Origin of the sequence: Streptomyces tateyamensis, from assembly GCF_003205575.1 — a bacterium.
In the GTDB taxonomy this organism is placed as follows: domain Bacteria; phylum Actinomycetota; class Actinomycetes; order Streptomycetales; family Streptomycetaceae; genus Kitasatospora; species Kitasatospora tateyamensis.
This window is the reverse complement of the sequence record NZ_PYBW01000016.1, coordinates 1-56,801: the sequence shown is the minus strand read 5'-3', so window position 1 is coordinate 56,801 and position 56,801 is coordinate 1. Positions and strand designations below refer to the sequence as shown.

At 72.2% G+C, this 56,801-nt stretch carries 50 protein-coding genes, 1 tRNA gene and 1 pseudogene (1 of these 52 running past the window's edge); 28 read left to right on the top strand and 24 right to left on the bottom strand.

The annotated features are described in order from the left end of the window. The 9 genes from C7C46_RS05220 to C7C46_RS05175 all read left to right on the top strand — a co-directional run. Positions 1-450, top strand: the end of a protein-coding gene (locus C7C46_RS05220) for a fatty acyl-AMP ligase (RefSeq protein ID WP_110666187.1). The gene continues 1,293 nt to the left of window position 1, outside the view; only the last 450 of its 1,743 coding nucleotides appear in the window; the start codon falls outside the window, past its left edge; its stop codon occupies positions 448-450. Further along, positions 447-2,117 (top strand): acyl-CoA dehydrogenase family protein, encoded by a 1,671-nt coding sequence (locus C7C46_RS05215; protein WP_110666185.1) that lies wholly within the window; start codon positions 447-449, stop codon positions 2,115-2,117. The genes C7C46_RS05220 and C7C46_RS05215 overlap by 4 nt, the downstream gene beginning before the upstream one ends. Beyond that, positions 2,114-3,232, top strand: coding sequence for an acyl-CoA/acyl-ACP dehydrogenase (locus C7C46_RS05210; protein ID WP_110666183.1), 1,119 nt, complete (start codon positions 2,114-2,116; stop codon positions 3,230-3,232). Before C7C46_RS05215 ends, C7C46_RS05210 begins: the two co-directional genes overlap by 4 nt. Before the next feature lie 48 nt (positions 3,233-3,280). Next, positions 3,281-3,544, top strand: a complete 264-nt coding sequence (locus C7C46_RS05205; protein ID WP_110666181.1) for an acyl carrier protein — start codon at positions 3,281-3,283, stop codon at positions 3,542-3,544. Further along, a complete protein-coding gene (locus tag C7C46_RS05200) occupies positions 3,544-4,947 on the top strand; it encodes a condensation domain-containing protein (RefSeq protein WP_110666179.1) in 1,404 nt (467 codons plus the stop codon). The genes C7C46_RS05205 and C7C46_RS05200 overlap by 1 nt, the downstream gene beginning before the upstream one ends. Before the next feature lie 65 nt (positions 4,948-5,012). Further along, positions 5,013-6,071, top strand: coding sequence for a 2,3-diaminopropionate biosynthesis protein SbnA (gene sbnA, locus C7C46_RS05195; RefSeq protein ID WP_110666178.1), 1,059 nt, complete (start codon positions 5,013-5,015; stop codon positions 6,069-6,071). A 17-nt stretch (positions 6,072-6,088) separates the two neighbouring features. Continuing rightward, positions 6,089-7,111: a 2,3-diaminopropionate biosynthesis protein SbnB gene (gene sbnB / locus C7C46_RS05190; RefSeq protein WP_110666176.1), complete on the top strand. Its 1,023-nt coding sequence runs from the start codon at positions 6,089-6,091 to the stop codon at positions 7,109-7,111. A 13-nt stretch (positions 7,112-7,124) separates the two neighbouring features. Then, positions 7,125-7,784, top strand: coding sequence for an alpha-ketoglutarate-dependent dioxygenase AlkB family protein (locus tag C7C46_RS05185; RefSeq protein ID WP_110666173.1), 660 nt, complete (start codon positions 7,125-7,127; stop codon positions 7,782-7,784). A 60-nt stretch (positions 7,785-7,844) separates the two neighbouring features. Continuing rightward, complete coding sequence (locus tag C7C46_RS05175) at positions 7,845-9,992, top strand: glycosyltransferase family 39 protein (RefSeq protein ID WP_181442203.1); 2,148 nt, start codon at positions 7,845-7,847, stop codon at positions 9,990-9,992. Between the two features lie 19 nt (positions 9,993-10,011). On the opposite strand, the gene C7C46_RS05170 is transcribed toward C7C46_RS05175, so the two are convergent. Beyond that, complete coding sequence (locus tag C7C46_RS05170) at positions 10,012-10,782, bottom strand: hypothetical protein (protein WP_110666169.1); 771 nt, start codon at positions 10,780-10,782, stop codon at positions 10,012-10,014. Then, positions 10,766-11,983: a hypothetical protein gene (locus C7C46_RS05165; protein ID WP_110666167.1), complete on the bottom strand. Its 1,218-nt coding sequence runs from the start codon at positions 11,981-11,983 to the stop codon at positions 10,766-10,768. The genes C7C46_RS05170 and C7C46_RS05165 overlap by 17 nt, the downstream gene beginning before the upstream one ends. Before the next feature lie 535 nt (positions 11,984-12,518). Between C7C46_RS05165 and tuf the strand changes: the two genes are divergently transcribed. Beyond that, the gene (gene tuf, locus C7C46_RS05160) at positions 12,519-13,700 is read left to right on the top strand and encodes an elongation factor Tu (RefSeq protein WP_110666165.1); all 1,182 of its coding nucleotides are present in this window, start codon (positions 12,519-12,521) and stop codon (positions 13,698-13,700) included. A 106-nt stretch (positions 13,701-13,806) separates the two neighbouring features. Here the strand turns inward: tuf and C7C46_RS05155 are convergent, their stop codons facing one another. From C7C46_RS05155 to C7C46_RS05145, 3 genes are all read right to left on the bottom strand, one after another. Continuing rightward, entirely contained in the window at positions 13,807-14,016 is a 210-nt protein-coding gene (locus C7C46_RS05155; protein WP_245984185.1) for a DUF397 domain-containing protein, read from the bottom strand. Then, positions 14,013-14,825: a helix-turn-helix domain-containing protein gene (locus C7C46_RS05150; RefSeq protein WP_342775373.1), complete on the bottom strand. Its 813-nt coding sequence runs from the start codon at positions 14,823-14,825 to the stop codon at positions 14,013-14,015. Before C7C46_RS05150 ends, C7C46_RS05155 begins: the two co-directional genes overlap by 4 nt. A gap of 150 nt (positions 14,826-14,975) precedes the next feature. Next, positions 14,976-15,881, bottom strand: coding sequence for a hypothetical protein (locus C7C46_RS05145; RefSeq protein WP_181442202.1), 906 nt, complete (start codon positions 15,879-15,881; stop codon positions 14,976-14,978). A 196-nt stretch (positions 15,882-16,077) separates the two neighbouring features. Between C7C46_RS05145 and C7C46_RS05140 the strand changes: the two genes are divergently transcribed. Further along, positions 16,078-16,545, top strand: coding sequence for an ATP-binding protein (locus C7C46_RS05140; RefSeq protein ID WP_245984182.1), 468 nt, complete (start codon positions 16,078-16,080; stop codon positions 16,543-16,545). Between the two features lie 28 nt (positions 16,546-16,573). Here the strand turns inward: C7C46_RS05140 and C7C46_RS05135 are convergent, their stop codons facing one another. The 9 genes from C7C46_RS05135 to C7C46_RS05095 form a co-directional block, all read right to left on the bottom strand. Further along, positions 16,574-18,046, bottom strand: coding sequence for a PucR family transcriptional regulator (locus tag C7C46_RS05135; protein WP_110666161.1), 1,473 nt, complete (start codon positions 18,044-18,046; stop codon positions 16,574-16,576). A 211-nt stretch (positions 18,047-18,257) separates the two neighbouring features. Continuing rightward, positions 18,258-21,020 (bottom strand): molybdopterin-dependent oxidoreductase, encoded by a 2,763-nt coding sequence (locus C7C46_RS05130; RefSeq protein WP_110666159.1) that lies wholly within the window; start codon positions 21,018-21,020, stop codon positions 18,258-18,260. After that, positions 21,020-21,841, bottom strand: a complete 822-nt coding sequence (locus C7C46_RS05125) for an FAD binding domain-containing protein (protein WP_110666157.1) — start codon at positions 21,839-21,841, stop codon at positions 21,020-21,022. Before C7C46_RS05125 ends, C7C46_RS05130 begins: the two co-directional genes overlap by 1 nt. Positions 21,842-21,971: 130 nt before the next feature. Further along, positions 21,972-22,547, bottom strand: coding sequence for a YbaK/EbsC family protein (locus C7C46_RS05120; protein WP_245984180.1), 576 nt, complete (start codon positions 22,545-22,547; stop codon positions 21,972-21,974). A 295-nt stretch (positions 22,548-22,842) separates the two neighbouring features. Beyond that, a complete protein-coding gene (locus tag C7C46_RS05115; RefSeq protein WP_110666153.1) occupies positions 22,843-23,466 on the bottom strand; it encodes a helix-turn-helix domain-containing protein in 624 nt (207 codons plus the stop codon). A 145-nt stretch (positions 23,467-23,611) separates the two neighbouring features. Beyond that, complete coding sequence (locus C7C46_RS05110) at positions 23,612-25,057, bottom strand: glyceraldehyde-3-phosphate dehydrogenase (protein ID WP_110666151.1); 1,446 nt, start codon at positions 25,055-25,057, stop codon at positions 23,612-23,614. 149 nt (positions 25,058-25,206) lie between these two features. Beyond that, positions 25,207-26,607 (bottom strand): copper resistance CopC/CopD family protein, encoded by a 1,401-nt coding sequence (locus tag C7C46_RS05105; RefSeq protein WP_245984191.1) that lies wholly within the window; start codon positions 26,605-26,607, stop codon positions 25,207-25,209. 5 nt (positions 26,608-26,612) lie between these two features. After that, the gene (locus tag C7C46_RS05100; RefSeq protein WP_146258990.1) at positions 26,613-27,098 is read right to left on the bottom strand and encodes a hypothetical protein; all 486 of its coding nucleotides are present in this window, start codon (positions 27,096-27,098) and stop codon (positions 26,613-26,615) included. A gap of 87 nt (positions 27,099-27,185) precedes the next feature. Continuing rightward, positions 27,186-27,899 carry a hypothetical protein gene (locus C7C46_RS05095; RefSeq protein WP_110666145.1) on the bottom strand — a complete coding sequence of 238 codons (714 nt, stop codon included), beginning with the start codon at positions 27,897-27,899 and terminating at the stop codon, positions 27,186-27,188. A gap of 362 nt (positions 27,900-28,261) precedes the next feature. On the opposite strand from C7C46_RS05095, the gene C7C46_RS05090 reads away from it, so the two are divergent. The 5 genes from C7C46_RS05090 to C7C46_RS05070 all read left to right on the top strand — a co-directional run bounded on the left by C7C46_RS05090 (position 28,262) and on the right by C7C46_RS05070 (position 32,357). Further along, the gene (locus tag C7C46_RS05090; protein ID WP_110666143.1) at positions 28,262-28,870 is read left to right on the top strand and encodes a LysE family translocator; all 609 of its coding nucleotides are present in this window, start codon (positions 28,262-28,264) and stop codon (positions 28,868-28,870) included. Between the two features lie 250 nt (positions 28,871-29,120). Further along, the gene (locus tag C7C46_RS05085) at positions 29,121-29,984 is read left to right on the top strand and encodes an acyl-CoA thioesterase (RefSeq protein ID WP_110666141.1); all 864 of its coding nucleotides are present in this window, start codon (positions 29,121-29,123) and stop codon (positions 29,982-29,984) included. A gap of 45 nt (positions 29,985-30,029) precedes the next feature. Beyond that, the gene (locus C7C46_RS05080) at positions 30,030-30,809 is read left to right on the top strand and encodes a DUF1684 domain-containing protein (protein ID WP_110666139.1); all 780 of its coding nucleotides are present in this window, start codon (positions 30,030-30,032) and stop codon (positions 30,807-30,809) included. Positions 30,810-30,859: 50 nt separating this feature from the next. Then, a complete protein-coding gene (locus tag C7C46_RS05075) occupies positions 30,860-32,158 on the top strand; it encodes an MFS transporter (RefSeq protein WP_110666137.1) in 1,299 nt (432 codons plus the stop codon). A 125-nt stretch (positions 32,159-32,283) separates the two neighbouring features. Continuing rightward, a tRNA-Pro gene (locus C7C46_RS05070) sits at positions 32,284-32,357 on the top strand. Between the two features lie 64 nt (positions 32,358-32,421). Here C7C46_RS05070 and C7C46_RS05065 read toward each other — a convergent pair. The 5 genes from C7C46_RS05065 to C7C46_RS05045 form a co-directional block, all read right to left on the bottom strand. Further along, on the bottom strand, positions 32,422-33,087 hold the full coding sequence (locus tag C7C46_RS05065) for a site-specific integrase (protein WP_110666135.1): 666 nt from the start codon (positions 33,085-33,087) through the stop codon (positions 32,422-32,424). 177 nt (positions 33,088-33,264) lie between these two features. Continuing rightward, complete coding sequence (locus tag C7C46_RS05060; RefSeq protein WP_110666133.1) at positions 33,265-33,684, bottom strand: (R)-mandelonitrile lyase; 420 nt, start codon at positions 33,682-33,684, stop codon at positions 33,265-33,267. A gap of 46 nt (positions 33,685-33,730) precedes the next feature. Continuing rightward, positions 33,731-34,573, bottom strand: a complete 843-nt coding sequence (locus C7C46_RS05055) for an SDR family oxidoreductase (protein WP_110666131.1) — start codon at positions 34,571-34,573, stop codon at positions 33,731-33,733. A 78-nt stretch (positions 34,574-34,651) separates the two neighbouring features. Continuing rightward, entirely contained in the window at positions 34,652-35,686 is a 1,035-nt protein-coding gene (locus C7C46_RS05050) for a zinc-binding dehydrogenase (RefSeq protein WP_110666129.1), read from the bottom strand. 92 nt (positions 35,687-35,778) lie between these two features. Further along, a complete protein-coding gene (locus C7C46_RS05045) occupies positions 35,779-36,150 on the bottom strand; it encodes a DUF2255 family protein (RefSeq protein WP_110666127.1) in 372 nt (123 codons plus the stop codon). A 237-nt stretch (positions 36,151-36,387) separates the two neighbouring features. Between C7C46_RS05045 and C7C46_RS05040 the strand changes: the two are divergent. Next, a pseudogene (locus C7C46_RS05040) lies at positions 36,388-36,600 on the top strand (helix-turn-helix domain-containing protein); the annotation flags it as partial. Between the two features lie 144 nt (positions 36,601-36,744). Then, the gene (locus C7C46_RS05035; protein WP_110666125.1) at positions 36,745-36,981 is read left to right on the top strand and encodes a hypothetical protein; all 237 of its coding nucleotides are present in this window, start codon (positions 36,745-36,747) and stop codon (positions 36,979-36,981) included. A gap of 445 nt (positions 36,982-37,426) precedes the next feature. Here the strand turns inward: C7C46_RS05035 and C7C46_RS05030 are convergent, their stop codons facing one another. Beyond that, positions 37,427-38,005: a hypothetical protein gene (locus tag C7C46_RS05030; RefSeq protein ID WP_110666123.1), complete on the bottom strand. Its 579-nt coding sequence runs from the start codon at positions 38,003-38,005 to the stop codon at positions 37,427-37,429. 186 nt (positions 38,006-38,191) lie between these two features. Beyond that, a complete protein-coding gene (locus C7C46_RS05025; RefSeq protein ID WP_110666121.1) occupies positions 38,192-38,989 on the bottom strand; it encodes a GAF and ANTAR domain-containing protein in 798 nt (265 codons plus the stop codon). Between the two features lie 524 nt (positions 38,990-39,513). Between C7C46_RS05025 and C7C46_RS05020 the strand changes: the two genes are divergently transcribed. The 5 genes from C7C46_RS05020 (at position 39,514) to C7C46_RS05000 (ending at position 45,424) form a co-directional block, all read left to right on the top strand. Continuing rightward, the gene (locus tag C7C46_RS05020; protein WP_110666119.1) at positions 39,514-40,434 is read left to right on the top strand and encodes a slipin family protein; all 921 of its coding nucleotides are present in this window, start codon (positions 39,514-39,516) and stop codon (positions 40,432-40,434) included. Between the two features lie 173 nt (positions 40,435-40,607). Continuing rightward, a complete protein-coding gene (locus C7C46_RS05015) occupies positions 40,608-41,000 on the top strand; it encodes a Rossmann-fold NAD(P)-binding domain-containing protein (protein ID WP_245984178.1) in 393 nt (130 codons plus the stop codon). Between the two features lies 1 nt (position 41,001). Further along, a complete protein-coding gene (locus C7C46_RS05010) occupies positions 41,002-42,030 on the top strand; it encodes a carbamate kinase (RefSeq protein ID WP_110666117.1) in 1,029 nt (342 codons plus the stop codon). Then, positions 42,018-44,396 (top strand): phosphoketolase family protein, encoded by a 2,379-nt coding sequence (locus tag C7C46_RS05005; protein WP_484421938.1) that lies wholly within the window; start codon positions 42,018-42,020, stop codon positions 44,394-44,396. The genes C7C46_RS05010 and C7C46_RS05005 overlap by 13 nt, the downstream gene beginning before the upstream one ends. 146 nt (positions 44,397-44,542) lie before the next feature. Beyond that, the gene (locus tag C7C46_RS05000; protein WP_220040561.1) at positions 44,543-45,424 is read left to right on the top strand and encodes an MIP/aquaporin family protein; all 882 of its coding nucleotides are present in this window, start codon (positions 44,543-44,545) and stop codon (positions 45,422-45,424) included. Positions 45,425-45,455: 31 nt separating this feature from the next. Here the strand turns inward: C7C46_RS05000 and C7C46_RS04995 are convergent, their stop codons facing one another. Next, on the bottom strand, positions 45,456-46,682 hold the full coding sequence (locus tag C7C46_RS04995) for a PP2C family protein-serine/threonine phosphatase (protein WP_110666114.1): 1,227 nt from the start codon (positions 46,680-46,682) through the stop codon (positions 45,456-45,458). A 388-nt stretch (positions 46,683-47,070) separates the two neighbouring features. Here C7C46_RS04995 and C7C46_RS04990 point away from each other — a divergent pair, with 388 nt between their 5' ends. Further along, positions 47,071-47,523 (top strand): DUF5994 family protein, encoded by a 453-nt coding sequence (locus C7C46_RS04990; protein ID WP_110666112.1) that lies wholly within the window; start codon positions 47,071-47,073, stop codon positions 47,521-47,523. Between the two features lie 305 nt (positions 47,524-47,828). Here C7C46_RS04990 and mgtA read toward each other — a convergent pair whose 3' ends face one another. Beyond that, positions 47,829-50,576, bottom strand: a complete 2,748-nt coding sequence (mgtA, locus tag C7C46_RS04985) for a magnesium-translocating P-type ATPase (RefSeq protein WP_110666110.1) — start codon at positions 50,574-50,576, stop codon at positions 47,829-47,831. Between the two features lie 314 nt (positions 50,577-50,890). Here mgtA and C7C46_RS04980 point away from each other — a divergent pair, with 314 nt between their 5' ends. Then, positions 50,891-52,330, top strand: a complete 1,440-nt coding sequence (locus C7C46_RS04980) for an MBL fold metallo-hydrolase RNA specificity domain-containing protein (RefSeq protein ID WP_110666108.1) — start codon at positions 50,891-50,893, stop codon at positions 52,328-52,330. Positions 52,331-52,366: 36 nt separating this feature from the next. Here the strand turns inward: C7C46_RS04980 and C7C46_RS04975 are convergent, their stop codons facing one another. Next, positions 52,367-53,398: a zinc-binding alcohol dehydrogenase family protein gene (locus C7C46_RS04975; RefSeq protein WP_110666106.1), complete on the bottom strand. Its 1,032-nt coding sequence runs from the start codon at positions 53,396-53,398 to the stop codon at positions 52,367-52,369. Between the two features lie 256 nt (positions 53,399-53,654). Here C7C46_RS04975 and C7C46_RS04970 point away from each other — a divergent pair, with 256 nt between their 5' ends. From C7C46_RS04970 to C7C46_RS04960, 3 genes are all read left to right on the top strand, one after another. Continuing rightward, positions 53,655-54,452, top strand: coding sequence for a universal stress protein (locus tag C7C46_RS04970; RefSeq protein WP_342775371.1), 798 nt, complete (start codon positions 53,655-53,657; stop codon positions 54,450-54,452). A 76-nt stretch (positions 54,453-54,528) separates the two neighbouring features. After that, positions 54,529-55,404, top strand: coding sequence for a universal stress protein (locus C7C46_RS04965; protein WP_181442201.1), 876 nt, complete (start codon positions 54,529-54,531; stop codon positions 55,402-55,404). A 94-nt stretch (positions 55,405-55,498) separates the two neighbouring features. Then, positions 55,499-56,215, top strand: coding sequence for a VIT1/CCC1 transporter family protein (locus C7C46_RS04960; protein WP_110666100.1), 717 nt, complete (start codon positions 55,499-55,501; stop codon positions 56,213-56,215). Positions 56,216-56,801: the final 586 nt, after the last annotated feature.

Sequence of the window (56,801 nt, the reverse complement as noted above, 5' to 3'; positions counted from 1 at the left end):
GACGGCGAGCTCTACGTCACCGGCCGGATCAAGGACATGATGACGATCAATGGCCGCAACATCTACCCGCACGACGTGGAGCGCGAGGTCGGCGAGCTGCACCGCAGCTTCGGCGGCCTGCAGGGCAGCGTCTTCTCGGTGCCGGCCCCGGCCCCGCTGGAGGAGCTGGTGGTGGTCCAGGAGGTGCGGGCCGCCCGGCTGGACGGCACCGCGCTGCCGGAGCTGGCCCAGGCCGTCAAGGTGGAGCTGCGCCGCAGCCTCGGCATGGCGGTGGGCAACGTGGTCTTCCTCAAGCCGGGCCGGGTCAGCCGGACCACCAGCGGCAAGATCCAGCGCTCCCGGATGCGCGAACTCTTCGTCAACGGCGCACTGGAGCCGCTGTACGAGGAGCTCAGCCCGCGCGCCCGGGCCCGCTACCGCCGCCCGGAGCCGGTCGGGGAGGGCGCGTGAAATCCGCCGTCGCCCAACTCGTCGAGTGCTTCGACCGCGGCCTCGGCGACCCGCACGACCCGCTGCAGATCTTCTCCTTCGCCCGCTGCCAGGAGCTGGACGAGCGCGAGGAGTTCCCCACCGAGATCTGCCAACGGCTGGACGGCCTGGGGCTGGCCCGCCGCTACGTGCCCGCCGCGCTCGGCGGCGAGCTGCACAGCTACGAGGAACTGGCCGCCCTGGTCCGCCTGGTGGCCCGCCGCGACCTGACCGTCGCGGTGGCCCACGTGGGCACCTTCCTGGGCGCCGCCTCGGTCTGGCTGGCCGGGCGGCCCGAGCAGGCCGCGCAGCTGGCCCGCGAGGTGGAGGCCGGCAGCGTGGTCTCGCTGGCGCTGTCCGAGCGCGAGCATGGCAGCGACCTGCTGGCCAACCGGGTGCGGACCTCTGGCGGCGAGGACTGGTACCGGATCGCCGGCGAGAAGTGGCTGATCGGCAACGCCTCGCGCGGACAGCTGGTCTGCGTGCTGGCCCGCACCGAGCCGGTCGGCGGCCCGCGCGGCTTCAGCCTGCTGCTGGTGGACAAGCGCCGCCTGGCGCCGGGCAGTTACCGCTGCCTGCCGGCGGTGCGCACGGTCGGCATCCGGGGTGCGGACATCAGCGGGATCGAGTTCCGCGAGGCCGAGGTGCCCGCCGACGCGCTGGTCGGCGCGGCCGGCACCGGGCTGGAGACGGTGCTCAAGTGCCTGCAGCTGACCCGCACGCTGTGCGGAGCGCTCTCGCTGGGCACCGCCGACCACGCGCTGCGCCTGGCGGTGCGCAACAGCGCCACCGGCGCCAACCCGGCGCTGGCCGGCGCCTACGCCGACCTGCTGGTGGCCGAGGCGGTCACCCTGGTGGCCGCCCGCGCGGTGCACGCGCTGCCCGGCGAGCTGAGCGTGGCCTCGGCCGCGGTCAAGGCCTTCGTGCCGACCCTGGTCGAGGAGTTGATCGCCGACCTGGCCCGCGAGCTGGGCCCGGCGCTGCTGCTGGCCGAGCCGACCGAGGCGGACAGCTTCCAGAAGCTGGAACGCGACCACCACATCATGAGCATCTTCGACGGCAACACCGCGGTGAACCTGAACGCCCTGGTCAACCAGTTCGACGCGCTGGCCCGCGGTTACCGGCGGGCCCGGGTGGACCAGGCCGGCCTGGCCGCCGCCACCACGCTGTCCGACCCGCTGCCCGCGGCCGACACCAGCCGGCTGGCGCTGTTCTCCCGGCACGGCAGCAGCCTGGTGCAGAGCCTGCCCGCCGCCCTGGCCGAGCTGACCGACCCTCATTTCGCCCCGCTGGCAGCAGCGCTGGCCGAGCAGGCCGAGCAGCTGCACACCGAGATGGCGGAACTGCGCCCGTCCGCCCGCGAGGTGCCGGCCATGGCCTACGAGCTGGCCCGGCGCTACACCGTGCTGTTCGCGGCAGCCGGCTGCGTGCAGCTCTGGCTGCACAACCGCACCGCCGACGACTCGCCGTTCTGGCAGCACGGCGACTGGCTGCGCGCCGCGCTGATCCGGCTGCTCGGCCAGCTGGGCGCGGGCAGCGGCGAACTGCCGGCCGACCTGGTCGCCGAGCTCACCGAGCGGCTGCGCCACCAGCACAAGGCCGGCCGGCTCTTCTCGCTGCTCGACTGCCAGTTGGAGGAGAGCGCATGACCGCCACCCTGTCCCGGACCGCCGACCGGCTCGGCGATCCGGCCGACGCGGCCAACCCGCTCGGCTTCGCGGCCCTGGTCGCGGCCGACGAGCGCGGCGAACTGCCCGCGGTGCAGCTGGGGTTCACCCCGGAGCTGGTCCGCGCGCTGGGCGGGCGCGACCTCGGCCTGGTGCTGGGGCGGGCGCTGGCCCCGGCACTGAGCGGCCTGCCGCGGCCGGCCGGCTACGCCTTCCTGCGCGAGGAGCCGCTGCGGGCCCGGCCGGTGGACGGCGCGCTGCTGCTCGACGGCCAGGTGCACGCCACCGGGCCCGGCGCGCTGCTGCTCACCGTGGAGCTGGCCGGCACCGCCCGGTACCTGCTGCTGCCCGCCGAACTGCGCCCGCCGGCCGGGCCGTTCTACCGCACGCCCGGGCTGCGCGGCTGCCGCCCGCACCGGCTCGCCTTCACCGGCCACCGGGTGCCGGCCGACGCCCTGCTGCCCGGCCCGGCGGACCCGGCCCGGGCGGCCCGGCTGCTGGCCGGGGCGACCCTGGGCGCGCTGGACACCCAGCTGCGCACCACGCTGCGCTTCGCCGAGCAGCGCGAGCTGTACGGCCGTCCGGTCACCGCGCTGCCCAGCGCCCGGGCGGCGCTGGCCGAGGCCTTCACCGATCTGCTGATCGCCGACTGCTGTCTGGCCCGGGGCACCGCGGCCACGGTCGAGCAACTGGTCCCGGTCCTGGTCCGGGAGGCCGGGCACCGGCTCGCGCTGCTGCTCGGCGCCCGCTCCTACCTGCGCGAGGGCGAGCACGCGATCTTCCAGAAGCACCAGCGCGACCTCACCACGCTGGCCGCCCTGCGCGGCCCGCTGCACCAACCCGGCGCGCGGCTGGCCGAGCAGGCCGCCCAGGCCTGCCGCCTGGTCCAGCAGCAGTCCGCCGACCCGTTCCGCTCCGCACCGCACTGGCTGGCCGCCGCCCTGCACCGGCTGGCCGGCCTCGGGGATCCGACCGCGCGGGCCCCGCACCCGCACGACCTGCCCCCGAACGACTCGCCGGCCGCACGGGCCGAGCGGGACCAGCTCCTGCTGGACGAACTGCGCCGCCGGCAACGGCCGGCCACCAGCCCGTCCTGACCACCCACCCCACCAACTGACGCACCAGCACTGTCTAGGGAGTTCACCATGTCCGAGCAGACCGTCGAGACCTCGGTGGCCGGGATCACCGCCTGGCTCACCGAGCGGGTCGCCTTCTTCCTGGAGACCGAGCCGGACCAGCTGCGACCCGACGTCAATCTGGTCGAGTACGGCATGGACTCGGTCTACGGGATGAGCCTGATCGCCCAGATCGAGGACCGCTTCGAGGTGGAGCTCTCCCCCACCCTGGCCTGGGACCACCCCACCATCGGCGGCCTGGCCGGCCACCTGAACGAGCTGGTCGGGGTCTGATGAGCAGCGAACACCTCCCCCTGACCACCGGGCAGGAGGCGCTCTGGTTCCTGCACCGGATGGCGCCCACCAGCCCGGCCTACAACGTGGCGATGGCGGTCCGGATCCACCAGCGGGTGGACGACCAGGCGCTGCGCCGGGCCGTCCAGCGGGTGCTGGAGCGCCACGAGCTGCTCCGCTCCCGGTTCACCGAGGTCGACGGCACGCCCTACCGGGTGGTGCACCGCGGCCCGATCGAGGTGCTGGAGCTGCACGAGCTGCCAGGCGCCGCGGACACCGAACTGCACGAGCGGGCGCATGCGGCGGTCAACCGCCCGTTCGACCTGACCGCGCCGGGACCGATCCGGGTGCTGCTGCTGCGCCCCTCGCCCAGCGACGCGGTGCTGCTGGTGGTGGCACACCACCTGGCCACCGACGGTGCCTCGCAGGTGATCGTGCTGGGCGACCTGCTGACCGCCTACCGGGCCGAACTGGACGGCACCGAGCCCAACTGGCCCGAGCTGCGCCGCCCGTTCCAGGAGCTGGTGGACGCCGAGGAGGAGCTGCTCACCTCCCCGCGCCGGGCCGAACTGGCCGACTACTGGCGGGAGGTGTGCTCCGGCGCACCGCCGGTGCTGGAGCTGCCGGTGGACCACCAGCGCCCGGCCCGCAAGCGGTACGCCGGAGCCAGCCACGACCTGCGGCTGCCCGAGGAGCTGGTGCAGCGGCTGCGGCCGGCCGCGGCCGCCGCCGCGGTCACCCCGTTCGCGGTGCTCTTCGGCACCTTCCAGGCACTGCTGCACCGGTGGACCACGCAGGCCGACTTCCTGGTCGGCTACGCGGTGACCACCCGGCCGGAACGGACCATGAAGGACGCGGTCGGCTACTTCGTCAACACCCTGCCGCACCGGGTGCGGATCGGCCGGCAGCTTACTTTCCGTCAACTGTTCGGCGCGATCGGCGAGCAGGTGCGCCAGGACCTGGCCCACCGGGACTTCCCGCTGCCGCTGCTGCCCGGGGAGCTGGGGCTGGCCGCCGACCCGGGGCGGACCCCGGTCTTCCAGGCGATGTTCAGCCTGGTGGCCGCCAACCGGTTCCAACCGCTGCTGGAACTGCTCGCGCTGGGCGACCCGGGCGCCGAGCTGATCCACCACGAGCTGCGGCTGTCCGGCTTCGCGGTGCCGCAGCAGGAGGGGCAGTTCGACCTGAGCGCCGAGGTGCTGGCCGGTACCGGCGGCGTCAAGGTCGCGCTGAAGTACGACGCCGACCTCTTCGAGCCGGCCACGGTGGCTCGGATGGCGGCCCACTACGAGCGGCTGCTGGCCGCCGCGCTGGCCGACCCGGACACCCCGGTGGCCGCCGTCGACCTGGTCGATCCCGCCGAACGCGAAGCGCTCCTCGCCTTCGCCACCGGCCAGTGGTGACCGCCCTCGCGGCCGCCACCGGTGCCGCCACCAGAACCTCACCGAGACTGGGAGAGAACGGCGTCATGCCGACACACAAGTCCGCCACCCTGGCCCCGGAACCGCCGGTCGACCAGGACAGCCCGCTGACCTACCGGTTGGCCGCACTGGCCGCCACCTTCGCGGAGACCCCGCTGGTGCGGCTCGACGACGAGCGGATCGAGCTCTACGCCAAGCTGGAGTACTGCAACCCCAACGGGAGTTCCAAGGACCGCTCGGCCTTCTGGATCCTCAAGCGCGCCATCGAGCGCGGCGAGATCACCCGGGAGACCACGGTGGTGGAGTCCTCCTCCGGCAACTTCGCGATCTCGATGGCCGCGTTCTGCCGGGCGCTGGGCATCGGCTTCGTGCCGGTGATCGACCCCAACTGCAACGCGCTCACCGAGGCCTACCTGGACATCATGTGCGACTCGGTGGAGAAGGTCACCGAGCGCGACGCCAGCGGCGGCTTCCTGAACACCCGACTGGCCCGGGTGCGCGAGCTGTGCCGGGTGCTCCCGCACGCCTACTGGCCCAACCAGTACGCCAACGACGACGCGCTGACCGCGCACTACGAACTGACGGGCGGTGAGATCGCCCGGATGATGCCCGAGTTGGACTACGTCTTCCTCGGGGTGAGCACCGGCGGCACCATCGCCGGCCTGTCCCGCCGGGTCAAGGAGACCTACCCGAGCGCCACCGTGGTCGCGGTGGACGCGGCCGGCTCGGCCATCTTCGGCCAGCCGCCGGCCACCCGCCGGCTGCCGGGCCTGGGCTCCAGCCTGGTCCCGCAGCTGTGCGAGCGGGCGCTGATCGACCACGTGGTGATCGTGCCGGAGGCCCGGGCGGTGCGCGGCTGCCTGGACCTGGTGCGCCGGCACGGCCTGTACACGGGCGGCTCCACCGGCAGCGTGTACGCCGCGATCGAGCACTGGTTCACCGAGCACCCGCCGGCCGCCGGCGAGCGCCCGCGGGTCGCCTTCCTGTGCGCCGACCGCGGCATCGCCTACGCCGACACCGTCTACAACCCCGCCTGGGTGGCCGCCGCCTTCGGCACCGGAACACCGCCCGCCGCCTGGTCGCTCACCCCGTCCGCCGCCCTCTGACCCTCCCGGAGTCCGCCATGACCGACACCCAGCTCACCTTCCCCCCGCTGCGCGTGCTGACCGGCGCCGACGTCCTCAAGCAGGTCGACGGCCACCGCGAGACCTGCGTGGACGTGGTCCGCCGCGCCTACCTGGCGCACGCGGCCGGGGACAGCAGCAACCCGCACAGCGCCTTCCTGCGCTTCCCGCACCGGCCCAGCTCCCGGATCATCTCGCTGCCGGCCTACCTGGGCGGCGAGTTCGAGGTGGCCGGGATCAAGTGGATCGCCAGCTTCCCGGAGAACCTGGCCCGCGGCATCCCGCGCGCCTCGGCCGTGCTGGTGCTCAACTCCACCGAGACCGGCTACCCGTACGCCGTGCTGGAGTCCTCCGTCATCTCCGCCACCCGCACCGCCGCCTCCGCCGTGCTGGGCGCCGAGGCCCTGGTCGGCGAGCGCCGGGCCCGCCGGGTCGGGCTGGTCGGCACCGGGCTGATCGCCGGCCACGTCTGGAAGTTCCTGCGCGACCTCGGCTGGCAGATCGACGGCCTGCGGCTGTTCGACCTGGACCGGGCGCACGCCGAGCGGTTCGCCGGCACCCTGGACGCGGCCGGGGTCGAGGTCGAGGTGGTGGACCGGCTGGACGACGCCTTCCTCGACTGCGACCTGGTGGTGCTCACCACGGTGGCCGGCGAGCCGCACGTGCACGACCCCGAACTGCTCGCCCACAACCCGGTGGTGCTGCACCTGTCGCTGCGCGACCTGGCCCCCGAACTGGTGCTGGCCGCGCAGAACATCACCGACGACATCGACCACGCGGTGCGCGAGCGCACCTCCCTGCACCTGGCCGAACAGCAGGTCGGCCACCGGGACTTCGTGCACGGCACGATCGCCGACGTGCTGAACGGCACGCTGGTGCGCGACCCCTCCCGGGCCGCGGTCTACGCCCCGTTCGGCCTCGGCGTGCTGGACCTGGCGGTGGGCCAGTGGGTGCACGCGCAGCTGGCGGAGACCGGGTCGGGGGCGGAGCTGGCGGACTTCTTCGGGGACGCGGTGCGGTGACTAGCATGGGGGGATGGCCGAGCTCTTCCCGCGATCGCGGGCCACCGTGGCCCCGGGGGCGGTGCACCTGCCCGACTGGCTGGCCCTGGAGCAGCAGCGGGAGCTGGTCGCCGCCTGCCGGGAGTGGGCCCGCGGGCCGGTGCCGATGCACCGCACCCGGCTGCCGAACGGCGGGGTGATGTCGGTGCAGACGGTCTGTCTGGGCTGGCACTGGCAGCCGTACCGCTACACCCGCACCGCCGCCGACGTGAACGGCCGCCGGGTGGCCCCGCTGCCCGACCGGCTGGTCGAGCTGGGCCGCGCGGCGGTGGCCGAGGCGTACGGGGACGGGGCGGCCGGCGCGGCCTACGCCCCCGACACGGTACTGGTCAACTACTACGACGCCGAGGCCCGGATGGGCCTGCACCAGGACAAGGACGAGCGCAGCGACGCCCCGGTGGTCTCCCTCAGCATCGGGGCGAGCTGCCTGTTCCGGTTCGGCAACCCCGAGCACCGGGGGAAGCCGTGGACCGACCTGCGGCTGGCCTCCGGCGACCTGTTCGTCTTCGGCGGCCCCTCCCGGTACGCCTACCACGGGGTCACCAGGGTGCTGGCGGACACCGACCGGCCGGACACCGGACTGGCCGGCGGGCGGCTCAACCTGACGCTGCGGTGCACCGGTCTCAGCGACTGATCGCGCCGCCTGGGCGCGCCACTCGATCGCACTTGATCGACCCTGCCGGTTCCCGGCATGATGCGCGTCTCAGGAAAGGGGGAGCGGCGCACGGCTGATCGTGCCGCGGCGCCGTGCCAGCACGCCATCGACACCACCGAGATACCGACCGCCGAGACCGCGCCGCCGCCCGGCCCCTCGGCCCCCGCCCTCGCCGCGCCCCCGTCACCGCCCGCCTCCCCGCCCCGCCCGCCGCTGCTCCCGCGCCTGCTCGTGCTGCTGCGGCGCGCCCTGCCGCTCCCTCGCCTCCTGCTGCTGCTGATCACCGCCGTGGCAGCAGCCGGCTACGCCTGGCAGCTCGACACCGAGGGCCTGGAGACCTACTACGCCGCCGGTGTCCGCAGCATGGCCGGCAGCTGGCACGCCTTCTTCTACGACGCCTTCGACCCGCAGGCCGCCACCACCCTCGACAAGCTGCCGGGCGCCTTCTGGGTCCAGGCGCTCTCGGTGCGGGCCTTCGGGTACTCGGTCTGGGCGATGGTCCTCCCCCAGGTCGTCGAGGGCACCCTCGCCGTCCTGGTGCTCTACCGCGCCGTCCGCCGGCTCGGCGGCGCCGCCCCGGCCCTGATCGCCGCGGCCGTGCTGGCCACCAGTCCGGTGACGCTGGCCTCCACCCGCGGCAACCTCTCCGAGCCGCTCTACCTGCTGCTCCTGCTGCTGGCCGCAGACGCGGTGCTGCGCCTGGTGCTCCTCGGCCGGCGCCGCTCCGGCTGGGCCGCGGCGGTCTGGATCGCCCTGGCCTTCCAGGCCAAGATGACCGAGGCCTGGTTCCTGCTGCCCGCCCTCGTGCTGACCCTGGTGGTCGCCGCCCCCAAGGGCCGCCGCCTGCGCGCCACCCTGCACGCGGCCCTGCTCACGGTCACGGCAGCGGCGCTCTCCCTCTCCTGGATGCTCTTCTTCGCCCTCACCCCGGCCGACCGGCGCCCGGTGGCGGACGGCAGCACGCACAACTCGGTCTTCGAGCAGGTCTTCCGCTACAACGGCGGCGCCCGCCTCGGCAACGGCTGGCACTTCGGCCTCCAGCCGCTGGCCGCACCGAACCCGGCGGCCCTGCGGCACGCCGACCTGTACGTGACGGACCCCAAGCTCGGCGGGTCCGTGCTGCCGACCAGCACCTTCTCGCACGCGGCCTGGGACCGGCTGCTCGCCGCACCGCTGGGCCCGGACGCGGGCTGGCTGCTGCCGCTGGCCCTCGCGGGTGCGGTGCTGCTCCTGGTGGTGCTGCCCCGCCGCCTGCCCGGTGCCCCGGCCCGGGGCGCGGCCGGGCCGTTGACCGCCGCGCACGCACAACTGCGCCGCTACCGACCGGCGGTGGTGCTCTGGACCACCTGGCTGCTCAGCTGCGCCGTCGCGTTCAGCCGGGTCGACGCCATGCACGACTACTACCTGGCCACCCTGGTTCCGGCCGTCGGCGCGCTCACCGGGCTCACCGTGACCACCCTGTGGCGGCACGCCCGGGGACTGCTGGCGGCGCTGCTGGCCGTGCAGGGACTCTGGAGCGCGAGTCTGCTCTACGCCCAACTCCCTTTCCTCCAGCTCCTCGTCGCGCTGAGCGGCGGCGCGGCCGCGGTGGCGCTGCTGCTGGACGGCCGGGTCCGCGGCGCGCTGTGGGTCCCGGTCCGGGCCCTCGCCTTCGCCCTCGTCCTCACCGTCCTGGTGGCCGGCCCGGTGACCGCGGGAATGTGGCTGCTGACCCGCTCCGGCGGCCCGTTCGACACGCCGTTCACCTCCTCCGGCACCTTCGCCAAGCCCACGCCCGCCGCCCGCAGCGCCCGGCTCGCGGTGACGGGGACCTACGGCGGCTCGATCATGCCCGAGTCCAGGCCGGCCGACTGGGCCAAGCTGCTGCAGTCGGGCACCGCCGCGGACCGGAGCGCGGCCGACCACGGCGACTTGCTGGTCTACCAGTCCGCCACCGCCAGCGAGTACATCATCAGCGGCCTCACCCACATCCAGGTGATCGGCGGCTTCAGCGGCAACCTCCCCACCCCGACCGCCGACGAGGTGGTCCGCCTGATCGAGTCCGGCCGGATCTCCACCGCCCTGGTCCCGGGCCCCGACACCGAGTCCGGCAACGACCCCCGCGTGCTGGCCGTCAAGTACCACTGCTCCCCGATCAGCAACAACCCGACGGCGGACTACCTGTACTACCGCTGCTCCGGGAAGTGACGATGCGCCGGGCCGGTGCTCAACCGGGAGGCAGCAGGTCGCTCTCGCTGACGGTGTACGTCAGCAGGGGGTAGCTGAAGTCCGTCTCGGTGTTCTCCCGGCGCCGCAACTGGTAGAACTCACGCCGCTGCTCCTCGTCGGCCGACCCGAGGCGCGCCCCCTGCGGGAGGTAGGGATGTCCGTCGCGGAACCGGACCAGGGTCTTCGAGGTCCGGAAGGTCACCCCCAGCCACGGGTTGTCCGGCGCTCGGCCGGGCGCGTCCAGGACGATCCTGTGCCTGAGCCGCCGGTTCGCGGCGACCGAGAACGCGACCACGCTGTGGTGGGCGAGGGGGAGCTCGAACCCCTCGCCACCGGGCTCCTTGGCTTCGAAGACCAGTTTCCGCTGCGGGGGCGCCCCGGGGTTCCGGTAGCAGGAGAAGAGGGCGACGAACGACCCGTCGGCCAGGTCGAGCGCCTGGTCCGAGTGGGCGCCCATGGTCCGGTAGGCGTTCGTGTAGCTCTCGACGAGAGCGTTGTTGAAGCCGACCGGCAGCGCCGCACCTTCCTGCACCTGGCGCGCCAGCCGTTCGTGCACCGCCCCGAAGCGCTGCGCCGGGTTGCCGTACCGCGTGGTGGTACGGACGAGCGGCACCCCGCCCGCCTCGTCGACCCGGGTGAGCACGGCGCCCTGCCGTCCCTTGCCCAGGCCCTCCCACCGCACCGACGCGGACAACTCGGCGAAGCGGTCCGCCTCGGCCGGCAGGGCGTACGAGAGGATCTCGTCCGCGGTCCTAGGGTCGAGGGGCACGGTAGTCTCCCGTGTTCATGCTGAAGCGGAACCCGTCGCCGTAGTCGACGAAGGACGAGGTCCGGTTCTCCTCGGCATACCGCAGGCGCAGCTCGTCCATGCCCTCCGGCGTGGGCGGCTCCAGCGCCACCAGCCCGCCGGCCCCCTTGAGGAAGGTGCGGCCGTCCTTGTGCACGGCCTCGGCACTCGAACAGCGCACCACGTATCCCAGGCGGGTCGGGAGCAGTTCGGCGTCCAGCGCCGAGGGCCGGATCTCGTGGGAGTACAGGCGGTTGGTGGACAGCGGCATGAAGAACACCGACCCGGGATAAAGCGTCACGGTGAACTGCGCGGGGAGCCCGTCCTCGTGGAGCCCTCCGGTCGACTCCTTGCGGCGGAAGTGGAGTCTGGTCAGCCCGCTGACGCCCTTCACCCCGTGGTCGAACGCGTCCTCGGCCAGCGGCTGCAGCCCGTCGAGCCCGTCGTAGAAGGTGCAGAAGGCCATGATGCCGTTGACGGGCATGTCCTTGGTCTTGTCGGCATGGGCCGAGATTTTCGCCTTGGACTGCTTGCGCTCGGGCGTGGCAAGGGTGTTGTGGTAGATCTGCGCCAGGACGTGGTTCAGCGGCGCCTGGTTGCGGAAGACGGCGGCGGCCTCGCGGTTCAGCGCCTCGACGATGCCGGTGTCGGTCGGGCCGAAGCCCTCGGTCGGCCCGGAGAGGTTGGTGGAGCAGCGCAGCAGCCGGAAGTGCAGTTCGTCGCCGTCCCGTTCGACGGGCGTCAGGTAGATCCCGCTGCGATGCGCCGCGCCGGGCTTGGTCGACTCCGTCAGCGACTGGAACTCGTGCTCCGCGCGGATCCGCCCGAAGTGGTCGGCGTCGAGACCGAAGAACCGGCGGTAGTACACCCCGACACCGTGCACGCGCAGCGGAACCCGCCCGAGCTCGACCAGGGGCCACGGCCCCGCGTACCCGCCCGCCGACTCGCGGACCACGAACACCCGCTCGGCCGCCGCCAGCCGGCTCCCGTCCACCCCGCTGACGTCCCCGCACAGGTACACATCCCGCCCCGCAAGGTCGACCGCCCCGGCCGCGACCTGCTCCGGCGTCATGGTCACCCCGAAGAACTCCCTGACCAGCTGGTCGTCCCCCATCGCCACCGGCGCCACCAGCACGTGGCCCGCCTCCGCCAGCCGGGCCTCGGTCAGCTCTGTCGGGTGCATCAGTCGGTACCTGCCGTCCGAAGCTCTTGGTGGATCGATCGGATCTGATGATGCACCAGAGCACCGATCGACTGCGACCGGCCGGCACCTGTCCGCACGCAAAGTTGGTAGACAGCATCTACGTAGATTGAATCTACCTAGCTGGGTCCCGCAGCACGGTCTCGTCGTTGGTCGGTCGGAAGACGGAGCCGGCCCTGCTGGCCGAGCGGCTGTCGAGGGTCGCCCCTGCGACCGGTGCCCCACCGAGGGCCGCCGCCGGAGCCGATCGGTAGCAGTCGGCGGAAAACCGTTGGCCACGCACCCCACCCGGCCCGCAAGATGGTCCACATGTCCCAGTACGCCATCGCCCAGTTCCCCGCAGTCGCGGGCGCGATGGCTGCTGCTCCGGCACTGGCAGACGCAGCCGCTTCCGCCGCGTTCGACGGCGCACGAAGCTGACCTTCCCCGGGACCGTCCGACCCGGGACCTCGTCCGGGGAAGGTGGCCCGCCCCTGAGGTCCTGTCAGAGAGCTGACGAATCCCGGAGAAGAGAACCATGGCCAAGCAGGCCTTCGTGCGCACCAAGCCGCACCTGAACATCGGCACCATGGGTCACGTCGACCACGGCAAGACCACCCTCACCGCCGCCATCACCAAGGTCCTCGCCGACCGGGGCACCGGCACCTTCGTCCCGTTCGACCGGATCGACCGGGCCCCGGAGGAGAGTGCCCGCGGCATCACCATCAACATCTCGCACGTCGAGTACGAGACCGCCACCCGGCACTACGCGCACGTCGACATGCCCGGGCACGCCGACTTCGTGAAGAACATGATCACCGGCGCCGCCCAGCTGGACGGCGCGATCCTGGTGGTGTCGGCGCAGGACGGCGTGATGCCGCAGACCGCCGAGCACGTGCTGCTGGCTCGTCAGGTCGGCGTCGAGCACGTGGTGGTGGCGCTCAACAAGGCGGACGGGGCCGACTCCGAGCTGCTGGAGCTGATCGAGCTGGAGGTGCGCGAGCTGCTCGCCGCGCACGGCTACGACGGCGCCGAGCTGCCGGTGGTGCCGGTCTCCGGGCTCCGCGCGCTGGAGGGCGACCCGGTCTGGACCGACGCCCTGCTGCGCCTGCTCGACAGCGTCGACGCGTACGTGCCGACCCCGGTGCGCTACACGGACGCGCCGTTCCTGCTGCCGGTGGAGAACGTGCTCACCATCACCGGCCGCGGCACCGTCGTGACCGGCGCGGTGGAGCGCGGGCGGGTCCGACTCGGCGACAAGGTGGCCGTGCTCGGTTACGGCGGGCAGCTGGAGTCGGTGGTCACCGGGGTGGAGACCTTCGGGCGCACCATGGAGTCCGCCGAGGCGGGCGACAACGTCGCGCTGCTGCTGCGCGGCGTGCAGCGCGGCCAGGTGCGGCGCGGCCAGGTGGTCGCGGCGCCGGGCAGCACCGAGGTGCACACCTCGTTCACCGCCCGCCTGCACCTGCTGGACACCGCCCAGGGCGGCCGCCGCACCGGCATCACCGGCGGCTACCGCCCGCAGTTCTACCTGCGCACCGGTGACGTGGTCGGCAACGTCGACCTGCCCGCGGGCACCGACCTGGTACTCCCGGGTGAGACGGTGACGGCCACTGTGACGCTGGGTCAGGCGGTCCCGCTGGAGCCGGGCCTGACCTTCGCCGTCCGCGAGGGCGGCCGCACGGTCGCGGCCGGCGCGGTGCGCGAGGTGCTGAGCTAGACCCGAGGTGGCGGCTGGTCCCTGACCAGCCGCCACCTCGCCAGGAGCCTACGAGCCTTCCTGCCGGACCAGACACACCGGCGAGCTCGTTCACGGTCGGCGGCTGTCAGCCGGCCTGAGTGACAGCGAACCCGAGAAAGGCAACCCAGTCGGCGTCGTCGAAGCTGAGTACCGGCCCTGTCCGGTCTTTGGAGTCCCTTACACGGATGGCTCCGGCCGAGAGGGCGACCTCCACGCACTGACCGCCTTCTTCGCTGCTGTAACTGCTCTTCACCCACACCAGCCGAGACATCTCTTCCAACTGCTCGACCCTCATAGCTCTCCCAGCAACCTCTCGACAAAGCCCATGGACTCCTGGGGCGTCAGCGCCTGGGCTCGGAGGATCCCGTATTTGACCTCCAGCCCACGAACCAGGTGCCGCTCCGCGTGCACGTGGCTCACATTCTGCACCTCGACGTAGGCGACCCTGCGCCCGTCCTTCGTCTCGATCAAGGTGAACGGCCCGGCGAGGCCCGCATTCTGGGGCCGACTGAGCGGCATGACCTGGATCTCGACGGTCCGCCGCTGGCCGACAAGGAGGAGCTCCTCCAGCTGGCCTCGAAGCACTTGAGGCCCACCGATAGGTCTGCGAAGCACCGACTCGTCAATGACGAAGCTAGCGAGGGGCGCAGGCCTCCTGTCGAAGAGGCTCTGTCGTGCAAGGCGCGCGGCTACCCGCTGGTCGATGACGTCGTCATCGAGTGGAGGCCTCATCATCGTGAAGACCGCTCGCGCGTACTCCTCCGTCTGCAACAGGCCGTTCATCACCAGCGCGTCATACGCGTGCAGCTCGACCGACTCCGCCTCCAACTTCGCCGCATCCCGGAAGAACGCCGGGTACCGGGCCCGCTGCACCTCCCCCTTCATCGCCTTCAGCACGCCGCCCGCATCCAGTACCTCGTCGGCCTTGTCGATGAACTCGGGCTTGGGGATCCGCCGGCCGAGCTCCACCGAGGCGATCTGATCCTCGCCGTACCCGAGCAGCGCGCCCAGCTCCGCGCGGGACAGTTTCCGCCGCTCCCGCAGCAGCTTCAGCTGCAACCCGAAGCTCCGCAGGAAGCCCGCACCGTCGTCCTGGTCCGCCACGCCCGCACCTCCGGCCACCCGCCCACGCCCACATCCAAGGCGTACCGGAAACCATACGGAGAGCCACGTTCCCATGGGGTCTGAACTGCGAATCTCCAGCCGCACGGGCCCATGTACAACGCCCGCGTGTACAACCAGGCTGACGTCATGTCAGGCCGCCGCGCCTCGCAGCAGACTTCGCGCCTTCGCCGCACCCCGCCGGTTGCGCTCCACCGCGCCCGGATCCGGCAGCACCCTCGGCGGAGCACCTCCCGTGCACCGGCGGCAGAGCGCACTCCCGCCCGGCACCGGATCCGCGCACCGCTCGCACTCCCCGACACCCCGGGGCGCACCAGCAGCACCAGCAGCACCAGCAGCACCAGCAGCCTCGGGCATCTTCCGCTCCAGCCGCGAGCGCAGCAGCCCTGCCGGGAACAGGACCGGGCTCGGCAGCCCGCCGAACAGCGCCTCCCGCAGGCGCCCGACGTCCGAGTCTCGCGAGAGCCAGTCCGCGACCAGCGGTGCGAGGCCGAAGATCTCGGGCACGCCGAGGTGCATCCGTCCGTCCCGGGTGGCCAGGCGCCCCAGCAGCCGTGCGGCATCGGCCCGGCGCGCCTCGTCCGACGGACTCGCCGTGTCGGGGAGGGAGGTCTTCACCTCCGTCTTCTCCCCCTTGGGGGAAGTGCCGACGGCCCGACTGCCCCCTTCACCGAGTGCCGGGTTTCGGACCGCAGCGTCCCAAGCGGCCGCGATCTCCTGAGGCTCCGTCAGCGGCTCGCTGCTCACCAGTACCCGGGTGGTCCAGGTGCCCTTCGTCGGGTGCTGACTCCGCCGCACGTGGAGGTATCCCTCCTCGATCAGCTGACTGCGCGCCCGCGACACGGCGGTGCGCCCCTCCGGCATCCGCCTGCCGATGGTGAGGATGGTGTCCCGGCTGCCGGGCGGCAACGACAGCGCCCAGAGCAGCAGCGTCTTCGCGGTGGCCCGCAGACGCGGGTGGCGGACAATCTCGTGTGGCGCCCGTACGAAGCGTTCGGGCGCGCTAAAGTGAACGTGCATGAGGAGCTCTGACTCCAAGTGCCGTGCCCCGGGGTGTTGACGCACCGCCGGGGTCAGTTCTTGATTTGTAGTCGCACGGTAGCACGCCGTGAGCGGTCTTCGTCGCGGAGTGTGCGAACTTCCGCGTACACTGCCGCCAACTCCCCGTACAGCACCGCTCCGTACGCGCGTCGTCCCTGGTCAGAGCCCCGCGATGCCCGGCACGCTGCTCGGCATGGACTCCCTGCACACTCCCGCCCTGATCGAGGCCGCCAGGTTCGCGATGCGCTTCAGCTCCACCCCGCGCGGTGCCCGCCTCGCCCGCCGACTCGTCTCGCACCGGCTCGACGAGTGGGGCTATTCCTACGACTCCCGCGCCAACGAGACCATGACCCTGGTCTGCGCCGAGCTGGCCGCCAACGCCGTTCGCCACGGCCACGTACCGGGGCGGGACTTCGAGGTCCGGTTGACCCGGTCCGCCACCGCCCTGCGGGTCGAGGTCTCCGACACCCGCACCGAGCGGGCGCCCCGGCAGGCTCCTCCGACCGCTCCCTCCGATGACGCCGAGTCAGGCCGAGGCCTGCTGATCGTCGCCCGCCTGGCCGCCCGCTGGGGGATGTCCCCGCGCCCGGCCGCGCCCGGGAAGACGATCTGGGCCGAACTCGACCTCTCGGAAGCCCACACGCAGCCGGCTCCCGGGTGACCTTCTGGGTCACCTTCCCCCGGCTGCCTCACCCCGTCGGGCACAGCAGCGCCGCGCGCAGGTCAAGGCGGTCTTCCAGGCGGACCAGGCTGCGGCCGGTCAGTTCCTCGATCCGCTTGATCCGGTAGTGCACCGTGTTCACGTGGATGTGCAGCGCCTCCGCGGTGCGCGACCAGGAGGCGTCGTGGCGCAGGAAGGAGTCCAGGGTGCCCAGCAGCGAGACCGGGTTGGTCCGGTCGTGCTCGGCCAGCGGGGCCAGCAGGCTGCTCCGGTAGGCCGCCTTGACCTCGGTCGGGATGCCGCGCAACAGGGCCTGCAGCGAGGTCAGTTCGCCGCTGCTGCCGACCTCGCCCGGGCCGGCCGAGGCGAGCGCGTAACCGGCCTCCACCAGCGCGCCGCGCAGCGTCGCGCCGTCCGGGCCGGCGGTCGGCCCGACGCCGCCGCGCAGCTCCTGACGGTCCGTCAACACGGCGGCCAGCCCGGGCCAGGCGGCCCGCAGGGCGCCCTCCACCGCGGCCGGCTCGCCGGCCACCAGGGCCACCGCCCCGCCCTGCCCGTCCGGCGCCGCCGCGAACGGCACGCCGAGCACGTGCAGCCCCTCGGCCAGCGCGGCTGCCGCCCACGACTCAGGGGCGCCCTCGATCCGCGCCAGCACCGGGGTCACCGGCCGGCCCGGCAGCCCGCAGGCAGCCAGCGCCTCCGCCAGCCCGGGACCGCCGCCGCGAGCCAGCGACTCCAGCACCCGCACCGCGCTCTGGCGCTGCGCGGTGGCGGTGGCCCGGGCCCGGGTGGCCAGCGGGCCGAGCAGTTCGGCCAGGCCGTGCAGCACCGTGGTGGCGGCGGGCGCGGCCTGGGCGACCGGGCGCAGCCGCCAGCCGTCGAACGGCGAGGTGCCGGCCGGCCCGACCGCGATCGGCGGCCCCTCGGGCACCGGGCAGTCCGGCGCGGAGGAGGCCAGCACCCGCCCGCCGGCCGTCTCCAGCCGGCAGTGCGGCAGCCCCAGGTGCGCCACCGCGTGGGCCAGGATCGCCGCCGCCGGTGCGTGGGAGTGCAGCATCCCGAGCAGCTCGCGGCGCACCGTGGCCGGCACCGCCGCCAGGTTCTCCGAGCGTTCCCGCAGCTCGCCCCAGAGCCGCAGGTAGACCCGGTCGGTGACGGCCCGGAAGCTGGTGCCCGCCGGCACCGAGAGCAGCGCGATGGAGTGCGCCCGGCACGCCGCCACCAGCTCCTCGGGCACCGTGCCGTGGGTGCCCTCCCCGGCGAGCAGCGCGGACACCTCGGCGCTGCGCAGCGCGTTGGCGAACCGCAGCGCGGCCGAGGCGTCCTCGCCGTGCCACCAGACCAGCCCGGTCAGCACCAGCTCGCCGGCCTGCAGGTAGCGCGCGGGGTCCTGCAGGTCGGTGGAGGTGACGCCGGTGACCTCGCGCTCCAGCAGCTCCCGGGTCGCCCAGGCCACCTCGATGTCCAGGCCGTCCAGCTCCAGCAGTTCCCCGACGATCATCCTGTTGCTCCACTCCTGCCTATCGCACCAGCAAGGGCTACCGGCTTTTAGGCATAGTAGATGCAACCCAAAGCCCTGGATCGCCCTCTTGTTCGATGGTCCAGCCGACGGCCCGGCGGCTGGTGCGGGAGACCAGTGGTCCGCACCATTGCGGCGCTGCTTGAATCGTCCCCACGGGCCGGCCCGGTCCTCAAGCGGGCCGGCCCGGTCCTCAAGCGGGCCGGCCCTTTCCCCGCTCCCGCTCCGCGAGCGCCTGCCAGACCTTGTCGCGCAGGAACGGCGCCTCGGTGAAGCGGATCCCGGTGGCGTCCCGCAGCGCGTTGGCGAAGGCCGGCGGCACCGGGTTGAACGGGCTCTCGCTCATCGACTTCGCCCCCAGCGGCCCGATCGCGTCCGAGGTCTCGCTGAAGTGCACCTCGGTACGCGGCACGTCGGCATAGGCCGGCAGCCGGTAGCGGCGGAACGCGGCGGTGCTGACCTGGCCCTGCTCGTCGAGCAGCACCTGCTCGAACAGGGTGGCGCCCAGCGCCTGGGCCACGCCGCCCTCCACCTGGCCCCGGCACTGCAGCGGGTTCATCACCTTGCCGGCGTCGGCGCCGTGCACGCTGCGCAGGATCCGCATCTCGCCGGTGTCGGGATCGACGGCGATCCGGAACCAGTGGGAGTTGAAGGCCACCGAGCGCGGGGAGCCGCCGAAGTGGCCGTCCGCGCTCAGCACGACGCCCTGCCTGCGGGCCGCCTCGTGGACCTCCTTGAGGGTCACCCGCCGACCGTCGCACTCGACCGCCTCGGCGGTCAGCCGCAGCAGGCTGCGCGGGGTGCGGGCGTACTCGGCGGTGAAGGAGAGGATCTGCTCGGCCAGCGCGTTGGCGGCCTTCATCACCGCCTTGCCCGCCACCACGGTGCCGGCCGAGCCGAAGGCGCCGGTGTCGTGCTTGACCAGGTCGGTGTCCGACTGCCGGATCGTGATCCGGTCCACCGTGGTGCCCAGCGCCCCGGCGGTGATCTGCTTGTGCACCGTGGTGGTGCCGTTGCCGAACTCGGCGGTGCCCACCGCGACGTCGTAGCTGCCGTCGTCCAGCAGCTTGACCGTGGCGTCGGCGATGTGTCCGCCGGGCGGCCCGCAGGCGATCGCCGACATGGCGAACCCCTGCCCCACCAGCCAGCCCTCGGGGGCCAGTTCGGCGCTGGTGTCGTCGGCCAGCGCGGTGCGGACCACCTGCAGGCACTGGTCCAGGCCGTAGGAGGCGATGTGCAGGTCCTCCTCCTCGCCGAGCGGACCGGCCATCTGCTCGCCGGGGCCGATGACGTTCTTCTCCCGGAGCACCAGCGGGTCCAGGCCGAGCCGGCGGGCGAGTTCGTCGATGGCCGACTCCAGGGCGAAGGTGACCTGGCCGAGCCCGTAGCCGCGGAACGCGCCCGCGGGCACGCCGTTGGTGTAGACCGAGTAGGCGTCGACCTTCTTGTGCGGGGCGCGGTAGATGCCCATCGACTCGCCGACGCTGTGGAACATCACCGCCGGGCCGTGGTTGCCGTACGCACCGGTGTTGGCGACGACGCGGAACTGAACGGCCGTCAGCGTGCCGTCCCGCTTGGCGCCGAGCTTCACGGTGATCCGGAACGGGTGGCGGGTGGTGGCGCCGTAGAACTGCTCGGCCCGGGTGAACTCGAGTTTCACCGGCCGGTGCAGCTTCGTCGCCGCCAGCACCGCGATGTCCTCGGTGAGCATCTCCTGCTTGCCGCCGAACCCGCCGCCGACCCGCCCCGCGACCACCCGGATCTGCTCCAGCGGCAGGTCGAACAGGTCGCACAGGGCTCGCCGGGTCAGGAACGGCACCTGGGTGGAGGAGCGCACCACCAGCCGCTCCTGACCGGGCTCCCCGTCCGACTCGGCCTGCTCGAAGTAGGCCAGGCAGCCGTGCGTCTCCAGACTGGCGTGCTGCACCCACTGGGTCTGGAAGGTCTCCTCGTAGACCAGGTCGGCCTCGGCGAAGCCCAGTTCGACGTTGCCCAGCTCGCCGTGCGCCTCGCCGCAGACGTTCTGCTCCGGCCGGGCGATCCTGGACTGCGGCCCCTTGGGGTGGAGCACCGGGGCGCCCGGCAGCATGGCGAGCTCCGGGTCGAGGACGAACGGCAGCACCTCGTAGTCGACCGCGATCCGCCGGCGGCCCTCCTCGGCCGCCGCTTCGCTCTCGGCGACCACGGCGGCGACCCGCTGTCCGACGAAGCGGACCACGTCGTCCAGCACCCGGGTGTCGTCCGGGTCCTCGGTCGGGTGCTCGTGCCGGGCGGAGGAGTACAGCTTGTCGGGGGCGTCGTGATGGGTGAGCACCGCGACCACCCCGGGCACCCGCAGCGCCGCCGAGGTGTCGATCGAGCGGATCCGGGCGTGCGGGTGCGGGGAGCGCAGCAGCTTCAGGTGCAGCAGCCCCTCGACCTCGACGTCGAAGGTGTAGCGGGCGGTCCCGGTGACCACCTGCGGTCCGGCCGGCGCCCCGAGGCTGCGGCCCACCGCCTGCCCGGCGCACGGCTCCTCGGTGTGCCGCACCCCGCGGATCGCGTCCTCGATCGCCCGGTAGCCGGTGCAGCGGCACAGGTTGCCCTTCAACGCCCTTGGTAGATCGGCTAGTTGCTCCTCGTTCAGGGCGCTGGCGGTCATCAGGAAGCCGGGCGTGCAGAACCCGCACTGGAAGCCCTGCGCCTCCAGGAAGCGCTGCTGCACCGGGTGGAGTTCACCGTCCTTGGCCAGCCCCTCCACCGTGGTGACCGAGCGCCCGGCCGCCCGCACCGCCGGGTAGAGGCAACTGTGCACCGGCTCACCGTCCACCTGCACGGTGCAGGCCCCGCAGTCGCCCGCGTCGCACCCCTTCTTCACCCCGAACCAGCCGCGATCGCGCAGGTAGGTCCGCAGACACTGGCCCGGTCTCGGCTCCTCGGCGAACTGCTCGCCGTTGAGCGTCAGCTGATAGTTCATCAGTTCTGCTCCTCGATCAGCTCGCGGCGGATCTGTTCGGCGAAGTGGTACGTCAGGTGGCGCCGCCAGGCCGGCGAGCCGTGGATGTCGTCGAAGTAGTCGGCGGGCGCGATCGCCTCGTCCAGCGCCTCGCGCACCGCGGCCGCGTTGGGCGCCACCGGGAAGCGCAGCCGGATCGGGCGCACGGTGGCGGCGGTCACGGTGAGGGTCAGCTCGCCGTCCACCGGGTCCACCGCGCCGATCAGCAGCGCGCCCGAGCGGCCCAGGCCGTACAGCGAGGCCTGCCGGAACGCGGTGCGGGCGGCCAGCGCCCGGGCCGGCAACTGCACCGAGCGGAGCAACTCCCCCGGCCGCAGCACCTTGCGGCCCGCGCCGGTGACGAACCGGTCCACCGGGACGGTGCGTTCACCGCCGTCCTGGCCGAGCAGCCGGCACCGGCCGTCCAGCGCGGCGGTCAGCGAGATCATCGGCCCGGCGGGCAGCGCGTTGCACAGGTTGCCGCCGACGGTGGCCATGTTCCAGATCTTCCAGGAGGCCAGGAAGGCCCGGCAGCACTGCTCGACCAGCGGGGCGGCCCGCCACCGGGCCGACCGGCCCCACCGCGACAGCTGGGCGACGGTACAGGTGGCCGCGATCTCCAAGCCGGCGGCGGCGTCCTCGTGCAGCGGCTGCCAGCCCATCCGGCTCAGGTCCAGCAGCCGCCGGATGCCCGGTTGCGGCTCGGAGAAGAGGTAGGTCCCGCCGCCGAGCCAGGCGTCGCCGGCCTGCCAGCTGTCCCGCCGGCGCGCGTCGCGCACCTCCACCACCGTGTTGAGATCCACGCTCCACCTACCGCCTCGACAGCCCGACACGGTGATTCAAGCAACGCCTGACCAGGGCGAACGAGTGGTGGCGCACACCGGGCGGGCCCGGTCCGGCTGGAGGATCGACCAGCCGGACCGGGCCTGGCCGTCAGGTGATGGTGACCACCCGGGGCCGGGCCAGCCGCCGGTAGTCGGCCGCCCGGATCGCCACCGAGCGGTCCAGCCGGGCGGCGTTGAAGAACAGCTCCGGCTCCTCGAACAACGCCGGATCCGCCAGTACCGCCAGCTCCGGATGGAACGAGAACGGGGTGATCGTCCCGCTCACCGTCGCACCCAGCCGCTCGGCATCGGCCTGGTCGGCGAACCTCGCCTTGCGCCCACCGCACTCACGGGCCACACCGGCCAGGTCCACCCGGCGGTCACCGGGCACCACCGCCAACACGTGACACGGCGTCAGGCCGGGGCGCTGCACCGCCACCACCATGCACTTCGCGGCGGCCGACAACCGGTGCCCGCGCAGCTCACTCGCCCGGCTGGTCTGGCCTTCCGGCGGATGGTCCAGCAGCCGGTAGGGCACCTGGCCCTGGTCGAACAGGTCGAGCAACCGCCGGTAGGTCGACGGCGCCACTGCCACCGGCCCCTCCGGCTCCTCCGGCTCCTCCGGCTCCTGTGGACGGTCGAGCACGGCGGCCGCGGCCGGCGGCCCCTGCGGGTGGTCGCGCACGGCTCCTCCTCGTTGGTTGACGCGGGGTTCGTGCGGCGGGGGGCGGGAGTGGGTACTCCGATGGCCCGGCCCGCCGCACTCGGGCACGGCGGGCCGGGCCGCCCGGTCCGGACGGCCGCTGGTCGACGCCGCTGCTTCGCCCTTGCGCTCGACGCGATCCGCGCGGAGTCCACCGGGCCCGCCGTCCCCGTGGTGATCACCTTCGGGCAGCCGACGCGGTGGCACGGTACGGACGGCCACTGGGAATCGACTGGGAAGCCCGGCCTGGAACCGGATCATGGCACCCGCCTGAGAATCACCTCGTCGGTGGAGCTGCCGATGGCCGGGCACCCGCCGACCCGGTACCCGAGGAGCGCGGTCGGGCCCGCACGTGCATCCGCTCGCCCTGCCGGCCGAACAGGCTCAGCACCTCCACCGGGCGCCCGTCCGCCCCGCTGAACCAGTGCGGCACCCGGGTGTCGAACTCCGCCACCTCACCGGGCCCGAGCAGCAGGTCGTGCTCGGCCAGCACCAGCCGCAGCCGCCCCTGCAGCACGTACAGCCACTCGTACCCCTCGTGGGAACGCGGCTCGGGCTGCTCGCCCCGGTCGGGGATCACCAGCTTGTACGCCTGCAGCGGGCCGGCCTCCCGGGTCAGCGGAACGTAGGTCCCGCCGTTGGCCAGCTTGCGCGGCTTGAGCCGCACCCGGGGGTCGTCCACCTCGGGCGCCCCGACCAGTTCGTCCAGCGCCACCCGGTACAGCCCGGCCAGCGGGAGCAGCAGTTCCAGGGTCGGCCGGCGCTGTCCCGACTCCAGCCGGGACAGCGTGCTCTTCGAGACGCCGGTGGCCTCCGCCACCGCGCCGAGGGTCAGCCCGCGCACCTCCCGTAGCCGGCGCAGCCGCGGTGCCACCTCGTCCAGTACAGCCCGGTACTCCATCCCGCCATTGCAGCGCGCCGTCCCCCGATCGGCAAACCCTGTTGCCGGCACCGCAACGGGAGAAACGCCACGGGCGGCGGTGGGCACCCGGCCCACCGCCGCCCGTGGGCGGATCACTCCGGATCTGTCCGGATCACTCCCGGGCTCAGACCGCCGCGCGCGGGAAGGTCGGGTACTCCACACCGGAGATGTGCTGGACCACCCGGATCACCTGGCACGAGTAGCCGAACTCGTTGTCATACCACAGGTAGAGGATCGCGTTGTCGCCCTCGACCTTGGTCGCCCCGGCGTCCACGATCGAGGCGTGGCGCGAGCCGATGAAGTCGCTGGAGACGGCGTCCGGCGAGTCGATGAAGTCGATCTGGCGACGCAGCGGCGAGGTCAGCGAGACGTTGCGCAGGTACTCCAGCACCTCCTCGCGGTCGGCCTCGGTGGCGAGCTGCAGGTTGAGGATCGCGATCGACACGTCCGGCACCGGCACCCGGATCGAGCTGCCGGTGATCTTCGCGTTCAGGTCCGGCAGCGCCTTGGCGACGGCCGAGGCGGCCCCGGTCTCGGTGATCACCATGTTCAGCGGTGCCGAGCGGCCGCGGCGGTCGGCCTTGTGGTAGTTGTCCAGCAGGTTCTGGTCGTTGGTGAACGAGTGGACGGTCTCCACGTGGCCGCGCAGCACGCCGTACTTGTCCGCCATCGCCTTCAGCGGCGGGACGATCGCGTTGGTGGTGCAGGACGCGCAGGAGATGATCTGCTCGTCCGGCTTGACGGTGTCGTGGTTGACGCCGTGCACGATGTTCGGCACGTCGCCCTTGCCCGGGGCGGTCAGCACGACCTTGGCGATGCCCGGCTGCAGGTGCTTGGACAGACCCGCACGGTCCCGCCAGCGGCCGGTGTTGTCGATCAGGATGGCGTCCTTGATCCCGTACTCCGTGTAGTCGACAGTGGTCGGGTCGTCGGAGTAGATCACCTTGATCTCGGTGCCGTTGGCGACGATGGTGTTGTTGGCCTCGTCGACCGTGATGGTGCCCTGGAACTGGCCGTGGATCGAGTCGCGGCGCAGCAGCGAGGCGCGCTTGACCAGGTCCTCGCCGCCGCTGTTGCGGACCACGACGGCGCGCAGGCGCAGGCCGTTGCCCGAGCCGGCCTTCTCGATCAGCAGGCGGGCGACCAGGCGGCCGATCCGGCCGAAGCCGTACAGCACCACGTCGCGGCCCTCGGACCGCTCCACCTTGTTGGGGCCGGTGGCGCCGGAGACCGCCTCGGCGGTGAACTCGGCGACCGACAGGCCGCGCGAGTCGGCCTTGTAGGTCTCGGCCAGCATCGCGATGTCGATCTGCGAGGGGCCGAGGTCCAGCTCGGTCAGCGCCGCCAGGAAGGGCATGGTCTCGGTGACCGAGAGCTCCTCGCCGGCGATCTGGCGGGCGAAGCGGTGGGTCTTGAGGATGCTGACCACCGACTTGTTCACCAGCGAGCGGCTGTGAACGAGGACGGTCACGTCCTGCTCGCGGTGCAGCTTGCCGATGAGCGGGATCATCGACTCCGCGATCTCCTCGCGGTGCTTCCAGTTCGTGAACACGTCGTCGTTGACAGTCACAGCTCTATCTTTCGAGGTAGGTGAGGGTGCCCTCATGCTAGCGGCGCCGCTCTGCGCCCCGGTCGCCGCGCCCACCCACGACCACCCGCCGGACCTGCGCAGCGTTGGCGAACCAGGTCCGGCGGGGTGGAAAACCGGGCCAAAGCGGCTCAGTTGGCCGGGCCCCGGACGGCTGCCGTGAGAATCGTCACGGCGGCCGCCGGTCGGGAGTCCGGGGCGCCGGCCTGGGAGTCGGGGGCGGCGGTGCGGGCCGGGGCGGTGCCGATCATCAGCACGGTGAGCACCACCAGCGCGGTGACCCCGGCCAGCTCCAGCAGCACCGCGCGCCGGACGGCCGCACCGGCCTCGACCCGGTTGTCCACCCGCCCGCTCACCCGCCCGCGCAGCAGACCCGCCGCCGCCAGCACCACCGCCAGCACGGCGAGCTTGGCCAGCAGCAGCCGGCCGTACGGGGTGCCGGTCAGCGCGGCCGTGCTGCCCACCTCGCGCAGCGCCTGCCAGGCTCCCGTGACCGCCAGCACCGCCACCGAGGCAGTGGCCAGCCCGGAGAACCGCCGGGCCACCGCGGGCAGTCCGGCACCGCCGCCGCGGACCGCGAGCAGCGCCAGGGTGGCGACCCCGCCGGCCCAGAGCGCCATCGCCGCCACGTGCAGCGTGGTGGCCAGCAGTGCCAGCGGGACCAGCGGGCCGGCCGCCGCGTGGCTGGTCTCGGCCCAGGTCAGGGCGAACAGCAGGGTCAGGGCCGCCGCGGCCGCCCTGGTCGCGGGTCCCGGACGGCGCAGCAGCGGTCCGCCGGCGGTCGCGGCCAGCGCGAGCAGCAGGATCCGGGCCACCAGCACGTGGCCCTGATGGCCCGCGAGGGTGGCGGCCAGCAGCGAACGGTCCGTCAGGTGGGCGAGCGACTCGCCCTGGGTCGCGGGACCGTAGGCGAAGAGCTGCAGCACGGTGCCGACCAGCAGCACCGCCCAGCCGGGGGCGAGCGCCCCCGGTGCCTCGGCGTCCGGCGGCAGGCACCACAGGCGCACGGCCGCCGACCCGACCATGACGGCCAGTCCGGCGAAGCCCAGCCAGACCGCCAGGTCCAGCAACGCCTGGGTGGTCCGGTCACCCCCGCCGGGCGCGCCCAGGGCCGCGTTTCGGCTCGGCGCGCCGACCGAGAAGGCCACCGCGCCGGCGGTGGTGTGCCCGTCGTCGGCCGCGGTGACCCGCCACTCGACGACGAAGGTCCCCTGCTGCCGGCCGGCGTCCAGCCCCACCAGCAGCGCGTCGCCCTGCGCCACGGGCGGCCCCCCGGTGTCCGCCCGGCGCCCCTCGGGCCCGATCACCCGCACCGTGCCGAGGCCGGGCGCCAGCGCCTCGGAGAAGACCAGCCGCACCTGCGGGGGCGCGCCCGCCAGCACCGCGCCGTCCGCGGGCGAGGCCCTGACCAGCACGGCGTGCGCCGCAGCCGGGCCGGCCGCCCCGAGCACCAGGGCGAGCACCGCCAACAGCAATCCGAGCAGCAGCCCGACCAGCCGGACCGCCCTGCCCAGCGACTGCGCCTTCCTCACCGTGCTCAATGGCAGTCACCCGCCGCCCGTCTGCGCTCCACCAGTTGGTCCACGCCCAGCCGGTAGTCCGCCAGCGCGCTCGCGTCCGGCACGAAGCGCCACTTGCCGTCCTGGTACGCCACCGTGTTGCTGCCGCTCTGCGCCCCGCGGTGCCAACCGACCCGCACCGTGGTGTCGTCCAGCTTGGTGCTGCTGTCCAGCACGTAGGCGGTACCGAGCTGCGGCTTGCACTCGGTGTTCAGCCGGACGAAGTCGGCTGCGCTGATCGCCTGTTGCGCACTGGCCGGCCACAGGCTCCAGGCCGGCGCCCAGCCTCCGCCGGCCAGCAGCCCGAACTCCTGGCTCGCCACCGCCTGCGCCTGCGCGGTCTGCGGCTGCGGCGCGACCGGCGGGGCCGACGGCCCGGCCGGCTTGCCCGCGCAGCCCGTCAGCGCCGCCGCCACGGCTGCCACCAGCACCGCCGACCGGCCCGCTCCCACTCCGCTACCCACCCTCAACTCCTCCTCCGGCCAGGGCCGGTCGGGCCCGGAGCGGCGAACCGCCCCGGGCCCGACCGGGCATCCCTGCGCCGACCGCCGTCAGTTGGTCAGCCGGTTGGTGCCGTAGTGCTGGACCAGTGCCTGGTTGGCCTTCAGGTCCAGGTCGGCGGTGAACTTCAACGAGTCACGCATCTGCGCCAGCGTGATCGCGGAGTTGGGCGCGCCGCCGAGGGAGTAGCTGAACGACTGTCCGGGGCCGACCTGACGCTGTGCCAGCGGCACGTCGTGGAAGTCGATCCGGGCGATGTAGTACGAGGTGCCGTCACCGCGCGGCACCTCCAGGTAGTCCTGCTGCGGGTGCCCGTACTGCACGGTGGCGGTGTACCCGTGGTTGTCCGAGCCGGACGGCGCCCGGAAGACCAGCACCGCGCAGTCGGTGGAGAGCACCTGGGAGGTGGTGTTGGTGAAGACGAACTGCCAGTTGCCGTAGTACTGGTTGCCGCTGAAGGTGACGTACTCCGACAGCCCCACGTTGCTGGCGAACTGGGTGGTCGCCGGCTCGCTGAGCACCGGGTTGGCGCCGCTGATCGGGTAGTTGACGCCGTTGGCGCAGCGCTCCAGAGGCTGGTTGTACTGCGAGGGCTGGCCGGCCGGCACCGCCTGGGTGAAGCCGGCGGGCCCGGCGCTGACCGCACTGGTGGTGTTCGGGTCGGCCGCGGCCGAGCCGCCGCCGGCGAAGGCGGCGACGCCGGCCAGCAGCAGCACGGTGGCCAGGCCCGCGCCCAGGCCGCGCTTGTTGGAGGGGACGTGCATGGTGGATCGGTCCTTTCGACGAGGAACGAACGATCGACCCACGGCGGGTGTCCACTCGCCGGCTCGGTGCAGTGGGGGAGCGCGGAGACGGCATGCCCGGGGAGGGCCCGCTGGGGGTTGCCTCGTACGGTTCCACCCGGGCGGGGACCCGTCAAGGGTCTAGACCATTAAGTACTGTCCCGGGAGGTCTATACCTCCCTTAAGGCAACTCCCCTTTCCAAGAGCACCGTTGGCACACTCGCCGGCCGGCGCCCATGGCGTCGCCAGTCGTGCCGCCCGCAGCTGTTGAGGGGCCGGGATAGCGTCGTGTCGACCCGTCAGAAACTGACTCAACTGACTCCGGCCCAGTCGGAAGGACCGCCATGAGCCTCAGCTTCCTGCTGACCTCACTCGTCATCGTCGCCACCCCCGGCACCGGCGCCCTCTACACCGTCGCCGCCGGCCTGGCCCGTGGCCACCGCGCGGCGCTGGTCGCCGCACTGGGCTGCACGCTGGGCATCGTGCCGCACCTGATCGCCGCCGTCACCGGCCTGGCCGCCCTGCTCAACGCGAGCGCCACCGCCTTCCAGACCCTCAAGTACGCCGGCGTCGCCTACCTGCTCTACACCGCCTGGGCCACCCTGCGGGACCGCAGCGCCCTGACCGTGCCCGAGGACGCCCCCGAGGTCCCCGCGCTCCGGGTGATCGCCAAGGGGATCGCGATCAACCTGCTCAACCCCAAGCTGACCCTCTTCTTCTTCGCCTTCCTCCCCCAGTTCGTGCACACCGACCCGGCCCACGCCTGGCTGCCGATGATCGAGCTCAGCGCCGTCTTCATGGCCCTGACCTTCGCGGTCTTCGCCCTGTACGGCCGGTTCGCCGCCACCTTCCGCACCCACATCGCCACCCGCCCCGCGGTGGCCACCACGCTGCGCCGCACCTTCGCCGGCGCCTTCGCCGCGCTGGCCGGCCTGCTGGCCTACGAGGCCTGAGCCCGCCCGACCCCGCCCGCCCCCGTCCGGCCCCGTCCGGCCCCGCCACTCGGGGTGCCGCTCTCCGCACCCTGCGTGGCGTTCGGCGGGCCGCCTTCGCGCTGGTCACGTCCGGCGGCCCGGGTTTCCCGCGCCACCGCAGTGACCGCGGCGGCGGGTGGGAATTACCAGGCGGTTCGTGGGCTTCTGGAATGACAGAAACGCCAAGGCGTCGATGCCTCCGGCGTGCCCGCTGGGAGAGGACTACGCCATGGGAACGCCCGTCGACGTGCTCGTCGAGCTGCTCGATCTCGAACAGATCGAGCTCAACATCTTCCGGGGCAGGAGCCCCGAGGAGTCGCTGCAGCGCACCTTCGGCGGCCAGGTCGCGGGCCAGGCCCTGGTGGCCGCCGGCCGCACGGTGGACGGGGACCGCCCGGTCCACTCCCTGCACGCCTACTTCCTGCGCCCCGGCGTCCCCGGCGTCCCGATCGTCTACCAGGTCGACCGGATCCGGGACGGCCGCTCCTTCACCACCCGCCGGGTCCTCGGCATCCAGGGCGGCCGCAGCATCTTCGCGCTGACCGCCGACTTCCACGTCCCGGAGCCGGGCGGCATCGAGCACCAGGAGGCGATGCCGCCGGTCCCGGCCCCCGAGGAGCTGCCCAGCGCGCTGGACGAGGTCGGCGCCCGGCTCGGCGAGCTGCCGCCGTTCATCAGCCGCCGCCAGCCGTTCGACATCCGCTACGTCGAGCGGCTGCGCTGGACGCAGGAGGAGCTGGTCGGCGTCCAGCCGCGCAGCGGCGTCTGGCTGCGCACCAACGGCCCGCTGCCGGACGCCCCGCTGATCCACGTCTGCGCCCTCACCTACGCCAGCGACATGACCCTGCTGGACTCGGTCCGCGCCCCCGTCGAGCCGCTCTGGGGCCGGCGCAACTTCGACATGGCCTCGCTCGACCATGCGATGTGGTTCCACCGCCCGTTCCGCGCCGACGACTGGCTGCTCTACCAGCAGGAGTCGCCGATCGCGCACGGCGCGCGCGGCCTGGCCCGCGGTCAGATCTTCGACCGCAGCGGCCAGTTGGTCGTCTCGGTGGTGCAGGAGGGCCTGTTCCGCCCGCTGCGCGCCAACTGAGCCGCCGCGCAGCCCGTCCCCCACCCTGATGAGGAGCTACCGGCCATGACCGTCGACGCCGAGGAATGGAAGCGTTGGACCGACGCCCGCACCGCCAAGGTGAGCGCCCCGCACGGCGTGCTCTCCCTCACCGGTACGCACTGGCTGGCCCAGGAGCCGGTGGAGATCCCCGGCGTCCCCGGCCACTGGTCCGCCGACGGCCCGCTGGCCCGGGTGGCGGCGGCAGCCGGTGACGACCTCGCGGTGGGCGGGGAGGCGGTCGACGGCGCGGTCGGGCTGCGCCCGGACACCGACCCCGACGCCCAGGTGGCCCGCTACCGGGACGTCCTGCTGGTCCCGATCGAGCGCGAGGGCGAGCTCGCGGTGCGGGTCTTCGACCCCACCGCCGAGGCCCGGGCGAGCTTCGCCGGCATCACCGTCTTCCCCTACGCACCCGAGTGGTCCGTCCCCGCCGTCTACACCCCCTTCGAGACGGGCGAGCAGTCCATCACCGTGCCGAACGCGGACGGGCACGACCGCCCGCTCGCGGTCACCGGCCGGATCGCCTTCCGCCTGGCGGGCGAGCCCTACGCCCTGACGGTGAGCAGCAGCGGGTCCGGCCTGAGCGCCGTGATCGCCGACGCGACCAGCGGCCAGGACACCTACCGGTTCCGCTTCGTGTCGATGCCCGCCCCCAACGCCGAGGGCCGCACCGTGCTCGACCTCAACCGGGCCTACCTGCCGCCCTGCGCCTTCGCCGACCACTTCGTCTGCCCGTTCCCGCCCCCGGGCAACCGGCTGCCGGTCGCGGTCCGGGCCGGCGAGAAGCAGGTGCTGCGCGGCTGACGGCACCCCGGGTGCGGGCGGCCGGAAGAGCGGGGTGACCATTGGTCGCTATGTCGACCAATCATCCCACCACTGCCGAGCCGGCCCCCTCGCCCCCGTCCCGGCCCCGCCGCCCGGCCCGGGTGCTGGCCGACCTCACCCCGCTGCGCACCAGCGCCGACTACCGGCGGATCTGGTTCGGCCAGTCGGTCTCCTCGATCGGCCAGCAGATGACCGCCGTCGCGGTCGCCGTCCAGGTCTACGCGCTCACCCGCTCCACCTTCGCCACCGGCCTGGTCGGCCTCTGCTCCCTGCTCCCGCTGATCGGCTTCGGCCTCTACGGCGGCGCGATCGCCGACTCGGTCGACCGGCGCAAGCTCGGCCTGGTCGGCGCCGCCGGCCTCGCCGCCGTCTCCGCGGTGCTGGCCGCCCAGGCGCTGCTCGGCCTGCACCAGGTGGGAGTGCTGTACGCCGCCGTCGCCCTGCAGGGCGGCTTCTTCGCCGTCTCCTCGCCCGCCCGGTCCTCGATGATCCCGCGCCTGCTGCCCGCCGAGCAGCTGCCGGCCGCCAACGCGCTCAACACCATCAGCATGAACCTGGGCATGACGGTGGGTCCGATGCTCGGCGGCCTGCTGATCGGCGCCTACGGCAGCCAGGCGGCCTACCTGGTCGACACGGTCGCCTTCGCCGCCGTGCTCCACGCGATGTGGCGCCTGCCCGCGATGCTGCCCGGCGACGGCAGCACGCCCCCCGCCCGCGCCTCGGTCCTGGACGGCCTGCGCTTCCTGCGCGAGCAGCCCAACCTGCGCACCAGCTTCCTGGCCGACCTGGCCGCGATGATCTTCGGCCTGCCCCGCTCCCTCTTCCCCGCCCTCGCAGTCACCTTCTACGGCGGCGGCGCCGGCACCGTCGGCCTGCTGGTCGCGGCCCCGGCCGTCGGCGCCCTGGCCGGCGCCCTGTTCAGCGGCTGGATATCCCGCGTGCACCGGCACGGCCTGGCCGTCCTGGTCGCCGTCGCCGCCTGGGGCCTGTCCATCGCCGCCTTCGGCCTCACCGCCCACCACCTCTGGCTCGGCCTCGTCCTGCTCGCCGCCGCCGGCTGCGCGGACACCGTGAGCATGATCTTCCGCAACACCATGATGCAGGTCGCCGCCCCCGACGAAATGCGCGGCCGCCTCCAGGGCATCTTCATCGTGGTGGTCGCCGGCGGCCCCCGCCTCGGCGACTTCGAGTCCGGCACCGTCGCCGCCCTCACCACCCCGGCCGTATCCGTCATCACCGGCGGCCTCGCCTGCGTCGCCGCCGTCCTCCTCCTCACCACCCGCCGCCCCGCCTTCCTCCGCTACGACGCCCGCCACCCCACCCCGTGACCTGCACCGAAACCTGGCAGCGAGCACCCCCCACCGTGCTGTATTGTTTTCCACGTCGCCGGAACACCCGGCCGACAGGTCAAGAAGCCACCCGAGCCCACCAGCCCGGCGAAGCAACGAGACCACGGGACGTGGCGCAGCTTGGTAGCGCACTTGACTGGGGGTCAAGGGGTCGCAGGTTCAAATCCTGTCGTCCCGACTGTGAAGTCGGTTGTGAGGGCCGGTACTTGGGAAACCAGGTGCCGGCTCTTTCTGTTGCCGCGTCAGCTGGTGGTCGCACGGTGGTCGCCAGGCCACATCGGCCAGGACGTCGACGGTTCTTCTGTTCGTGTCTGCTGATAAGCGGGCAGTTGCCGGTGCGGGCGCGGGTGCTGGCGCCAGGGGCGGTGGGCGCGGCAGACGGGTCGGCCGAGGACGGCGCGGTCGGCGTTGTCGAGGGTCCAGGCGACGGCGTCGACGGCCGCGCGGGCGGCGAGGCGGGTGAGGTCGGCGTAGATGTTCGCGCTGGTCGACAGGGTGCGGTGGCGCAGCGTCTTGGAGATGACGGGCAGGGGGACGCCGGCAGCCAGGGCGAAGCTGGTCATGAGGTGGCGCAGGTCGTGGAGGGCGATGCGGGGGACGCCAGCCTTGTCGCAGAGCAGGTGGAAGTGGTCGAGGACGTGCTTGGGGTGGAGGGGGCGGCCGTGGTGGTGGAAGACGTAGCCGCCGCTGTCGGTGATGTTGCCGAAGGCGCGGGTGCCGGCGCGGTCGTCGAGCGCTGAGGCGACGCGCTCGGACAGGGCGACCCACATCCGGCTGCCCTTGGTCTTCGGGGAGGTCAGCACCACTTGGTTGTTGTCGACGGCGGAGAGGGTGGCGCGGACGAAGAACACGCCGTCTTCGAGGTCGACGTCGTTCCAGCGCAGGGCGAGTGCCTCGCCCTTGCGGATGCCGGAGCGGTCGCGTCGGGGTCGGCGCGTACACTGCCGGGTTCGGCGTCCGGCGGGCCGTTCGTCAAGTCCAGGACGCCGTCGAGGATGTCCGCGCTGCCGGTAGTCCTGTCGGGGCCGGTGCCGCCGAGCAGGGCGGTCATCGTTGCGGGCAGCGGCAGGTGCTGCTTCGCGTGGTCAGTGGCTGCGGGTGCGCGGGGTGCGGTACTGCTCGTCGGTGACGTGTTCCAGCCAGGTGGTCTCGGGCCGGTCGTCATCGGGGGCGGTGCCGTCCCACAGCGCGAGGTGCTGCATGAAGCGGTCCTCAATGGCGCCGTGCCAGTGCTCCTCTCCGGGCGGGCAGGTTACCGTCTCGCCGGGGTGGGCCTGGAAGACGGTGCCGTCGCGGGTGCCGATCAGCGCGATGCCGGCGAGGACGTGCAGGGTCTGGCCGACGGCATGGTGGTGCCAGGCGGTGCGGGCGCCGGGGGCGAAGCGGACCATGTTGGCTCGCAGGCGGGAGGGCTCCAGGCCGGCGTGGATGACGTCGAACCAGACGTCTCCGTTGAACCACTCCTGCGGTCCCTTGCCGGTCGGCCTGGGCGTCACGAACTCCATCGCTGCTCCTCGGGTGTCGTGCTGGTCGGGTGATGTGCGGGCAGGGTCAGGGCATGGTCAGCTCGCCGGTGCGCAGGGCGGCGGTGACGCCGCCGTCCATCAGCAGGTCGGCGCCGGTGATGAAACCGGCTTGGGGGCCGAGGAGGAACGCGGCGGCGTCGGCGACTTCGTCGGGGGTGCCGAAGCGCCCGGCAGCCGACACCTGGCGCACGCGCTCGAACCACTCGCCGCGCGGCCCGGACAGTTCGTCCAGGGCCAGCGGGGTGATGATGACGCCGGGGCTGACGGCGTTCACACGGGCACCGCGCTTGCCCCACGCGGCGGCAGCGGTCTGCACCCGCAGCGAGTTCGCCCGCTTGGACAGGGCGTACGCGTGGACGGTGGAGCCGATCTCGCCGCTCTGGAGGAACGGCAGCGCGAGCAGCTCGGCGGTGGCGGTGGTGGCGAGCGCGTGCTCGACGTCGGGGGCGTAGGGGCTTTCGCGGTGGCCGGCCATGCTGGCGACGACCAGGCCGGCGCCGCCGGGGGCGACGACGCGGGCGAAGGCGTCCAGGACCATGGCGGTCCCCAGCAGGTCGACCTGGAGGATCCGCTCGATGCTCGCCTGAGTCGGGGAGACCCCGGCGGTGTGCACGACCTGGGTGACCGGGCCGAGCGCGGCTGCCGCGTCCGCCAGGGCCTCGACCGCCGCGCGGTCCGAGACGTCGGTGACCTGGGTGCGCACCTCGTGCCCCTGGCCGCGCAGCGTCGTGGCGGCGGCGTCGGCCGCTTCCTGGCTGTGGTCGGCGAGCAGCACGGTGCGGCCCGGCCCGATCCGGCGGGCGATGGCCAGGCCGATGCTGCCGGAGCCGATGACGACGACTACCTCGCGCGGGTTTTCGCTGCTCATTGTGTGAGTTCCTCTCCCTGTGCTGGATCTGGTGCTGGGTTGGCCGGGTGCGGAGGTGGCCGCGCTCGGCTGTCGGGGTCAGGGCCGGATCAGGACCTTCAGAGCCTGGCGGTCGTTCATCACCCGGTAGCCGTCGGCGATGTCCTCCAGGTCGAGCGTGCGGTCGAAGACCCGGCCGGGGGTGATCGAGCCGTCGAGGATGTGCGGCATCAGCTCGTCGATGTAGGCGCGGGCCGGGGCGACGCCGCCGGTCAGGGTGATGTTGCGCATGAAGTCACCGAAGCCGAAGGGTACTTCGGGGTACTGGGGTGCGCCGACCCGGCTGATCGTGCCGCCGGCGCGGACCGCGCCGAAGCTCTGCACGAGCGCCTCCTTCAGCCCCACGCACTCCAGGACCCGCCGGGAGCCCTCGCCGCCGGTCAGCTCGCGCACCCGGGCGACGCCATCCTCACCGCGCTCGGCTACGACGTCGGTGGCGCCGAAGGCGCGGCCCAGGTCGGTGCGCACCTGGTGGCGACCCATGAGGATGATCTGCTCGGCGCCGAGCAGCTTCGCGGAGATGACCGCGGCCAGGCCCACGGCGCCGTCGCCGACGACGGTCACCGTGTCGCCGGGCACCACGCCCGCGGTGCGGGCCGCGTGGTAGCCGGTGCACAGGATGTCGGACAGGGTCAGCAGGTCCGGCAGCAGCTCGGAGTCCTCACCGACCGGCAGCTTGACCAGTGTCCCCTCCGCGTGGGGGACGCGGGCGGCCTGGCCCTGGCCGCCGTCGACGCCGCCCACGCCCCACTGCCCGCCGTGCACGCAGGAGGTCTGCAGCCCTTCGCGGCAGTAGACGCAGGTGTTGTCGGCGTAGACGAACGGGGCCACGACCACGTCGCCGGCCTTGATGCCACGCACGGCGGCACCGGCCTCCTCGACGACGCCGAGGAACTCGTGCCCCATGTGGCGGGGCGTGTCGGTGGGCTGCAGCGACTTGTACGGCCACAGGTCGCTGCCGCAGGCGCAGGACAGCACGATCCGCACGACCGCGTCAGTGGGGTTCTGGATCTTCGGGTCGGCGACGTCCTCGACACGGACGTCGCCGGCCCCGTACAGCAGGGTGGCGCGCATCGGCGCAGCTCCTCAAGGTGCAGGCGAGTGATGGTCTGATCAGGTGGCCGACGGGCGGCGCGGCGCGGCTGGCGGCGGCCGAGGCCGGCGGGTCAGCGCGGTTCCAGGCGGAGGGTGGAGGTACGGGCCTGCTCGGTCAGGACGTGCTCGACGATGCTCGTGTACCGCCCGTACTTGACCTGGTAGGCGGCATCGACGTCGGTGTACTCGCTGGGATCGGCCGGGCGGAAGACGACCTCCCGCCGCACACCGCCGGCCTCGATCCGGCCCTGGTGGCGGGCGGTCGTGCCCCGGTACCACGGGCCCTCGGTGCCCTTGACCGAGCGGACGTACACCTGGTCGCCGGCGCGGACCACCCACATTGTCACCGGATCGCGCAGGGTGCCGTCGGCTCGCTCGGACCACAGGTCCAGTTCCTCGGCCACGCCGATCTTCTCCAAGTCCGGGATGTTCCAGCCGGTCATCGTCGTCCCTCTCCGTCGTGATCGTGGCCGCATCCAGCCTCACGGGCCCCATCGGGGCCACCACCCGACGTGCTCGAAACGGCGGGCACCTTCTTGGGGCGCCGACCAGCGGGTCCGTCGGGCGACGTCCTCCACCCTGCCCCCACGCACACCGTTCAGGCAGGCCGGGTTCTGCCAGGGTGCGACAGGGCCCCCACCGTCCTGGAGCCCAGGCCCCGCTCGGGCGACACTGGGCTCATGGCTCCAGACCACACCCCCGGCGGCAACGAGCTGGCCCGCTTCCTGCGCGCCCGCCGCACCCAGACCAGTCCCGCTTCCGTCGGTCTCACTCCCGGCCCCGGCACCCGACGCACCCCGGGACTGCGCCGCGAGGAACTGGCCACCCTGTCCGGAGTCAGCATCGACTACTACACCCGCCTGGAACGCGGCAAGGAGACCCGCCCCGGCCCCCGCAACTGATCTAGATGCGCCAGCCCCGCGACGAACGCCAACGGGGGGACCAGCCTCAGCTGATCCCCCGGTAGAGCCGCAGCTCAGTACCATGCGACAGCGGCTCCTTGGGCGGCTGAACGACGCCGAAGCCCGCGATCCCTGTTGCTGTTGTGGACCGAGCTCACCCAGGACGAGTACGCCCACAGCCCCGTCCTGACCGGGATGCGACGCTGCGGCACGGACACCAGCAGGCTCGTCGACAACATCGCCCAGACCTACACCCCGGTCAACCAGACGGGCACCGTGCGCGTCGTCCTGCGTGGCCAACTCGACACGTACGCCGCCCGTCTGGCCTCGCGTATCGACGGTGGAAGGAAGGCGGGTCGGCCCGGCGCGTGAGCCGTACCACGACGATTGGGCTTCCTCGCACAGCGGTGATCGTCGATCACCCGGTCGGGAGGTGACGTGCAGGCACGTGTGGCGGCCCGGTTCCGCCCGGGTCGCCGCAGGGCGCGGCGAGTTCAGGCGGTGACCCTGCTGTAGCCGTCCGGGCAGGAGTGGCGGCGCCGACGAAGAAAGCTCCCATGTTGAGGACGCGTTCGACCCGGCCAGGGGCGCTGAGCTGAAGGGTCGACGGCCACGAAGCGGTGTCTGTGGTGCCGCCCTGGGAACCGAAGCCAATCAGTCCCATGCCACGCAGTCGATGCCGTCGCACTCTGGCGAACCTGGCTTGATGTGGTTCGAGGCATGCGATTTGGGGACCTCGGCCGTCTCCGCTCAGGCTCCCCAGCGACAAGGAGCCGCTGAGCCTCGATGCGGGGTGGAGTGACTGCTGGCCCGGGTGTCACGCTGCTCCCGGTCGGGGCTGCCGTGAGGTCGATCTGATGATCTGTTTGGCCGTGGTGGTCAGGTCGACCTGGGTGAGGCGGCAGAGTTCGGCCGTGGCCTCGTCCTGGGTACGGCCTCGGTCGATGAGGATTCCGATGGCCTGGTTGAGGCCGGCCGCGTCGGTCAGTCCGCTGAGGCCCGACGTCTCGCGCGGTGGGGTGAGGTGCTGGTCGAGCGCGACATCGTCCAGTTCCAGGCTGAGTGCGAAGGTCAGGTCGGCGGCGAAGTCGACGAAGGCGCCTGGGGTGCCGGCGTAGAACACGATCGTGCTACCGGGCCCGGTGCCTTGGTCTGATGTCAGCGGCAGTGCTGCGGAGGTGGCGACGCGGTGGGGGGCCGCGGAGTCGTCCAGGATGGTGAGTGCCAGCGGAAGGCCGTCCAGGACGATGGTCATCGTGAGGCCGAGCCAGGACGGCACGGCCGAGCGCATGCTGTCGGCCAGGTTCTGCACGGAGTCCGTGAGGTCGGCGGCGGGGCGCCCGAGGGCTTCGGTGAGGGTCGTGAGGTCGGCGGCAAGTGTGCCGGAGAGGTCCACAACGGGACTCCGGGTGTCCCGATCGCCCGGCAGTGCTGCCCGGTCCGCTCGCGGCGGGTCGCGGCGCGCGGTGTGACGGAGATCGGCGGCGGGTCGGGGCCCGCCGTCTCGCGGCCTCCGTACCCTCGACGCTACGCTGCCGTCGCCGGCGGGGCCAGTGTCACCCGGGCCGGCCCGGCGCGGGTGTCAGTCAGCGCTGTGGCGGGCGCGCGCGCGGGCTACGGCCTCGTCGAGCAGCTGCTGCGCCACCACGGATGCCTTGCGGTTCTGGGTCTGGCTCATCACGCGGAGTCTGTCGAATGCCTCGGCGGGGGTGCAGCCGCTGCGGCTCATGAGGATGCCGAGCGCCTGGTCGATCGAGGCGCGGTGGGTCAGGGCGGACTGCAGCTGTGCGGCCAGCCGCTGGGCCTGGGCGAGGGCCTGGGCGTTCTGGACGGAGATCGCGGCCGGCACGGCGAACAGTTCGCCGAGTTCCACGGCCCGCGGGTCGAAGGCGTTCTCGGCACGGGCGTAGACGTTCATCGCCCCCAGCACGCTGTCGCCGGCCAGCAGCGGGAGCGACACCACGCTGTGCACGCCCAGTCGGCCGACCTGCGGCCCGAACCGCGGCCATGCGGGGTCCTTGTCCAGGGACGCGGAGTGCACCGTGCGTCGTTCGGCCGCTGCGGTGATGCACGGTCCCTCGCCGATGCCGTACTGGATCGCATCGACCTCCCGGACGAACTCCGCGCTCGCGACGATGGTGTCGGCCCGGTCGTTCTCCAGCAGGGTCAGCCCCGCGCCGTCCGCGCCCGGGATCGCGCGCACGGCGAACCCGGCGACGTGCGTCAGCAGGTCTCGTAGGTCCAGCCGGGCGGTGGCCAGCCGTGACAGGTCGGCCAGGCTCTCCCGCAGATCCTCGTCGTCGGCAACGGACCGGCCGGTGCCCGAGCCCGGCGGTGGCGTGTCTCCGTGCTCCGGTGAACCGGGGCCTGTCTGCGTCATGGCGCTTTCCGTTCTCCGAGTTCGCGCGGTCGACCGCTCCTTCGCCGGCGCGGGTTCTCGGGCCGGCCGTGCTGGTGCCCATTGTCCGCCCGACCGGCGGCGAGCGGGAGCCTTCGACGCTGCGGGCCGCGCGAGAGTACTGTCGAAGGTGGTTGAGTCAGCAGCCAGCTCGGAGACGACGGTCGGCATCATGCCCGCCTCGGGAGCGATCAGCTCGCAACCGGGCACATCCGGTGACCTCCTCACGCGAGGATCACCATGTTCATGCAGCTCTCCACCACCCCAGGCATCCCGCCTTCCCCGGACGGCCCGGCCGATGGACGGACCGTCGCTCAGCGCTGCCCGGACGACGGCGCCCCGGCCGCCGCCCCCGTCGTCGAACCGGCATCTCCCGCGGACGAATCGCCGCCCCTGCCCGCCCGACAGGTCGACGTCGGCCAGGGCCGCAGCGGACCGCCTCTCCCGCAGCTCACGCTCACAGGCCCGTACGCGGCGTCCCGCCAACAACTGAACAGAGGCACACCATGAAAGCCTTGATCATCGTCCTCGTCATCGTCGTACTGGCCGTCCTGCTGGCGTTCGCCCTGTCCGCGAAGATCGTCAAGCAGTACGAGCAGGGTGTGCTGTTCCGGCTCGGCCGGGTCCGCAGCTCGAGGAAGCCCGGATTCACCCTGATCATCCCGGTCGTCGACGTCCTGCACCGGATCTCGCTGCGGATCGTCACGATGCCGATCCAGTCCCAGGGCATCATCACCCGCGACAACGTCAGTGTCGACGTCTCCGCGGTCGCCTACTTCCGAGTCGTCGACGCGGTGAAGTCGGTCGTCGCGATCGAGAACGTGAACGCCGCGATCAACCAGATCGCCCAGACCACGCTGCGCAAGGTGGTCGGACAACACACGCTGGACGAGACGCTCTCCGAGACCGACACGATCAACCTGGGTATTCGCGAGATCCTCGACGTGTCCACCGTGGAGTGGGGCGTCGAGGTCACACTGGTTGAGCTGAAGGACATCCAGTTGCCCGAGAGCATGAAGCGGGCGATGGCCCGGCAGGCCGAGGCCGAGCGGGAGAAGAGGGCGAAGATCATCAACGCCGAGGGCGAATCCCTCGCCGCCGCCGCGCTGGGCGACGCCTCGGACACCATGATGGCTCACCCGCTGGCCCTGCAACTGCGCAACCTGCAGAGCCTGGTGGAGATCGGCGTGGACAAGAACACCACCGTCGTCTTCCCCGCCCCGCTGATGAGCACCATCGGCGAACTCGGCTCCTTCCTCGCCCGCGAGAAGGCCGCAGCCGCTACCCCACTGGCCCCGCCAGTGCCTGTGGTGGGGCTGGACAAGCCGGAAGCGGTCACCGCACTGCCGCTCATCAAGCACCCGACCCACCCCCTGCCGGCCCAAGAGGCACCGGTAGACGGAGGACCCGCCGTACCGCAGAGGTAGCCGCCGTCCATCCGAGGCTTCGAGCAACGCGTGCGGAGCAAAGCCGCCCACAGCAGCGCGATGGCTCGAAGCCTCGGCCCTGCAAGCCGCCCGAGCGTCACCAAACCCGACCGCCCGGCACCCGCCGCACGACCCGCCGGTCACATGCGACGGCATACGAAGGCAAGGACCTCATGACCGCCCTCATGGTCACCATCCGCCACCCCGGCTCCCTGCTCCAGGAACTCGACCTGGACAAAGCCCAGTTCCTGGCGCTGACCACCCGGGCCGCGCAACTCGAACGCCTGAAGATCGAGGGCAGCACCATCCGGCCCCGGCTGACAGGCGAGAACATCGCGCCGGTCTTCGAGAAGCGCTCCACCCGCACCCGCCGCGCCTTCGAGGTCGCCGCCCACCATCAGGGCGCCCACGTGCCCCACCTCGGCCCCGAGGGCTCCCCCATCGGACGCGAGGAGCCGGTCCCCGACACCGCCCGTGCACTGGGCCCGATGTCCGACGGCTTCGACCAGCCCGAGAACCGGCTCCACCCCGTCGAAGCGGTGCTGGTGGCCGCACGGGCCGACTGACATGCGCATCGTGGTGGCCCTGGGCGGCAACGCACTGCTGCGACGCGGTGAGAAGCCGGACGCCGCAGTCCAGTTGGTTCACGTCCGCGCTGCCGCCGCGGCGCTGGCACCGCTGGCCGCGCAGCACGAGCTGATCATCTGTCACGGCAACGGCCCGCAGGTCGGCATGCTCTCCCTGGAGAGCGAGAGCGACCAGGCGCTCAGCCGCCCCTACCCGCTGGACGCCCTCGTAGCCCAGACACAGGGCATGATCGGCTATTGGCTGGCTCAGTGCCTGCGCAACGAAGGCGTGGCCAAGCCCGTCCTCGGCCTGGTCACCCAGACACTGGTCGACCCGGGCGACCCGGCGTTCGCCGAGCCGACGAAGTTCGTCGGCCCCGTGTACAGCCGCCAGCGCGCCCACCAGCTGGCCGAACTGCACGGCTGGGCCATCGCCGCGGACGGCGAGCGATGGCGGCGGGTCGTCGCCTCACCCGAGCCGCAACGGATCGTCGAACAGGACTCGATCACACACCTGCTGCACCATGGGACAGTTGTCATCTGCGGCGGTGGCGGCGGCGCGCCGGTCACCGCCGACAGCGAAGGCCGGATGAGCGGGGTTGAGGCCGTCGTCGACAAGGACTCCGTCGCAGCCCTGCTCGCGATCACCGTCCAGGCCGAGGTGCTGCTCGTGCTCACCGACGTGCCCGCCGTGATGGCGCACTTCGGCACACCGCAGGCCACCGCGCTGCGCCACCTCGACCTGGACGACCTGGCCGCCCTCCAATTCCCCGCTGGATCGATGGGGCCCAAGATCGCCGCCTGCCGGCAGTTCGTCGAAGCCACTGGCGGCCGGGCCGCCATCGGCCAGCTGTCCGACACGTGTGCACTGCTCGCCGGCACCACCGGCACCACCATCACCAGGCGAACACCGAGGGCCCTCAGTGACCTGCCCCCGCCGGATGAGCACGCGGCCGCCCGTGACTCCCAGCGAACCGCTGAATCCCGCGACGGTGCCCTCCAGCCGCTGAAGGAGCCCTGGCCCAAGTGAACGCCCCGACCCTCACCCCCGAACTGCTGCACCGGATGGACGCCTACTGGCGCGCCGCCAACTACCTGTCGGTCGGTCAGCTCTACCTCTACGACAACCCGCTGCTGAAGCGCCCCCTGGAACTGGCCGACGTGAAGCCGCTGGTCGTCGGGCACTGGGGGACGACCCCGGGTCAGAACTTCGTCTACGTGCACCTGAACCGGGTCATCACCAAGTACGACCTGGACATGCTCTACGTCGCGGGCCCCGGCCACGGCGGCCCGGCCCTGGTGGGCAACACCTACCTGGAGGGCACCTACAGCGAGGTCTACCCGGACGTCAGCCAGGACGAGGCCGGGATGAAGCGGCTCTTCACCCAGTTCTCCTTCCCAGGCGGGATCTCCAGCCACGTCGCACCCACCACGCCCGGCTCGATCCACGAGGGCGGCGAACTCGGGTACTCCCTCAGTCACTCCTTCGGGGCGGTACTGGACAACCCCGACCTGGTGGTGGCCTGCATGGTGGGTGACGGCGAGGCCGAGACCGGGCCGCTGGCCACCTCCTGGCAGTCCACCCGGTTCCTCGACCCGGTCGGGGACGGAGCGGTGCTGCCGATCCTGCACCTGAACGGCTACAAGATCAGCAATCCCGCCGTCCTGGCCCGCATCGGCGACGAGCAGCTGACGCAGTTCCTGCAAGGCTGCGGCTGGGAGCCGCACTTCGTCTCCGGTGACGACCCCGAGACCATGCACCAGCTCATGGCCGCCACGCTTGACCGGGTCGTGGAGCGGATCCGGCAGATCCAGCAGGCCGCGCGCACCGGCTCGGCCACCACCCGTCCGAGCTGGCCGATGATCGTCCTGCGCTCGCCCAAGGGCTGGACGGGCCCCAAGGTCGTCGACGGCCTGCCGATCGAGGGCACCTTCCGCTCGCACCAGGTGCCGCTCCTGGTGGACGGCGACCACCCTGGCCGTGTCGAGCAGTTGGAGAGCTGGATGCGCAGCTACAAGCCGCAGGAACTCTTCGACGAGCGCGGCCGGCTGCTGCCGGACCTGGCCGCACTGGCCCCCGAGGGCGACCGGCGGATGGGCGCCAACCCGCACGCCAACGGCGGGCTGCTCCTGCGGGACCTGCGGATGCCCGACTTCCGGGACCACGCCGTGGACGTCCGCGCACCCGGTACGGTCAGCGGGAAGGACACCCTGGTCCTGGGCCGGTTCCTGCGGGACGTCATCGCGCTCAACGAGGAGCAGCGCAACTTCCGCATCGTCGGCCCCGACGAGACGCTGTCCAACATGCTGGGCGCGGTCTTCGAGGCGACCAGCCGCCAGTGGAACGCCGGCACGGTGGAGGGCGACGAGTTCCTCGCGCCGTCGGGTCGGGTGTTGGATTCCATGCTCAGCGAGCACCAGTGCGAGGGCTGGCTGGAGGGCTACCTGCTCACCGGTCGGCACGGGGTGTTCAACTGCTACGAGGCGTTCGTCCACATCGTCGACTCGATGTTCAACCAGCATGCCAAGTGGCTGAAAGTCACCAGGCAGCTGCCCTGGCGGCGCGACATCGCCTCCCTCAACTACCTGCTCACGTCGCACGTCTGGCAGCAGGACCACAACGGTTTCACCCACCAGGACCCGGGATTCCTGGACCACGTGGTGAACAAGAAGGCCGACGTCGTGCGGGTCTACCTCCCGCCGGACGCCAACTGCCTGCTGTCCGTGATGGACCACTGCCTGCGCAGCCGGCACTACGTGAACGTCGTGGTGGCGGGCAAGCGCGCGATGCCGCAGTGGCTGTCCATGGAGGACGCTGTCGTGCACTGCACCGAGGGCATCGGCATCTGGCCGTGGGCGAGCAACGACCAGGGCGGCGAGCCGGACGTGGTGCTGGCCTGCTGCGGGGACACCCCGACCCTGGAGGTCCTGGCCGCGGCGTCGATCCTGCGCGAGCACCTGCCCGACCTGAGGGTCCGGGTGGTCAACGTCGTCGACCTGATGAAGCTGGAACCGGAGACGGTGCACCCGCACGGACTCAGCGATCAGGACTACGACTCGCTCTTCACCAGGGACAAGCACATCATCTTCGCCTTCCACGGATACCCTTCGCTGATCCACCGGCTCGCCTACCGCCGCGCCAACCACAACCTGCACGTGCGCGGCTACAACGAGGAGGGCACCATCACCACTGCCTTCGACATGCGGGTGCAGAACCGCCTGGACCGCTTCCACCTCGTCCAGGACGTCATCGACCGACTGCCCCAACTCGGCGCCAGCGGCGACTACCTGAAGCAGCAGATGCGGGACAAGCTGGTCGAGCACAGCCAGTACATCGGGCACCACGGAAAGGACCTGCCGGAGATCTGCGACTGGACCTGGACCGGGAGCCCGTGACCGGAGCCACGGCGGATGACGAGCCACAGCACGGAACCGGCCCACCGTACGGGTGAACGTGGTGTGCCGGTAGACCGTGTGGGGAATGGTGCTTCCTTCCGGAAGCCGGTGGATCGGACCGACCCGGGTCGAGAGGACGAGATGCCGTGACGGGTCCTGACCAGCAGGACGGCGCAGGGCCACCGGAAAGGCCCGGACAGGACGCCCTGGATCACGTCGAAGCGATCGTTCAGGCCCGGCACGGGCCGCTGATCGCAGCCGAACTCGAGCGTGAGCCGGTCTGGGCCCGTGACTTCACCGACCTGTCCTACGAGGGGCGACGGCTGTTCAGCGAACTGTTCGGCACGTTCCTGCTCGTCCTCGCCGGAGCCGGAGGCGCGGTCCTGGAATCCGTCACCCACGAAGGGATCGGCCGCGGTGCCGAAGTCACGGCTCCCGGGCTGACCGTGCTGGCCGTCATCCTCTTCATGGGCGCCGTCTCCGGAGCCCACCTGAACCCCGTCGTCAGCGTCGCCTTCGCCCTTCGCGGTGACTTCGCCTGGCGCCGCGTCCCCGGCTACGTCGCCGTGCAGGTCGTCGGCGCCGTGCTGGCCTGCCTGCTCCTGCGGGCCACCTTCGGCGACGTGGCGCACCTGGGCGCGACCCTGCCCGGGCCCGGCTTCTCCGCGGCCCAGGCCTTCGTCGTCGAAGCCGTGCTCACCCTCGGGCTGGTCAGCACCATCCTGGGTACGGCCTCCAGCGCGCAGAACGTGGGCTCGCTCTCCGCCGTGGGTGTCGGTGCCTACATCGTGCTGGCCGGCCTGTGGGCGGGGCCCGTCAGCGGCGCGTCCATGAATCCGGCCCGCTCGCTGGGGCCCGCGCTCGTCAGTCCGGAGCTGCACAATCTGTGGATCTACCTCACGGCGCCGCTGGTCGGCGCGCTGGCCGCGGTCGCCGCCGCGTACATGCTGCGCGGACCAGGCGGCGGACCCGGCGGATCCCGCTCCGCACAGGGCACCCTGCGGCCCCCCACGTCCAGACACCTCTGAGCGGCTTCGAGCCGGCGGATGACTCCTGGAGTTACCCGCGCGGGCTCGTTCCGCGCCACTCGACGAGGAAGAGGGTTGCGTCGTCGCTGGTGATCCCGGCGCGTTCGCGCATCAGCGCGTGGGAGAGGCCGCGAACCGTCTCCTGCACGCTGCCGGTGGCCCGTGCGACGCGCTCGACGGCCTCGACGAGGCGGTCCTCGCCGAACTGCTCTCCGCCGCGCGTGTGTTCCTCGACGAGGCCGTCGGTGTAGAAGAGCACCCGGTCGCCGGGCAGCAACTGCTGGGTGCTGATCAGCGGGGTGGCGCCGCCGAAGCCGACCGGCAGGGTGCCCGGGCTCTCCAGTGTCTGATTGACCTTGTTGTCGCGGATCAGCAGGGGCGCCGGGTGGCCGGCGTTGACGGCCTGTAGGTAGCCGGTGCTGACGTCGAGGGTCATCATCTGGGCGGTGACGAACTGGTCGGGGCCGAACTGCTGGTCGACGGCGTTGTCCATGAACGCGTACAGCTCCGCGAGCCCGACGTCGGTGCGCCTGGCGTGTCGGTAGGCGCCCATCGCGACGGTGGCGAGCACGGCGGCGTTCAGGCCGTGTCCCATCGCGTCGATGACGGCCAGGTGCAGGGTGTCACCGTTGAGGGCGTAGTCCAGGCTGTCGCCGGCGACGCTGTAGGCCGGTTCCAGGATGCCGGCCACCGCGACCTGAGGGGTGGTCATCGTCAGCGGGGGCAGCAGAGACCACTGGATCTCGGCTGCCACGCTCATCGGCTCGCGGCGCCTGGTGCGGAGGAACAGGTCGGTGTAGGCGTTCTTGGTGACCAGCATCTCCGCCACCAGCCCGGCCAGCCGGCGCAGCAGACGCCGGTCGTCGTCGTCGATGCGGTCCAGGGTGAGCACGAGAACGCCCACCTCGTCGCTGCCGTCCAGCAGCGGCAGGAAGATCCGGGTGCCGTCCGCCAGCGGCTGCTCGACGGGGGTCGTGCGTAGGAAGGCCGCGCCGGCCGTGGACCCGTCGATCGGCACGGGGGCACCGACCGTCAGTCCCTGGCCGGACAGGGGGACGAGCATGATCTGTTCGTAGTCCTGGAGGAGGATCGAGACGTCGCGGCCGCCCATCGCGTGTACTTCCTCGGCCACCAGCGGCGCGATGAGCTGCGGAGGCATCTCGTGGGCCCGGTCCAGCAGGTGCCCCAGCAGGCGCTCGCCGAAGCCCTCGGACCGGTCCACTTCGGGTCTGCCGTTTCTGCGCGCGGACTGTGTCATGGGTACCTCGGGGTTCGGGGCGGCGGCCTCGGCGGGCTGTCCTGATGTGCTTGTGTGCGATGACAGGTCTGGCTCGTCGGAGTGCTCGGGTCTCAGCATCGCATCGGCTCCGCGTGGTAGCGGGCGGTGTGTAGCCCGGTCGGCGCAGCGCGGTCGCGCCATGGCCTGTCGGAGTGCGACGCGTTGAGCCAACCGGGCCATCCGCCACCAGGGTCTGTCGGTCACCTGCCATGGCGTGGCAGTCGGCGTCGTCGGGACGGTCCGGGCAGGACCGCGCCGGAGTACTGTTGAACTACCGAGGGCTTTTCGTACATCGCCATTCAGGGCGGCATCGTCTCCGGCGAACGACCAGTCCGGGCCTTCAGCGGCCCGGAGACGGGTTCGCACCATGACCACGACCACCGTCCGCCCGATGCCGACGGAGCCGGTCCCCGGCTCGACGCATGAGGTACGGATGTCCTTGAAACCCCTTGGCGAGACCCGAGGGATGGTGGATGGCGCCTGGTGGCCCCGATCACGCGACCTCACCAGGGAACTTCCTTCACTGATAGCGGTGTTGGACGATTGCTGGGCGCGGATCACGCGCGTCACGGTGAACGTGCGGATGTGGCCGCACATCCCCGCGAAGGTACCGACAGGCAGTCACGTCCTGCGCGTGGGCTGGTTCGACGCGGAGCAGGAACCCGCCGACCTGTGCCTGCTGTCCTACCACACCGGGCGCTGGGACCTTCTGGTGATCCCGCCCGAGTGCGAGCCCGCGCGAGCCGCCCAGTTGATGGCTGCCGCTGCGGACGTGCACAACATCCAGAGCGCCACCGCCCTGCTGGCCGACAACCGGTGAGGAGGCCTGCGTGGTCGTCGGGACGTCCAGGGGCGGGAGCACACTGAACGCGGAGGGACGGATGGACCGGGTGCGGGGCGAGGAGGTCGCCGTACTGGCCGGTGTTCAGTCCGCCCGCGGTGCTCTGGGCGGCGTCGGCCGCCAGGAGCGTCAGCGCGATCAAGGCCGCGCCCAGTACGAAACGCACCAGGTCCTCGGGACGCCGCGCCGGAAGCAGGAGCTCATCGGGGCCGACCGCGAGGGACGGCTGATGCTCCTCGGTCATCGCTGGTGGCCACCGACAACGACACGGTCCATGACACACCTCACTGGTCGGCCGATGCCTCCACGCTGCGTCTCGTCACGGCATCCGGGCCCGGTCCGCGCCGGAAGCCGCGTCCGCGGGGCCAGTGTTCGGTGGACGGGGTGGCGGTGCGGTGTGCGGCGGTGCTGAAGTAGGCGGCGCGGCGACGCAGGTGGCGCAGGGGCCCGTAGGGCAGCGGCTTGGCAGCGGAGGTGGCGGCCGCGCCGTAGAAGAGGCGTTTGCCGATCTCGATCAGGACCAGGTAGGCGATGATCATGGCGACCAGAGCGGCGAAGAAGGCCCCCGGCAGCGGCTGGAAGCCGAGGGTGGCGGCCAGAGGGGTGGCGGGCAGCAGGCTGCCGACGGCGACCACGCCGAGGGCCGCCAGCGTCAGCGGGAGGCTGGGGTGGCTGCGGAAGAACGGGATGCGCCGGGTGCGGATCGCGAAGATCACCAGCGTCTGGGTGGCCAGCGACTCGACGAACCAGCCGGAGCGGAACAGCGCCGGGCCGGCGTGGAAGACCCAGAGCATGACGCCGAAGGTGACGAAGTCGAACACCGAGCTGAGCGGGCCGAAGCAGATCATGAACCGGCGGATGAAGGCGATGTCCCAGTGTGAGGGCTTGCGCAGCTGCTCCTCGTCCACGTTGTCGGTGGGGATGGCGAGTTGGCTGCTGTCGTAGAGCAGGTTGTTCAGCAGGATCTGGGAGGGCAGCATCGGCAGGAACGACAGGAACAGCGAAGCGCCGGCTGCGGAGGCCATGTTGCCGAAGTTGCTGGAGGTGCCCATCAGCACGTACTTGATGGTGTTGGCGAAGATCCTCCGGCCCTCTGACACGCCGTCGGCGAGCACGTCGAGGTCCTTCTCCAGCAGGATCACGTCGGCGGCGTCCTTGGCCACGTCGGTGGCCGAGTCGACCGAGATGCCGACGTCGGCGGCGTGCAGGGCGAGTGCGTCGTTGACGCCGTCGCCTAGGAAGGCGACTCCGCCGCCGCTGCTGCGCTGGGCGTGCACGATGCGGGCCTTGGCCTCGGGGCTGACCCGGGCGAAGACGGTGGTCCTGGTGATCGCCTCGGCCAGCGCGGAGTCGTCCAGCGCGTCGATCTCGGTGCCGGTCATCGCGTCGCCCTCGCCGAGTCCCAGGTCGTGGCAGACCTTGGCGGCGACCGCGGCGTTGTCGCCGGTGACCACCTTCACCGCGATGCCGAGACCGGCCAGCCTGCCCAGCGCAGCGGCCGCGTCCGGCTTGGGCGGGTCGAGGAAGACCAGCAGTCCTGCCAGGCGAAGGCCGCTCTCGTCCGCGGCGCTGATGACCGGTGGTCCGGTGCCGGGGGCGCCGGGGCGGGTGGCGACGGCGACCACCCGGTTTCCGGCGGCGAACTCCGCCGCCAGCGCGTCGCGGGCGGCGGGCGGCACGTCGGCGCAGCGGTCCAGGACGGTCTCCGGCGCGCCCTTGGTGACCAGGGTCGACCGGCCGGACACGTCGCGCACCAGGACGGAGATCATGCGGCGCTCGTGGTCGAAGGGCAGCACCGCGAGCTGGGTGTAGCCGGCCAGCGCGGTCCGCTCGCCCGCGCAGGCCGGTGATCGCCACAGGGCCTGGTCGAGCGGGTTGCCGCCGACGTCCTGCTCGTCCTGGGCCGCGTTCTCGGTGCAGAGCAGCCCCCAGCGCAGCACCGCGCCGGGATCGTCGGTCCCGGCGGGCACGGCGCGCATGTAGTCGATGCGGCCCAGGGTGAGGGTGCCGGTCTTGTCGGTGAACAGGACGTCGACGTCGCCGAGGTCCTCGATGCAGACCAGTCGCTTGACCAGGACCTTGCGCCGGCTCATCCGCCGCGAGCCGGCGGCCAGACTGGTGGAGACCACGGCGGGCAGCAGCTGCGGGGTGATGCCGACCGCGATGGCCAGCGAGAACAGCAGCGCGTCGATGATCGGCTTGTGCAGCGCCACGTTGATCACGAAAATCGAGGTGGTGAGCGCACCCGCGACGTAGACGAGTAGCAGTGAGAAGCGGCGCAGGCCGACCTGGAACGCGGTGTCGAGCTGGTGCGTGCTAAGCCCGGCGGCGATCTTGCCGAACTCGGTGTGCACGCCGGTGGACACCGCGACGCCTCGGGCGCTGCCGGTGCGCACCACCGTTCCCATCAGCGCGCATCCGGCCAGCTCGGCGAGCGGGGTCCCGGCCGGCACGGCGGCGGTGGTCTTGTCGACGGGGAGCGACTCGCCGGTCAGCACCGACTCGTCGCACTCCAGGCCAGTGACCTCCAGCAGCCGCAGATCGGCGGGGATCACGTCCCCGAGATGCAGCTCCACCAGGTCGCCGGGAACCAGCGCGGTGACATCCACCGACGCGGCGCGCCCGTCTCGCACCACCACCGTCGTGTGGCGGATCTGCGAGTGCAGCGCCTCGGCGGCTCTCTCGGCCCGGTACTCGTTGACGAAACCGAGCCCCACCGACACGGCGACGATCACCCCGATGATCACGGCGTCACTGCGCTCGCCCACCAGGAACGACGCCACGGCGGCACCCAGCAGCAGACCGAGCAACGGAGAGCGCAGCTGGTGCCAGAGCACGGGGAAGAACCGGGCCCGGTGCGAGGAGACCGCATTGGGGCCGAACTGCGCCTGCCGCCTGGCGACTTCCTCGCCGCTCAGCCCCTCCTTGGGACCGGCGCCGAGCCCGCGAAGGACATCGGCCCCCGGTAGCGTCGCCGCCACCACCACCCCGTCCACGGGCGCGGGTTGCTGCACCGGAGCGGAGACACTCACCGGAGGCGGTCCTGACCTGCTCGGACGACGGCGATCAGCACGCGAAGCTACCGGGTCGGAGCGCGAGGGACTGCTGCTGCGTCATGCCGATCGCCGCCTTCGGGCACACGTCACGCCCGGCGAGGGCACGAAGTCCGAACGGACCCGGGCGCGCTACGTGCCTCCAGGATGGCATGGATTACCCACCTCACACCGCCGGCCGCGAACGCGGGTTCCCCTCGTCCAGTGCCTCTGGTGGCCGATGCGCCAAAGCCGGACGACAGTGGAGCGGTAGGGGTCAGTGCGGCACAGCCGTGCCAAGCGGGAGGCCGATAATGGAGACCAGCAGCACGGTGTCACCGACGGCACAGCACAAGCGCGCGCCGAGGTCCCGTCCGGGTCGGCTGACGTTTCTCGGCGGCGTCGGCACGGTGACCGGCAGCAAGTTCCTGGTCGAGACCGAGCACGCTCGGGTGCTCCTGGACTGCGGCCTGTTCCAGGGCGCGGCCGAGCTGCGCCGGCGCAACCGGCAACCACTGCCGCTGGTCGCGGCCGACCTGCACGCCGTGGTGCTGACCCACGCCCACCTCGACCACTGCGGCTACCTGCCCCGTCTGGTCAGGCAAGGCTTCCACGGACCCGTGTTCTGCACACCCGACACCGCGAGGCTGGCCGAGTTGGTGCTGCGCGACAGCGCGCACCTGCAGCAGGAGGAGGCCGAGCACGCCAACCAGCACGGCTGGTCCAAGCACCATCCCGCCCACCCGCTCTACGACGACCAGGACGTGGACCTCACCCTGCGCCTGTTCGAACCCGTCCCCACCGGAGTCGACACCGTCATCGCCGAGAGCACGGTGCTGCGCCTGCACCACGCGGGCCACATCCTCGGCTCGGCATGGGCCCACCTCACCCTGGAGGACGGTCACACCGTGGCCACCAGCGGTGACCTCGGCCGCCCGGTCCACCCGCTGCTGCGCCCGCCCGAGCCGTTCACCGGCGCGGACGTGCTGCTGGTGGAGTCGACCTACGGCAACCGGCACCACGACCTGCGGGGCTCCCGCGTGCGATTCGCCGATGCCGTGGAGCGGGCGCTGGCCCGGGGCGGCACGGTCCTCATCCCCTCCTTCGCGGTCGACCGCACCGAGATCGTGCTGCACGAGCTCGCCGAACTGCGCCGCTCGGGCCGGCTCCCCGCCGGTGTGCCGGTGTACGCGGACAGCCCTATGGCACTGGCGGCCCTCCAGATCTACCGCGACGCGGTCGCGAACGGCTCCCCGGAGCTTCGCCCCAAACTGACGGGCACGGCGGCCCTGGACCCGGCGCCCTTCACCGCGGCCCGCTCGACCCAGGAGTCGATCGCGATCCGGCACTCGGACGTCCCCTCGGTCATCGTCTCGGCCTCGGGAATGGCCACCGGCGGGAGGGTGGTGCACCACCTGCGCGGGCTGCTGCCCGGCCCGCGCAACACCGTCCTGATCGTCGGGTTCGCCGCACTGGGCACCCGCGCCCGGGACCTGGTGAACGGCACGTCCACAGTCAAGATCTTCGGCGGCTACGTGCCGGTGCGCGCCGAAGTGGTCAGCGTCCCCGGCTTCTCTGCCCACGCCGACGCGGGCGAGATCCTCGACTGGCTGGGCGGCGCTCCGCCGCCGAGCGCCACCTACCTGGTGCACGGCGAACCCGACGGCTCCAGCGCACTGCGCGACCGCATCGACCGCGAACTCGGCTGGACCGCAGTCGTCCCGCGACCTGGCGAGCAGGTCCTGATCACCTGAGTCGGCCGTGCCGGTCCCCGGGCGTCGGTGCGCCCGTCACCGTGCCATGAGGACGGCGGCCCCGGTGATCCGGCCCGCTGCGAGGTCGCCCAGCGCGGTGTCGGCGTGGTTCATGGGGTAGCGCTGCACGTGGACGGTCGGGTGGTGGCGGGCAGCCTCGGCGAGGTAGGCGAGGCCGTCCTCGCGTGTGTTGGCGGTGACGCTGCGCAGGCTGCGCTCCTGGAACAGGTGCTGCTGGTAGTTGAGGGCGGGGATGTCGGTCAGGTGGATACCGGCCACCGCCAGCGTGCCGCCGCGCTCCAGTGCGGCGAGCGCGACCGGCACCAGTTCACCCACCGGCGCGAACAGGACGGCCGCGTCCAGGGGCTCGGGCGGAGTGTCGTAGGCACCGCGTGCGGAGGCCGCGCCCAGCTCCAGAGCCAGGCGCCGGGCATCCTCGGCCCGGGTGAGGACGTGCACGGTGGCACCCCGGGAGAGCGCGAGTTGCGCGGTGAGGTGGCCCGAGGCGCCGTAGCCGTAGATGCCAAGGCGTCCGCCGGGCGGCACTTGCGCGCGCTCGAGAGCCCGGTAGCCGATGATGCCGGCGCACAGCAACGGGGCGAGCTCCTCGTCCGGCGGCCCTTCGGGGAGCGGGTAGGCGTATCCGGCGTCCACGAGGGTGTGTCCGGCGTAGCCGCCGTGGATGTCCCAGCCGGTGTAGCGGGAGTACGGGCAGAGGTTCTCATGGCTGGCCCGGCAGTACCGGCAGGTGCCGCAGGTACTGGCCAGCCAGGCCGCGCCGACCCGGTCACCGGGTGCGAAGTCCCGCACCTCCAGGCCCGCAGCCAGCACCCGGCCGACGATCTCGTGCCCCGGCGTGCAGGCGGCCCGATGCGGTGGCAAGTCGCCCTCGGCCAGGTGCAGGTCGGTGCGGCAGACCCCGCAGGCCCCGACCTCGACCAGCAGTTCCCGCGGCCCGGGAGGATCCAGTACCCGTTCCACCCGGCGCAGCGGGGACGAGCGGATCGGGCCGGGGCACTCCACCACCCAGGCCCTCGTACGTTGACCCGCGGATCCGGTTTCGGTCATGGCCGACTCCTCCGGTAGGGGTGTTCCCCGCCGCCTTCATTCTCCACTCCGGCCGGCTGTGAGGCGGGCGGGCCTGGCCCGTGCCATGGCGAACGTCTCCCCAGGCCCGAACGCGCTCGGCGGGGGATGCTGGAAGGAGAGGGCCGCTGCCCCGCACGGTCCGTATGGTCCCGCCCTCGCACTCCCCGGCCCGCGCACGTGTACCTCCCCGGGCCAGTAACCCAAGGCGGGCCCGCCACGGTGAGGGGACTCGATGATGAAGCCCGACGAACAGCACCCGGTCGTCGCGGGAGTCGACCCTGACCAGCCGAGCCGACTTCTCCTGGCCTGGGCCGCCGACGAGGCCGAACGCCGCCGCCAGCCCCTGACCCTGGTGCTGGCCTGCAAGCCGGCGACCCGCGCGGGCAACTGGCACGTGACCTGGCCCGAACTCCGGGAACAGACCGACCACACCCGCGCCGCCGGCGAGCCGGCCGACGTCCTGCACGATCAGTCCACCGGGGCGACGCTGCTCGTCCTCGGTTCCCGACGGCTCACCGCCACTCGGGAGCTGTTCACCGCCGGGGCGGCTGCGGTTGCGTCGATCGCCCGCGCGCACTGCCCGGTGGCGGTTGTCCGGGACCCGGAGCACACCACCCAGCAACCTCCGTACCTCGTCGTCGGAGTGGACGGCAGCCCTTCGTCACACGCCGCCGTGGACTACGCCTTCGACGCCGCGGCCCTGCGCGGCGCCGGGCTGCGGGCGATCTTCGCTCTCCACCCCTCGCATCCCGACTGGGTCGACGAACACCAGGCCGAGCTCGTGAGCCGCCGGGTCCTGGCGGAGACCGTGGCCGGACGCCGGGAGACCCACCCCGACGTCGAGCTGACGCACGAGGTGCTGCGCGGCCACCCGGTGGCCGTCCTGACCGAAGCCTCCAAGCACGCACTCGCACTCGTGGTCGGCACGCGCGGCCTGGGCGGCTTCACCGGAATGCTTCTCGGCTCCTCCGTAGGCCAGGGCGTCCTGCACCATGCACGATGCCCCGTCGTCACCGTACCGGCGCCGGTCTGACCCAGGGATCGGCTCCGCAGCCCACCAAGGAGCCCGCGACGCGGTCCGGCCGAGCGGGACGAAGGGAGAGTGGATCATGGCACAACCCGTGATCGTCGGCGTCGATGAGGCAGCCGGGGCCGAGGAGGCGGTGGACTGGGCCGCCGACGAGGCGCACCTGCGCGGTCTGCGGCTGCACCTGGTCCACGCCTGGCTGTGGGAGCCGCACCAAGCACCGGCCTCGTTGAACGGCCCGCTGATCCGCCGCCAGGGCGAGCAGGCCCTGAACGCGCTCACCGGACGGGTAGCGAGCCATCACCCCGATCTCGAGGTCAGCAGCGGAGTGGTCGACTCCAACCCGCTCCAAGCACTGATCGCGCTCAGCTCGGCCGCCGACCTGCTCGTGCTGGGTCCGCGCGGCTCGGGAGGATTCTCCGGACTTCTGATCGGCTCGACGAGCCTGCACGTGGTCGCCCACGCCGCCTGCCCGGTCGTCGTCATCCGCGGCACCGCGACCGCGGCCATGCCCGACGGCGGCACCCGCGGCGGCGTGGTCGTGGGACTGCACGGCCGAAAGCCGTGCGACGAACTGCTGACCTTCGCCTTCGACAGCGCCCAGCGACGTCACCTCGCACTGCGCGTCGTCCACGCCTGGAGCCTGCCGATCGTCCTGGGGCCCGGGCACACCCTGCCACCCCTCTACGAGGAGAGCCACGTGGACGGGGAGGAACAACGGCTGATCGCCGAGATCCTGGCCGGCTGGCGCCAGCAGTACCCCGACGTCACCGTCACCGAGGACCTCCTGCGAGCCGGCCCGGCGAAACACCTGGTCGACCTCTCGACCACCCACCAACTCGTGGTGGTGGGGCGCAACGGGAACACGACGGACGGACCGCTGCGCCGCCTCGGATCGGTCAGCCAGGCCGTGGTCCACCACGCGCACTGCCCGGTCGCCGTCGTCCCTCACCGCTGATGACAGCAACTTCGCCGCCGGAGTGCAACTGACCTCGCACGGGGGTGCTGGCTTCCGGTTCACGCGATCCTGTCACAGAAGGAGGGAACCCACGATGACGGGACAGGTCACCGGGCACGATGAGCCGCACGGCCGTTCCCTGGGCCGACGCCTCAACTGGCTGCGGGCCGGAGTCCTGGGAGCGAACGACGGTGTCGTCTCGACCGCCGGGCTCGTCATCGGCGTGGCCGGCGCTACCACCTCGCATACGGCCCTGCTGACTGCCGGGCTGGCCGGGCTGCTGGCCGGGTCTATGTCGATGGCGGTGGGCGAGTACGTGTCGGTCAGCAGCCAGCGGGACTCCGAACGGGCGGCGCTGCACACCGAGCAGCGCGAACTGGCGGAGAGCCCGGAGGCGGAGCTGGAGGAGCTGGCCGGCCTGTACGAGGTCAAGGGGCTGTCGGCCGAGCTGGCCCGGGAGGTGGCCGAGCGGCTGACGGAGAAGGACCCGCTGGCAGCGCACGCGGACGCGGAGCTGAAGATCGACCCCGACGGACTGACGAGTGCCTGGCAGGCGGCCGGGGCCAGCTTCGTGTCCTTCACCGTCGGCTCACTGCTGCCCCTGCTGGTCATCCTGCTACTGCCGGCCTCCTCCCGTGTGCCGATCACCGCCGTGGCTGTCCTCGGTGTCCTCTGGGCCACCGGGGCCCTCAGCGCCCGCCTGGGCGGGGCTCCTCCGGGCCGGGCGATCCTGCGCAACGTCCTCGGAGGAGCGCTGGCCATGGCGATCACCTACTCCGTGGGTCTCGCGCTCGGCGCAGCCGGCATCTGAACCTGCCCCGACCGACGCACCACCGCTCCCCAGGGGGTGCAGTGATGGAATTCCCCGTGTGACCGCCGTCGGCACCGACTGAACTGAAGCAGGACCGCGTCTTCGCGCGTGGCGGCTGGCGTGGGGACCTCGGCAGCGTCCGTGCTCCGTAGCGACACGGCCATAATTCACTTAAAGGACCAGAGATGCCAAAACGCCCACTGACGAATCGAGGCGAGCGAGAACCCCACTACATCCTCCACAGCCGGCGATTTGACGAGGCAGACGGTGGCAGACTGGCGGCGCATCGAAGCTCCAGCAGTTCAAGGCGACTTGGCAAGGTCACCTCGTTCAACTGGAACCTCGATGCGTACGTGACGGGCCGACTCGGACTCTCCAGACCGCTCTGGCCTGCGGACTCACGTGATCATCGGGGCGTTGAAACGCCCCTGCAACCAACGACCGCAGACACCACCGACATCGCGAGTTCAACCTGAGGAAGTCGGCGGATCCTGACAGAAGCCGAGCTCGGTGAAGGCGCACCCACCCCGCGCCTCGTGAGGGAGCACCCGTCGAGACACGAGCCTCGGCCTCGGCGTTTCACGAG

What these genes read in the sequence shown, in the direction of transcription:
- C7C46_RS05210 (WP_110666183.1), top strand. Translation starts at nt 2,114, where the DNA reads ATGACCGCCACCCTGTCCCGGACCGCCGACCGGCTCGGCGATCCGGCC.
- C7C46_RS05205 (WP_110666181.1), top strand. Translation starts at nt 3,281, where the DNA reads ATGTCCGAGCAGACCGTCGAGACCTCGGTGGCCGGGATCACCGCCTGG.
- C7C46_RS05200 (WP_110666179.1), top strand. Translation starts at nt 3,544, where the DNA reads ATGAGCAGCGAACACCTCCCCCTGACCACCGGGCAGGAGGCGCTCTGG.
- sbnA (WP_110666178.1), top strand. Translation starts at nt 5,013, where the DNA reads ATGCCGACACACAAGTCCGCCACCCTGGCCCCGGAACCGCCGGTCGAC.
- sbnB (WP_110666176.1), top strand. Translation starts at nt 6,089, where the DNA reads ATGACCGACACCCAGCTCACCTTCCCCCCGCTGCGCGTGCTGACCGGC.
- C7C46_RS05185 (WP_110666173.1), top strand. Translation starts at nt 7,125, where the DNA reads ATGGCCGAGCTCTTCCCGCGATCGCGGGCCACCGTGGCCCCGGGGGCG.
- C7C46_RS05175 (WP_181442203.1), top strand. Translation starts at nt 7,845, where the DNA reads ATGCGCGTCTCAGGAAAGGGGGAGCGGCGCACGGCTGATCGTGCCGCG.
- C7C46_RS05165 (WP_110666167.1), bottom strand. Translation starts at nt 11,983, where the DNA reads ATGCACCCGACAGAGCTGACCGAGGCCCGGCTGGCGGAGGCGGGCCAC.
- tuf (WP_110666165.1), top strand. Translation starts at nt 12,519, where the DNA reads ATGGCCAAGCAGGCCTTCGTGCGCACCAAGCCGCACCTGAACATCGGC.
- C7C46_RS05155 (WP_245984185.1), bottom strand. Translation starts at nt 14,016, where the DNA reads ATGAGGGTCGAGCAGTTGGAAGAGATGTCTCGGCTGGTGTGGGTGAAG.
- C7C46_RS05140 (WP_245984182.1), top strand. Translation starts at nt 16,078, where the DNA reads ATGGACTCCCTGCACACTCCCGCCCTGATCGAGGCCGCCAGGTTCGCG.
- C7C46_RS05135 (WP_110666161.1), bottom strand. Translation starts at nt 18,046, where the DNA reads ATGATCGTCGGGGAACTGCTGGAGCTGGACGGCCTGGACATCGAGGTG.
- C7C46_RS05130 (WP_110666159.1), bottom strand. Translation starts at nt 21,020, where the DNA reads ATGAACTATCAGCTGACGCTCAACGGCGAGCAGTTCGCCGAGGAGCCG.
- C7C46_RS05115 (WP_110666153.1), bottom strand. Translation starts at nt 23,466, where the DNA reads ATGGAGTACCGGGCTGTACTGGACGAGGTGGCACCGCGGCTGCGCCGG.
- C7C46_RS05095 (WP_110666145.1), bottom strand. Translation starts at nt 27,899, where the DNA reads ATGCACGTCCCCTCCAACAAGCGCGGCCTGGGCGCGGGCCTGGCCACC.
- C7C46_RS05090 (WP_110666143.1), top strand. Translation starts at nt 28,262, where the DNA reads ATGAGCCTCAGCTTCCTGCTGACCTCACTCGTCATCGTCGCCACCCCC.
- C7C46_RS05085 (WP_110666141.1), top strand. Translation starts at nt 29,121, where the DNA reads ATGGGAACGCCCGTCGACGTGCTCGTCGAGCTGCTCGATCTCGAACAG.
- C7C46_RS05080 (WP_110666139.1), top strand. Translation starts at nt 30,030, where the DNA reads ATGACCGTCGACGCCGAGGAATGGAAGCGTTGGACCGACGCCCGCACC.
- C7C46_RS05075 (WP_110666137.1), top strand. Translation starts at nt 30,860, where the DNA reads ATGTCGACCAATCATCCCACCACTGCCGAGCCGGCCCCCTCGCCCCCG.
- C7C46_RS05060 (WP_110666133.1), bottom strand. Translation starts at nt 33,684, where the DNA reads ATGGAGTTCGTGACGCCCAGGCCGACCGGCAAGGGACCGCAGGAGTGG.
- C7C46_RS05055 (WP_110666131.1), bottom strand. Translation starts at nt 34,573, where the DNA reads ATGAGCAGCGAAAACCCGCGCGAGGTAGTCGTCGTCATCGGCTCCGGC.
- C7C46_RS05050 (WP_110666129.1), bottom strand. Translation starts at nt 35,686, where the DNA reads ATGCGCGCCACCCTGCTGTACGGGGCCGGCGACGTCCGTGTCGAGGAC.
- C7C46_RS05045 (WP_110666127.1), bottom strand. Translation starts at nt 36,150, where the DNA reads ATGACCGGCTGGAACATCCCGGACTTGGAGAAGATCGGCGTGGCCGAG.
- C7C46_RS05025 (WP_110666121.1), bottom strand. Translation starts at nt 38,989, where the DNA reads ATGACGCAGACAGGCCCCGGTTCACCGGAGCACGGAGACACGCCACCG.
- C7C46_RS05020 (WP_110666119.1), top strand. Translation starts at nt 39,514, where the DNA reads ATGAAAGCCTTGATCATCGTCCTCGTCATCGTCGTACTGGCCGTCCTG.
- C7C46_RS05015 (WP_245984178.1), top strand. Translation starts at nt 40,608, where the DNA reads ATGACCGCCCTCATGGTCACCATCCGCCACCCCGGCTCCCTGCTCCAG.
- C7C46_RS05010 (WP_110666117.1), top strand. Translation starts at nt 41,002, where the DNA reads ATGCGCATCGTGGTGGCCCTGGGCGGCAACGCACTGCTGCGACGCGGT.
- C7C46_RS04995 (WP_110666114.1), bottom strand. Translation starts at nt 46,682, where the DNA reads ATGACACAGTCCGCGCGCAGAAACGGCAGACCCGAAGTGGACCGGTCC.
- C7C46_RS04990 (WP_110666112.1), top strand. Translation starts at nt 47,071, where the DNA reads ATGACCACGACCACCGTCCGCCCGATGCCGACGGAGCCGGTCCCCGGC.
- C7C46_RS04980 (WP_110666108.1), top strand. Translation starts at nt 50,891, where the DNA reads ATGGAGACCAGCAGCACGGTGTCACCGACGGCACAGCACAAGCGCGCG.
- C7C46_RS04975 (WP_110666106.1), bottom strand. Translation starts at nt 53,398, where the DNA reads ATGACCGAAACCGGATCCGCGGGTCAACGTACGAGGGCCTGGGTGGTG.
- C7C46_RS04970 (WP_342775371.1), top strand. Translation starts at nt 53,655, where the DNA reads ATGAAGCCCGACGAACAGCACCCGGTCGTCGCGGGAGTCGACCCTGAC.
- C7C46_RS04965 (WP_181442201.1), top strand. Translation starts at nt 54,529, where the DNA reads ATGGCACAACCCGTGATCGTCGGCGTCGATGAGGCAGCCGGGGCCGAG.
- C7C46_RS04960 (WP_110666100.1), top strand. Translation starts at nt 55,499, where the DNA reads ATGACGGGACAGGTCACCGGGCACGATGAGCCGCACGGCCGTTCCCTG.